Here is a 56,255-nt window from a genome sequence, read left to right on the forward strand (position 1 = left end):
TAAGTCTCCTGAAGGAACGTTGAAGACGACGACGTTGATAGGTCGGGTGTGTAAGTGTAGCGATACATTGAGCTAACCGATACTAATGAACCGTGAGGCTTAACCTTACAACGCCGAAGATGTTTTGGCGAAGAGACAGACATCAGATTCAGCTTGATTACAGATGACATCAGAACGCAGAAGCGGTCTGATAACAGAATTTGCCTGGCGGCTGTAGCGCGGTGGTCCCACCTGACCCCATGCCGAACTCAGAAGTGAAACGCCGTAGCGCCGATGGTAGTGTGGGGTCTCCCCATGCGAGAGTAGGGAACTGCCAGGCATCAAATTGCAGTAAACCGGGATGAATAATCCGGGTAGTGACAAAGAAATTCGGTGGAGCGGTAGTTCAGTTGGTTAGAATACCTGCCTGTCACGCAGGGGGTCGCGGGTTCGAGTCCCGTCCGTTCCGCCACTTATTAAGAGCCCTGAGCATTTGCTCAGGGCTTTTTCTTTGCCTGTAACTTTATTATTGCTGAATTCGCAAAAATCCTCTGCATTGTTCGCTCTTTTTCTATAAAGAGCAGAAGGTCATAATACCCTCAGTTAACGAACATTGTGATTAAAAAGAGGAATTCTATGACAATCCCTGCATTTGGTTTAGGTACTTTCCGCCTGAAAGACGACGTGGTTATCGCTTCTGTTAAAACGGCGCTTGATCTGGGCTACCGTGCTGTCGACACTGCACAAATCTATGATAATGAAGCGGCTGTTGGTCAGGCGATTGCCGAAAGCGGCGTACCGCGTAACGAACTGTACATCACCACCAAGATCTGGATTGAAAATCTCAGCAAAGAAAAACTGATCCCAAGTCTGAAAGAAAGCCTGAAGAAACTGCGCACAGATTATGTTGATCTGACGCTGATCCACTGGCCATCACCAAGTGATGCCGTCTCTGTTGAAGAGTTTATGCAAGCATTGCTCGAAGCTAAAGAGCAAGGGCTGACTCGTGAAATTGGTATCTCTAACTTCACTATCCCATTGATGGAAAAAGCCATTGCCGCAGTAGGCGCAGACAATATCGCGACCAACCAGATTGAGTTATCTCCATATCTGCAAAGCCGTAAGGTTGTTGACTGGGCGAAAGAGCACGGTATCCACATCACCTCATACATGACGCTGGCTTACGGTAAGGCGCTGAAAGATGAAGTGATTGCTGGCATTGCGGCTAAACATAACGCGACGCCGGCCCAGGTGATTCTGGCATGGGCGATGGGGGAAGGTTACTCTGTGATCCCTTCTTCTACCAAGCGTGAAAACCTGGCAAGCAACCTGCTGGCGCTGGAACTGCACCTTGATGCGGAAGACAAAGCGGCAATCGCTGCTCTGGATTGCAACGACCGCCTGGTTAGCCCGGAAGGTCTGGCGCCTGAGTGGGATTAATTGCCTGACCCCTCTGTGCCTTTAACCCTCTTTTACAGCTCCTTCGGGAGCTGTTCTTATATATTCACTTAAAAAATCGATGAATGCCCGAATACGAGTACTGACGGCACGATCGCTGTAATACACCGCGCTGAAAGGCATCTCGACTGGCAGTCGTTTATCCGCCATCAATTCGACCAGCTTACCCTGAGCGATCTCCTTATCAATCATATAATCTGAAAGACAAGTAATACCGTTGCCGTTCAGGCAAAGCTGCTTCAGCGTTTCGCCACTGTTCGAAGACAGGCCGCACTCAACCTCATGTAATTGTCCGTCACTACAGGCAATGGGCCATGTATTGAGCGAAATGGGTTCAGAAAACCCCAGACACAGATGCTGCTTTAACTCTTCAACAGTCTCTGGCTTACCGAAGCGGGCAATATAGTCAGGTGAAGCAATAATCTTGCGGTAGCTGGTAAAGAGTGGACGTGCGCGCAGACTTGAGTCAGTCAAGGCACCGGCACGTATCGCAACATCCACTTTTCGTTCAATAAGATTGATAAATGTCTCTGAGGAAACCAGCGACAACGTCATCTCGGGATAGCGCTCACGGAAAGGTTTGATCAGGGGCATCAGGAAATGCAACATCACCGGTGTTGCCGCATCGATACGTAGCAGACCGCGCGGAGTATTACGCGACTCGATGATTTCCATTTCTGCAGCTGCCATTTCCTGCAGTACCTGCTGCACACGTCTGAAGTAACGCTCTCCTTCTTCAGTCAGGCTTAGCTGTCGGGTTGTGCGATTCAGCAAACTGACGCCCAGTTTCATCTCCAGCTTTTTTACTGCCCGACTGACCGCGGAATTGGCTTGTCCAAGCTGTTCTGCCGCCCGGCTAAAGCTACCGCTTTCAACTACGGCTACAAAAATCGCAAGTTCATCGGATGTCGCTTTCATTTTTGCACCTGAAGCAAAATTATATTGAGATTTTGAATATTTTTGTCATTAAAACATCCCGGCATACTACGTGTCATCTGATTATTGATGATATGGAGCTATTTATGCCTCTCGCTTTATTTGCACTCACAATAAGTGCCTTCGCTATTGGCACGACTGAATTTGTGATTGTCGGCCTGGTGCCGACCATTGCTGAACAACTGGCGATCTCTTTACCTTCTGCCGGGATGCTGGTTTCAATCTATGCGCTGGGTGTCGCGATCGGGGCGCCAGTATTGACTGCCCTGACCGGACGTCTGCCACGTAAGCAACTGTTGGTTGCGCTGATGGTTCTGTTTACGGCGGGGAATTTGCTGGCATGGCAGGCACCCGGGTATATGACACTCATTGTCGCCCGCCTGCTGACAGGCCTGGCACACGGCGTATTCTTCTCGATTGGTTCTACCATCGCGACAAGCCTGGTGCCAAAAGAGAAAGCCGCTTCCGCCATCGCCATTATGTTTGGTGGCTTAACGGTGGCGCTGGTGACGGGCGTGCCTCTGGGTACGTTTATCGGTCAGCACTTTGGCTGGCGCGAGACTTTCCTTGCTGTATCTCTGTTGGGTGTTATTGCACTGATTAGCAGCCAACTGCTGATCCCAGCCAACATCCCGGGTCGGGCGGCCGCCAGCATTCGCGACCAGGTGAAGGTGCTGACTCATCCCCGTCTGTTGCTGATTTATGCTGTTACAGCACTGGGCTACGGCGGTGTATTCACGGCATTCACCTTCCTGGCTCCTATGATGCAGGACCTGGCTGGCTTCTCGCCGGCAGCGGTAAGCTGGATCTTACTGGGCTATGGCGTATCAGTCGCTATCGGTAATATCTGGGGAGGTAAGCTGGCGGATAAACATGGTGCTGTCCCGGCGCTGAAATTTATCTTCGCTGCGCTGTTCGTCCTGCTGATGGTCTTTCAACTGACAGCCTCTACGCAATACGCTGCGTTAGTGACGATTCTTGTGATGGGGATCTTCGCCTTTGGTAACGTACCGGGGTTGCAGGTCTACGTGGTACAGAAAGCGGAACAATTTACGCCTAATGCTGTAGATGTGGCGTCAGGGTTGAACATTGCGGCGTTTAACATTGGCATTGCACTGGGTTCAGTGATTGGTGGACAAACGGTCGAGCATTATGGTCTGGCGCAGACGCCGTGGATTGGCGCACTTATTGTCCTGGTTGCTTTCCTGCTGATGGGACTCAGCGGTCGTCTTGATAAGCCCGCGCGCGTTGCTTTGGGGTAAATCATTGATGTAAGCGCCCACTTACAAAACAAACTGCAATTGTTCGTTGAAAGTGAGTGCTAAAATCCCTATAACAGAAGAACCAGTCCGGCTGCGGACTGGTTGACGTTACAGAGGTTTGAAAGTCTAAAGTGCGAAAAAACACCTATGCCATGCGCTATGTTGCCGGACAGCCCGTTGAGCGGATTTTACCGCCTGGGTCATTTGCGCATATCGGCCAGGCATTACCTGCAGGCGTGCCGTTAAGCAGTGAAGATCGCATTCGCGTGCTGGTGTGGAATATTTTTAAGCAACAACGGGCAGAATGGCAGTCGGTGTTGAAGAATTTTGGCAAAGACGCGCATCTGGTGTTATTGCAGGAAGCGCAAACCACGCCAGAACTGGTGCAGTTTGCGACCGCTAACTATCTTGCTGCCGATCAGGTTCCCGCCTTTGTGCTGCCTCAGCATCCCTCTGGCGTCATGACGCTTTCCTCCGCCCACCCTGTTTACTGCTGCCCATTGCGCGAGCGTGAGCCGATTTTACGGCTGGCGAAATCGGCGCTGGTGACGGTGTACCCATTGCCTGACACTCGGCTATTAATGGTGGTGAATATCCACGCGGTTAACTTTAGCCTTGGCGTTGATGTCTATAGCAAGCAGTTACTTCCGATTGGCGATCAGATTGCTCATCACAGCGGTCCGGTGATCATGGCCGGCGATTTTAATGCCTGGAGCCGTCGACGGATGAATGCGCTGTACCGCTTTGCGCGTGAAATGTCACTGCGCCAGGTACGCTTTACTGACGATCAGCGCCGCCGCGCGTTTGGTCGTCCTCTCGATTTTGTGTTCTATCGCGGTCTGAACGTGAGTGAAGCCTCTGTGCTGGTCACCCGCGCATCTGACCACAACCCGCTACTCGTTGAATTCAGTCCCGGCAAACCTGAACAATAACGGTGTGTCAGGTCTGCCGTAGGGCAGGCCTGTGATGGTGCTGCTCTTCATATTTCACAACAACCGAAGGACAACACAATGACAACACGCTCCCACCATGACAACGTCGAAAAGCAGTTTGGCTCTCAGGCTAATGCCTATTTAACCAGCACCGTACATGCTACGGGTCGTGATTTACAACGACTGGCGGAAAGGCTGTCTGCTTTTCCACAGGCACGGGTACTGGATATGGGATGTGGAGCGGGGCACGCCAGCTTTGTGGCTGCGCAACACGTACAACAGGTTGTGGCTTATGATTTATCGTCTCAAATGCTTGAGGTGGTCGCAGAGGCTGCAAAAGAGAAGGGCCTGGATAATATCACCACGCGACAGGGATACGCAGAGAGCCTGCCGTTCAGCGATTGCGCTTTTGATGTGGTGATTAGCCGCTATTCAGCGCATCACTGGCATGATGTCGGGCGCGCGCTGAGGGAAGTGAACCGCGTTCTGAAGTCCGGCGGTGTGCTGATTGTGATGGATGTGATGTCGCCAGGCCATCCTGTACGTGATATCTGGTTGCAAACTGTCGAGGCGTTACGTGATACCTCGCACGTTCGCAACTATTCCAGCGGAGAGTGGTTGTCGTTAATCAATGATGCCAATCTGATTGCCGATACGTTGTTAACTGACCGTCTGCCGCTGGAGTTCAGTTCGTGGGTGGCGCGGATGCGCACGCCTGCAGCGTTGAGCGGCGCGATTCGTGTTTACCAACAGAGTGCTTCTGTTGAAGTGAAAACCTACTTTGCGTTGCAGGAAGATGGCTCGTTTACCAGCGACACGATCATGGTTGAGGCGCATAAAGCGGGATAAATAAAAAAGGCACTGGGGGGAAGCCAGTGCCTTCATTTCTACAATGCTATCAGGAGTCCGGCATGCCGTTGTTTTTCACAAACAACGTGAGCTGATCGCCTGGCTGCAGATTGTCCGTATCGTTGTTCCAGCGCATCACATCCTTGATGTTAACCCCGTGGCGTTTGGCAATGCTCGACAGCGAGTCGCCTTTACGCACACGATAGGTGATGCTATCGCTGTTATTAGCCAACCGCTGCGCGCTGGTACCCGCACCTACGGTCAGGCTTTGGCCCACTTTCAGCGATGATCCACGCAGATTATTCCACTGCTGCAGATCCTTCGTGCTCACGCCAAGACGTGCAGCGACGCCGGAAAGCGTATCGCCAGAGCGAACTTTGTAGCTACGGCTGTTCAGCGGCGTGTTATCCGCAACCAGCGTTGACTGTACGGCTGCAATTTCGCCGGAAGCCAAAGACTCACGCAGCTTCTCTGCATGCTTCTTTGGTACCATCACGTATTGCGGACCGCTGGCACCCAACGTGGAGCCTTTCACGCCTGCATTGAAGGTCTTCAGCTTGCTGACGGAAATACCCGCCATATCGGCAACCTGAGCCATCTCAACCGGGCTACTCAGGCGAACACGTGCCAACGCGCGGCTTTCATCTGTTGTTGGCAGACGTACGCCATAGCGTTTGCTGTTTTTGAGTATATCGCTCAATGCCAGCATTTTGGGCACGTATAGCTTCGTTTCCTGAGGCAATGGCAACGACCAAAAGTCAGTGGGTTTACCACGAGCTTTGTTCGTTTTGATTGCCTTCATGACACGACCTTCACCGCTATTGTAAGCAGCAACGGTCAGCAGCCAGTCGCCATCAAACATCTTGTTCAGACGCTGCATCATGTCCAGCGCGGCGGTGGTGGAAGCCACAATGTCGCGACGTGCATCATAATTGCGGGTCTGTTTTAAACCATAATTGCGCCCCGTGCTCGGAATGATCTGCCAAATACCTGCGGCATTGGCGCCAGACGTTGCGTGAGGATCAAAAGCGCTCTCCACTATGGGTAGTAGTACCAGTTCCATAGGCATGTTACGTTTCTTAACTTGCCCGGCTATCCAGTACATATACGGCTCTGCCCGTAAAGTTACATCGTGGAGATAGCTCTTATTGCGTAAATACTTCTGTTTTTGTTCGCGAATCCGGTTGTTTTCCGGAATTCCCATCTTTAGCTCGTCACCAATGAAAGCCCACAAATCCTGATCAGCAGCGATAGATGTTCCATCGTCCATCCATCGCGCCTGACTTGTAAACTTTCCTGCTTCCCCTTGACCAGCTGCAGAAAGGCTCTGTGCGTGCTGTTGGACGTTACCAGTATTCTGGCACCCAACAAGCAGGACAGAGGCGAGTAATATCGCTTTTGCCTTCATGTGTGTGTCAATAGTTGCTTAAAAGACGACCGATCATAACGGCGAAGTTTTCAAAAGGCAACCCAGAATTGTCAGAACGTATCTTTCTTTGACCTTAACCAGGCAAAACGCTCTTCAGGTTGTTGCAATATTGTTTTTTTTTTTTTTTCGTTAATTAAATCAATATCTTCTGTTCTTAAAAAAAGATTATTTCGTCGCTCATTTTTCAGAATTACGGGTAGCGTCATTTGTTTTTTTACCCGTAACTCATTAACTTTACGATAATAATCATTAATAAACGAATCGTGCGGCAGAATGCTTAAGGCAAACTTCATGTTTGCTAATGTGTACTCATGGGCGCAGCAGATCAATGTATCATCAGGAAGCGCACTTAATTTATTAAGTGATTGATACATCTGTGAAGCTGTACCTTCAAATAGTCTGCCACAGCCGCCTGAAAAGAGCGTATCGCCACAAAATAGGTAAGGTTGGCTAAAGTAACAGATATGTCCTAAAGTGTGACCCGGCGTGGCAATTACTTTAAATTCATGCCCTAAAACGAGTGCAATATCGCCATCTTTGACTATATGGGTCGTTCCCTTATCTTGCGTTTCAGCGGGTCCGTAAACCACTAATTGTGGGAAATGTTGCAAAAGTTCTTTCACACCGCCGACGTGATCCTGATGGTGATGGGTTAGCAGAATGGCTTCAGGCACCCAGTTATGCTCTGCAATGGCTTTCAGAACAGGAGCCGCTTCACCTGGGTCCACAATCAGACAATGCTGGTCATTATTTGACAAGACCCAGATGTAATTGTCCTGAAATGCAGGAATACTGTTAAGATTCATATATTACCTCTCAATGCGTAACGGAAGGTTGTGATGAAACCGGCAAGGATCCCTCAAACTGTCGTAGCGCCCGTTAGCTGGGGTGATCTGCCCTGGGGCGAACACTATCGTGAGGCGCTGGAGTATCAGCTTAACCCGTGGTTCGCAAAAATGTACGGTTTTCATCTGCTTAAGATTGGTAATTTAAGCGCAGAAATCGATTCTGAAGCGTGCGCGGTTTCTCATCAGGTAAATGTTTCTTTGCAAGGTTCGCCCATGCAGGTCACAGCCGATCCTTTACACCTTCCTTTTGCCGATAAATCTGTGGATGTTTGCCTGTTGGCGCATACACTACCGTGGTGCGCCGATCCGCATCGCTTATTGCGTGAAGCCGACCGGGTACTGATTGATGATGGCTGGTTAATACTGAGCGGGTTTAACCCGGTTAGCCTGATGGGGTTGCGTAAGCTGGTGCCAGTGCTACGTAAAACACCGCCTTACAACAGCCGGATGTTTACCCTGACGCGCCAGTTGGATTGGCTCTCTTTGCTGAATTTTGAGGTGCTGCACTATAGCCGGTTCCACGTGCTGCCCTGGGCGAAGCAGGGCGGTAAAATGTTAAGTGCGCATATTCCGGCACTAGGCTGTTTGCAGTTGGTTGTCGCGCGCAAGCGAACAATTCCGCTTACGCTCAATCCGATGAAACAAAGTAAAAGTAAGGCACGCATCCGCCAGGCCGTTGGGGCCACCCGACAATACCGCAAGCCAGATGCTTAAGACTCTGCCTGATACCCAACATCATCCTGGGTGGGACTCATTGCCGCAGCACGAGCAAGCTCATCGCAGCGTTCGTTTTCCGGATGACCCGCGTGCCCTTTAACCCATTCCCATTTGATTTGGTGCGGCCCCAGCGCGGCATCCAGACGTTTCCACAGATCGACGTTCTTCACCGGTTTTTTATCTGCGGTTTTCCAGCCGCGCTTTTTCCAGTTGTGGATCCACTGCGTAATGCCCTGACGCACATACTGGCTGTCCGTGCTGAGTATCACTTCACACTGTTCTTTCAGGGCTTCCAGCGCAACGATTGCCGCCATCAGCTCCATGCGATTATTGGTAGTGAGGTTGTAGCCTTCGCTAAAGGTTTTTTCGCGCCCGCGATAGCGTAAAATCGCCCCGTAACCACCTGGCCCTGGATTTCCCAGGCATGAACCGTCGGTGAAAATTTCTACCTGTTTAAGCATCTCTGGTAGACTTCCTGTTTTAGCAAATCGAAATCAAACGATAAGTCTGACATAAATGACCGTTATGAGCACTGGAATTACACGACAGGTAGTCCTCGATACCGAAACCACCGGTATGAACCAGATTGGCGCCCACTACGAAGGCCACAAGATCATTGAGATCGGTGCGGTTGAAGTGGTGAACCGCCGCCTGACCGGAAATAACTTCCACGTTTACCTGAAGCCGGATCGGCTGGTGGACCCGGAAGCGTTTGGCGTACACGGAATCGCCGATGAATTCCTGCTTGATAAACCCACGTTCGCCGATGTTGCCGATGAGTTTCTCGACTATATCCGTGGCGCGGAGCTGGTTATCCATAACGCATCGTTTGATATCGGCTTTATGGATTACGAATTCGCGAAACTCCATCGCGATATCCCGAAGACGAACACCTTCTGTAAAGTGACCGATAGCCTGGCGTTGGCGAGGAAAATGTTTCCTGGCAAGCGTAACAGCCTTGATGCGTTATGCTCGCGCTATGAGATAGACAACAGCAAGCGTACCCTGCACGGCGCATTGCTCGATGCCCAGATTCTGGCCGACGTTTATCTGATGATGACCGGTGGGCAGACCACCATGGCGTTCTCAATGGAAGGTGACAGTCAGCAGCAGAATGATACGGGGATCCAGCGCATTGTGCGTCAGTCCAGTAAATTACGCGTTGTTTTCGCCACTGATGAAGAGCTGGCAGCCCATGAGTCGCGCCTTGACCTGGTACAGAAGAAGGGCGGAAGTTGCCTCTGGCGGGCCTAGTTCTGGTATTTACAGTACAGAAATGGTCATTCGGGTGATTTTTGCAGCAAACGATTAAAAAACGTGAGAAAAAGCGTTGACGAGGCGCGAGGCAATCCGTAATATTCGCTTCGTTCCCAAGCGGAACACAACGCGGAGTGGTAGTTCAGTTGGTTAGAATACCTGCCTGTCACGCAGGGGGTCGCGGGTTCGAGTCCCGTCCATTCCGCCACTATTCAGAAAGCCTGAATCAGAAATGATTCAGGCTTTCGTCGTTTTTACTGCCCAAAAAATATAAGCCTGCAACCATATGTTATTGCAGGCCTTGCTGTTACTCGCTCAGCGTCTGTGCGATATCTTTTTGCACCTGCTGGCGCTGTTCTGGGGTCAGCACTTTGTTCAGGTCAAAGTAGTATTTCACGCGGTAATAACGCGCCTGCTGTTCGATGTTGCTGAACGCCGAAAGCTGTTTTTTGACGGCTGCTTCATCCCATTTCCCGGACTTGATGACGTCAATTAGCGCGCCGTCTTTAACGTCTTTCACCGAAATCTGACCGACATTGGTTTCAAGCTGCTGGTGCAGTTTTTTAATCTGCGCCACCTGGTCGTTGGTCAACTTAAGGTGTTGAACGACCGGATCCTGGGCCGGAGCCGGAACATTAGATGTGGTTGCTGCAAGCGAGCTAAAAGAAGCGCCAGCCACGGTAACTGCCAGCAAAGTCATGCGTACGAAGTTTTTCATTATTGAAATCCTGATAAGGGAATTATCGACATTGTCTGCCACTCGCTGGTGACGAGTGATTATCCCTTGCAGAATACGTTGCCCGATGCATGTCGCCACGCGAATTTGTTTTGCGGTTGGTTACGGAGTGAAACAATCCCGCCGTGGATACATGGTCCGTGGCGGGAGGGAAGGCGAACTCTACAGGATGAAAGCGTCAGCATCCTGCCAGGCGGGAAACTTCTCGCGATACTCGCGCAGCGCCGAGAGTGACAACTCAGCGTCAATACGTGTGGCCTGATGCGGCTCGGCGGTGGCAATAATCTCACCCTGCGGATTAATCACCCGGCTGTCACCGCGATAATGATGGCCGTTACCATCGGTTCCCACACGGTTACATCCTGCTACATACGCCTGATTTTCAATTGCCCGTGCGGTGAGCAGAATCTGCCAGTGCAGCGAGCGCGGTGCGGGCCAGTTAGCCACATACAAGGCGAGGTCGTAGTCGTTGCGGTTACGCGACCACACCGGAAAACGCAAGTCATAACAGACCAACGGCAGAATGCGCCAACCACGCCATTCAAAGATGATGCGCTCTTCACCTGCCTGATAATGCTGATGCTCATCCGCCATGCGGAACAGATGGCGTTTGTCATAGAGATGCACGGTGCCTTCGGGTTCAACCAGCAAAAAACGATTCACCGGCCCCCGTTCAGACTGTATCGCCACGCTACCTGCTATCAGGGCATTCGTCTGCTGCGCTTTGCTACGCATCCAGCTTACAACTTCCTCTTGCGGCAACGATTTGTTTGCCGCTTCCATCGCAAATCCGCTGGTAAACATCTCGGGCAACACAATAACGTCACGCCCGGTGACGGTTTCCAGTTGGCGGTCGAAATGGCGCAGGTTGGCCGGGCCATCCATCCAGATCAGCGGTTGTTGCAGCAGCGTAATTTTTAAACCTGGCACGATCGAGGCTCCTCGTTGAACAGCATTTTGACACTGTAGCATGAGCCTTAACGAAAATGTGGCAATAAAAAGCCCCGCATTGAGCGGGGCTGAACGTTGTGCGTTAGCGTTATGCTGCTTCGACCTTACGCACCTTCTCTGGCAACTTTACCGGCTGAGTCGCCAGCGCCTCGGGTTCAAAGTCATCCACGTTGATGCTGCGCAGACGACTCGCCTCGGCTTTCACCAGAATTGCGGCTTCGTCTTTATCAATCAGCCCTTTGGCCAGCGCATTGTGCGCCAGTTCATCCAGGCGGGTAAACGGCAGGTTTTTACCCAGCTCTTTGCAGATCCGCTGGTGGATAGGGTCGGCTGCAATCACATCCAGCAGCGCCTCTTCCAGTAAGCCAACCGGGTTGTGTTCGCTTGGCGTCAGGTACTGACCGCGACCAAGACGAGAACGGGTGGCGCTTGGAACCTGCAAAATCTTCGCGACTTTATGATCCAGCTTGTCAGACGGTGCATGGTAGTGGCGACCGGTAGGGAAGATAACCACATTAAGCAAGCCTGCGACCAGACGGTTCGGGAAGTTTTTCAGCAGGTCGTCCATCGCCTGCTCCGCTTTGTACAACGCATCCTGAACGCCCCAGTGAACCAAAGGCAGGTCCGCTTCATGACGGCCTTCATCGTCATAACGCTTCAGCACCGCGGAGGCCAGATACAACTGACTTAACACATCACCCAGACGCGCGGAGATACGTTCACGGCGCTTCAGGCTACCGCCCAGTACGGCCATGGACACATCCGAAAGCAGTGCCAGGTTGGCGCTCAGACGGTTCAGGTGCTGGTAGTAACGTTTGGTCGCATCGCCAGTTGGCGTGCTGCTGGTTAAACCACGCGTCAGGCCAAGCCAGAAGCTACGCACTTTGTTACTGCCGACGTGACCAATGTGTTTGAACAGTAGTTTGTCGAAGGCATTCACATCGTTACTCTGCGCCGCCGCCATCTCTTCGAGAACATACGGATGGCAGCGAATCGCACCCTGACCGAAGATCATCATGCTACGGGTCAGAATGTTGGCGCCCTCAACGGTAATGGCGATTGGCGCGCCCTGATAAGCACGGGCGAGGAAGTTGCTTTCGCCAAGCATAATGCCTTTACCGCCAGTGATATCCATTGCATCGATGATTGACTGCTGCCCACGGTGAGTACAGTGATATTTCACGATGGCCGACAACACCGCCGGTTTTTCACCCAGCATAATGCCGTAGGTAATCAGTGATGCCGCAGCGTCCATCACGTAGGCGTTACCGGCAATACGTGCCAACGGCTCTTCAATACCTTCCATCTTGCCGATAGAGATTTTGAACTGGCGACGAATGTGCGCATACGCACCGGTGGCCATTGCGACCGATTTCACACCGCCCGTCGAGTTAGACGGCAGGGTAATACCGCGTCCTACGGACAGGCATTCCACCAGCATGCGCCAGCCCTGACCGGCCATTTTTGGGCCGCCGATAATGTAATCAATTGGAACAAAGACATCTTTGCCCAGCGTCGGGCCGTTCTGGAACGGCACGTTCAGCGGGAAGTGACGACGTCCAATTTGTACGCCTGGCGTTGAGGTTGGGATCAGCGCACAGGTAATGCCAAGATCTTCTTCGCCACCCAGCAGTTTTTCCGGGTCGGAGAGTTTAAATGCCAGACCCAGCACGGTAGCGATAGGCGCCAGCGTGATATAGCGTTTGTTCCAGGTCAGGCGCATCCCCAGCACCTGCTGCCCCTGCCAGTCGCCCATACAAACCACACCGGTATCAGGGATCGCGCCTGCGTCGGAACCCGCTTCCGGACTGGTCAGGGCAAAGCATGGGATCTCCTGACCACGTGCCAGACGCGGCAGGTAATGGTTCTTCTGCTCTTCGGTGCCGTAATGCTGCAGCAGTTCGCCTGGGCCTAATGAGTTAGGTACGCCAACGGTGATCGCCAGGATACCGGAAACGCCGGAGAGTTTCTGCAGAACGCGAGCCTGAGCGTAGGCGGAGAATTCCAGCCCGCCGTATTCTTTCTTAATGATCATTGCGAAGAAGCGGTGTTCTTTCAGATACGCCCACAGCTCCGGCGGTAGATCCGCGAGTTCGTGGGTTATCTGGAAGTCGTTCGCCATGCGGCAGGCTTCTTCCACCGGGCCATCAATAAACGCTTGTTCTTCAGCAGTCAGATGCGGCTGAGGATAGTTATGCAGTTTTTTCCAGTCTGGCTTGCCCTGGAACAGGTCGCCTTCCCACCAGGTCGTACCGGCATCAATCGCTTCTTTCTCGGTGCGTGACATCGGCGGCATGACTTTACGGAAACCGCGGAACACCGGCGCAGAGATCATGGATTTGCGCATCGGCGTAAAGTTAAACGGTACGAGGATAATGGCCAGAGGAACCAGCAGCCAGACTGACCACAGGCCAGCCACGCCAAGCGCAGCCGTCCAGGCGAGCAAAATTAAGCTGCTGAGGAATAAGCTCACGCGGTGATAAAACAGAACGCTGAGCAGAACAACCGTAGCGATAATACTCAAAATCATCATAACGAAAAGCTCCCTTGCTTGTAGGAGGTCTGACCACTTGTGATGATATGGTTGTAGTGGATGTGAATTCTTTTAGCAATGTGTTTACAAAATAATTACAACAAAGCTCACATTGTTGTTGTTTTAACCGGCACAAAAAATCAAAAGCGACAGCCATTCCTGTGGCTTGTACTTCTCGCTGGTAGCGCTATCCGGTACACTGCATCTTGTCATTTACATTCATGCTGAAGGATATCCTCATGTACCAGGATCTTATTCGTAACGAACTGAGCGAAGCGGCGGAAACGCTGGCTAATTTTCTTAAAGATGACGCCAATATTCACGCCATTCAACGCGCGGCGGTCCTGTTGGCAGACAGCTTCAAAGCCGGCGGTAAGGTACTTTCTTGCGGTAACGGCGGCTCCCATTGCGACGCGATGCACTTCGCCGAAGAGCTGACCGGACGCTATCGCGAAAACCGTCCGGGCTACCCGGCGATCGCTATCTCTGACGTCAGCCATATCTCCTGCGTCAGCAACGATTTCGGTTACGATTATGTATTCTCCCGCTACGTGGAAGCCGTGGGCCGCGAGGGCGATGTCCTGTTAGGCATCTCCACTTCGGGTAACTCCGGTAACGTGATTAAAGCGATTGCTGCGGCGCGTGAGAAGGGAATGAAAGTCATCACCCTGACCGGCAAAGATGGCGGTAAAATGGCCGGCAGTGCAGATATTGAAATTCGCGTGCCGCACTTTGGCTACGCTGACCGTATTCAGGAAATTCATATCAAAGTGATCCATATCCTGATCCAGTTGATCGAAAAAGAGATGGTTAAGTAACTCTACCCGTCATACTTCAAGCTGCAGGTGCGTTGGTTTCACTCAGAAACCCCAGTCACATAGTTATCTATGCTCCTGGGGATTTAATGAGGGACATCCATGTCCCTCACCGAAGGTAGCCTTTGGCTGTTCAAATTCGTTCCAGACGAATTTGTCCTTCCCTTACCGCCTTCCTGCAACTCGAATTATTTAGGGTATAGCATATTGTTTTATCTGCTATTTTAAGTTTTCATTGGCTGTAACAATTACGCCTTCCCGCTTAAGGCGTTTGTGGAGGTGATGTATGTGCGAACTGCTCGGGATGAGCGCCAATGTGCCAACCGATATCTGCTTTAGCTTCACCGGGCTGGTTCAGCGCGGCGGAGGTACCGGGCCGCACAAAGACGGCTGGGGTATTACGTTTTATGAGGGTAAGGGCTGCCGTACGTTTAAAGATCCGCAACCCAGCTTTAATTCGCCTATCGCCAAACTGGTACAAGACTATCCCATCAAATCCTGTTCTGTGATTGCCCATATCCGTCAGGCGAACCGTGGCGAAGTGGCATTGGAAAATACCCACCCCTTTACGCGAGAGCTGTGGGGACGTAACTGGACATACGCCCATAACGGCCAGCTCAGCGGCTATAAATCGCTGGAAACTGGTAATTTCCGTCCGGTCGGCGAAACCGACAGCGAAAAAGCGTTTTGCTGGCTGCTGCATAAACTGACCGAGCGTTATCCACGCACGCCTGGCAATATGACGGCAGTATTTAAATATATCGCGATGCTGGCAGGTGAACTGCGGGAGAAGGGCGTCTTCAACATGCTGCTATCTGACGGGCGTTATGTGATGGCCTTCTGTTCGACCAACCTGTTTTGGATCACGCGGCGTGCGCCATTTGGCGTAGCGACGTTGCTGGATCAGGATGTGGAAATCGATTTTAGCTCAGAGACCACACCCAATGATGTGGTCACCGTGATTGCCACACAGCCGTTAACCGGCAATGAAACCTGGCAAAAGATTATGCCAGGCGAGTGGGCATTATTTTGTCTCGGGGAGCGCGTAGTTTGATGCCAGCTGCGGCTGAACCACTTCGTGACTCAACGGCTTGCTGATAACATAACGGCCATCGACGACGGAAACAGTTGGTGGCTTACGCGTTTGTTCGAAGTAATCGTATCCCGGTTTTAGCTGCGACCAGAACTCTTTGTAATACGAGAACTTATGACGCTGCATGTTGGCGTCGGTCATACGGAACGGATAAATGCTGACCTGCACACTGGACTGCCCAAACACCAGCGCGCCGGTGACAAACTGGAAAATCTCATCAATGCCGTTATCGGTCATCGCGTAGCAGCCGACGGAAACGCAGGCACCGTGAATCATCAGGTATTTACCTTCATAACCGTGTGCGCGGTCGTAGGCGTTAGGGAAACCAATGTTAATCGCTTTGTAGAAGCGGCTATCCGGTTTCAGCTGTCCGCGCTGTACGCTGTAAAATCCTTCCGGACTTTTGAAATCACCCTGACGCTGTTTCGGCCCTAAGCCGCCGGAATAATTGCAGATCTTATAGCTGTCGAGCAATTGATACTGTTCGCCCATCTTGACGTACAGATCCAACGTTCGCTCTTCTTTGAAGATCTGAATATAGACAGGGGAGCCCATTAATTGCTGCTTATATTCTTTGCTGACAGGCGTGGTCGGGCTGCTGCTGCTCAGCAAACCGGCAAACGAAACGCACGGCAATAAAAGCATCGCAAGAAAAAATGCGATTTTACGCATACTGCTTATTCCTTGATAAAACGATTACACACGCCAGGACGGCAAAAAGAGTCCCCAAATCGGATAAATCTGGATCTGGAGCGCTCACATTATCACCCAGAGAGTTTTTCGCAAGTCTCTCGTGCTGCGTTTACACTTTAGATTTTCTTTATACGGAAAATTGTGCTTAAAGTCTGTCAGACACCGGCGTATTTTGCAGGTTAGCGAACGTCATTGAGTCTTTTTAGTGCAGAATTTCTAATGTATTGAATTTAAAAAATTAATAATTTAATAATCGAATATTAAAATGGAATACCCGGCAATAGCGGTAGACTGCGCCGAACGTGTTTGATTAGGTATTTTTGTTTTCATGTCTTTTGTCTCTGCACCCCGACGCTTTTTGCCGGGTCTGCTGTCTTTGTGTGTTGTGTTGTCATCACCGTCTGTCGCCAAAGTTCAGCCCCTCTTATCTGACGCCCATCTAAGCTATGCGGCGCAAATGCGCATGCGTAATCGCGCCCGGCTGCTGAAGCAATACCACGCGCAGGTAAAAAAGCAGGCAAGTTATGTGGTGGTAGGTAATGCGCAAAGTAAAAGCGCGCTGCGCCAGCAGAACAGGACGCTGGTTAAACAGCACCCGGAGTGGTTCCCTGGGCCGCTGAAAGCGAGCGATCATCGCTGGCAGGAGCTGGCGGAGAATGACCATTTTCTCAGCAGCGACCATTTGCACAACATGACCGAAGTGGCAATCCACCGTCTTGAGCAGCAGTTAGGTAAACCCTATTTGTGGGGCGGGACCAGCCCGGATCAAGGCTTTGACTGCAGTGGGCTGATTTTTTATGCCTACAACAAAATCCTGGCGGCAAAATTGCCGCGTACGGCGAATGAAATGTATCACTACCGGCGGGCGACCATCGTCGCCAATCGCGACCTTCGTCGTGGTGATTTATTGTTCTTTCATATTCACAGCCGGGATATTGCCGATCATATGGGGGTCTACCTGGGACAGGGGCAATTTATTGAATCGCCGCGTACGGGAGAAACTATTCGGGTGAGTCATTTATCCGATGACTTCTGGCAGGATCATTATCTCGGCGCCCGTCGTATTCTGACGGAAAATACCATTCTGTAATCAATAAGGCGGTGCGAATGGCACCGCCTTGCCACGGGTTAACTCAGCGCCCCCATGATTTTTAATTCCAGCTCATCCGGAACTTCGTTATAAGACAGTACCTGCAAACCCGGTGCAAACAGGCGGGCATAACGCGCGAGCAGAGGACGAAGCTGCGGTGCGACCAGCAGCACAGGTTCTTTTCCCGCCGCTTTCATCTGTTCTTTAATCTGCGGCATATTGGTCTGGAACTGATTGAGCATATTCGGATCGACCGGTACGCTATCGAGCACTACTTTGCCGCTTTGCTGCGCCTGATTCACCACATTAGCCAGCAGATTCTCCAGCTCATTATTCAGCGTGTACACCGCCAGTTCATCTTTGCGCACAAACGGATGGGTAATACTGCGACGAAGCGCCAGACGCACATCGGCCGTTAACAGAATATGATCTTTGGTGACGGCGCTACTGGCGACCAGGACGGTGGCAATGGTGACGATATCGCGCAGCGGCACGCCTTCAACCAGTAGTGCCCGGTAAACCTTCAATAGCTGGCTGTAATTCAGCGCTGCGCTCAGATCTTCCGCCAGGCGAGGTGCCATTGAAGAGAGGCGGTTATGCAGTTGCGTAATATCATCGTAGTTAAACAGGTCGGGAATATAGCTGCGAATGACCTTATTCACATGCGTCGCAATAACGCTGGCGCTATCGATAACCTGATACCCCATATTTAACGCTTTGGCTTTTTGCGCCGGGACAATCCACGTGACCGGCATACCATAGGCCGGATCGTGGCCTAAAACACCATCGATCTCACCGTAGGTTTCACTGGAGGGCAGCGCCATCAGCTTATCTGAGGGAATATCGGCCTCATCAGCCTTGATCCCATTGATAAAAATGGCGTACTGGGTCGGTTTCAGACGGAAGTTTTCGCGGATGCGAATTTCCGGCAGCAGCACGCCGTTGGTGTCTGAGATAACCTGTCGCACGCCGCGAATACGTTGAGTGAGCGGATTCCCTTTGGACTTGTCCACCAACGCCACGAGTTTGTATCCCAGGCTCAGGCTGATTGGCTCAATTAAGGGGATGGTTTCCCAACTGACCTGTTGCTCGGTGGTTTCAACGATGGTTTTGGTCAGCGTCTCAAGATTTTTTTCTTCGGTCTCCGCCACCTTCGGGCGCTTGCTCATACGCCAGGCGGTAAACCCCAGCAGGGCGCTGAATACCAGGAACGGGAAATGCGGCATTCCCGGCACCACAGCCAGGACAAACATGATGCTGGTGGCGGTATAAAGTACGGAGGGGCTTGCCAGCAATTGGCTACGAACGTCGGTGGCGATATCGCCGCTGTCGCTCACGCGAGTAACGATAATTGCCGCTGCCGTCGATAGCAGCAGAGACGGGATCTGGGCGACCAGACCGTCACCGATGGTCATCAGGACATATTGCTGGAAGGCGGCTTCAGCGCTTAAATCGTATTTAAAAATACCGATACAGACGCCGCCGATCAGGTTGATGGCCAGAATCATCATCCCGGCGATGGCATCACCGCGCACGAACTTCGACGCGCCGTCCATTGCACCATAGAAATCCGCTTCGCCCGCCACATCTTTACGTCGGGCCTGCGCCTGGGCCTGATTAATCAGCCCCGCGTTCAGATCGGCGTCGATCGCCATCTGCTTGCCGGGCATGGCGTCCAGCGTAAAGCGGGCCGAAACTTCGGAGATACGCTCGGCACCTTTGGTCACCACGATAAAGTTGATGATCATCAGGATGATGAACACCACAAAACCGACGACAAAGTTACCGCCGATCACCACCTGACCGAAGGACTCAATCACCTTACCGGCAGCGCCTGCGCCCATATGCCCATGCAGCAACACTACGCGCGTTGACGCCACGTTCAGCGTCAAGCGCATCAGGGTGGTTATCAGCAATATGGTCGGGAACAGACTGAATTCGAGCGGGCGTTTCGCGGAAACGGCCACCAGCAGCACCATCACCGCCAGCACGATGTTAAAGGTGAACAGAATATCCAGCAGGGTCGGTGGCAATGGCAGGATCACCATCGCCAGGATACACAGTATGACCAGCGGAATGCCGATGTTACCGTTACGCAGCAGCGCGAGGAATTGTTTAGTTGTTTTCGGCATCCAGTTTAAGAACCTCTTTTGGAATGGAAATATGTCTGTTCAGCGAAGGCCGTGCCTGGGAACCATCACGCCAGTGCTTCATTTGCAGTACATAGGTCAGGACGTGTGCTATCGCCCGATAAAGTTGAAATGGGATCTGTTGATTGACCTGGGTGGTGTAATAAACCGAGCGCGCCAGCTTAGGAAATTCAACAATTTCAATGTTGTTCTCCGTCGCCACCTGACGGATATACAGCGCGATTTCATCGGTGCCTTTGGCGACCACGAAAGGCGCGGCGGCGCGTGACTGGTCGTACTGTAGCGCCACGGCATAGTGGGTCGGGTTGACGATCACCACATCGGCTTTTGGCACGACCTTGCGAATTTGCCCCATCGCCATTTGCCGTTGCAGGCGGCGGATCCTGGCCCGTACTTCCGGTTTACCTTCCTGATTTTTATACTCTTCCTTCACTTCCTGTTTGGTCATCTTCAACCCTTTGGTGAACATTTTCTTCGCCAGCGGCACATCAATCAGCGCGAAAAAAACAAACAGGATGACGAAGTTGCACATGATGCTGCTGTACAACGCCAGGCCATCGCTGATGGCCTGTTTGAAATGCAACTCTTGCAACCCCAGAAAGGCGGCAACGTTATTGCGTACGCTAATCCACAGCATCACCAGCAGAACAATCGCTTTGAGCGTCATCTTGCCGGTATCTACCAGATGGTCTGTGGAAAACAGGCGGCCAATCCCTTTGAGCGGGCTTAATTTGCTAAAGTCCGGCAAAATTTTCTTCGGCAGGAACAGCCACCCGCCGGGCACTAGCGAGGCAAACAGCGCGGCAACCGGCATGGGTAACAGCGTCAGAATGAACTTGCCTAAAATCAGCAGATGATGTTCGAGAAACTGGCCGATGATGTCCGGGTCATTAATGTTCTGCGCATACTGATGAACGCTGATAAAGCTTTCTCGGACAAAATCTTCATACCACGGGAAGCTGCTGGAAATCACCATAAACGCGGCAAACAGACTGGCGGCAAGCCCCATATCTTTGGAACGCGGAATCTGTCCCTCTTCTCTGGCTTTGCGAAGTTTTTGCGCCGAGGGTTTTTCTGTTTTTTCTTCGCTGCTGCTATCCGCCATAGTGTCCCTTTAGCGCGTCAAGCTGTTGTAAGACGAAGTTCGCCAGGTGCAAATAGTGATCGGGCAGATTGTAAAGCAGGGTCGCAAAGCAGATCAGGCCCGCCAGCATGTTGATGGGAAAGCCCAACGAGTACAGGTTGAGCGGCGGTGCAATGCGGTTTAGCAGGCCAAAGCAGCCCTGGACAATCAGCATAATAAAGGTCGTCGGCAGAGCCAGCAGGGTAGCTGCGGCAAACACCCAACCCAGCGCCAGGGAAATGGTGCGCAGAGATTGCGGATGCAGCGCATTGCCAATCGGCCAGTAGGTAAATCCTTTGAATAAAATGCTCACCAACAGCAAATGCCCGTCCATGGCAAAGAACAGGATCACCGCATAGATGTTGATGATTTCCGCCAGTACCGTTGTTGACGCGCCGCTGCTGGGGTCGTTCATCACCGCCATGCTCATCCCCATGTTGAAAGAGAGGATCTGGCCCGCCAGCTGCAGCGCTAAAAATAAAAACTGCAGCATCAGGCCGAAAAGCATGCCCCACAGAAACTGCTCTGCGGTCAAAATAACGCTGTTGATCGACAGCAGGCTGTCAGGGACCGGATGGGGGATAAGCGGCGTAATGATGAAGGCCAACGCCAGGGATAAAATAATGCGTATCCGCACCGTTAGCGCGGCGTTATCCAGTACCGGGGCGTAGTGAATAAACGCCATAATGCGCACGAACGGAAACCACATGCCCAGTATCAGGTTACTTAACTGTGTGACGTCTGTTTCGCGCATGTCAGTGCACCAGAATGGCGGCCTGAGTGAACAGATGCACGCAGAGATCGCTCAACTGGACGATCATCCATTTTCCACATATACCCAATACCGCGAGGGTGACGATAAGCCTGGGCAAAAAGCTCAGCGTTTGTTCGTTAATTTGCGTGACGGCCTGAAAAATGCTGACCAGCATCCCCACCAGCAGGCTGGGAACGACCAGCACGCAGACCAAAATGATCACGACTTTTATACCGCTGGCGACAATATCTGCGGCTACATCAATGGTTAACATGTCTTCTCCGTTAGCCCAGTCCGAGACCACGAATGCTGGAGGTTAGTGTGCCGACGGTCAGCGCCCAGCCATCAATTAGCACAAACAGCATCAGCTTAAAGGGCAGGGAAACGATCAGCGGCGACAGCATCATCATCCCCATTGCCATCAGGACGCTGGCGACGATCAGGTCGATCACCAGGAACGGAATGTAAATCATGAAGCCTATCTGGAAGGCGGTTTTGAGTTCGCTCAGTACATACGCCGGGACGACAATGGAGAGATCCTGATCGGCGGCATTACCTTTCGCGTTGGCGATCGTCATGATCTGCGCAATCGCTTTTTTGTTAGTCTGCGCCAGCATAAAGCGCTTCAATGGCGAGGCGGCGGTGCTTAGCGCGTCAGGAAGCGTGATTTGATCGTTTTCAAACGGCACAACCGCGTGGTCGTAAATGTTGATCCAGATTGGACGCATCACCAGCATGGTTAACGACAGCGCAATGCCAATCAGTATGCGGTTCGGCGGCGTTTGCTGCAGCCCCAACGCCTGACGTAGCAGAGAAAGAACAATAATAAATCGCGTAAAGCAGGTCATCATCAGTACCAGAGTAGGCAGAATGCCCACCAGGGTCATCAGGATCAGGACCTGGATTTTTACGCTGTACTCCTGGCTATTTCCGTGTGAAATCACATTCAGCAACGGGATATCTCCCCCTTGCGCGCAGGCAAAGGGAGAAAGGATGAGTAACGAGAAACCCAGTATAAGCGTGAGTGTTGGTACGCGTTTCATGGTGCCAGGTCGTTGATTTCATGCGTGTTGAATTCAAGGACGCGCAGGCCATATTTTTCATTGACCACCACCACTTCAGCTTTACCTAACAGGATATTGTTGACCTTAATATCCAGCGGTTCACCGGCGAGCTTGTCCATCTCAATGACGGTGTCGTCATCAATGTTCAGCAGATCGGACAGCATCACCTCCACGGAGGACACTTCCAGCGTGAGCGTGACCGGTATACGTTTCAGTAGTGACATCGACTCGGAAAAACGGTCTTCTAAACGTGACACCAGCGTCTCTGTCACAGATGGTGCGGGGGATGTGGTCGCTTCGGGGGCTAACTCGAAGCCTTGCTCTAAAATATCTTCTGGCTTACTCATAGGATTTCTCCGTCTTGCTCGTGAATTCGGACAAAAACAGTTTGTCTTTGTCCTCGACGATCAGGGCATTAAATAATTCGGATTTCCCGATATAAACAGGGAAAGTATCAGGCATCGCAATAGGTAAAATATCCCCGGGTTTAATTGTCGTCAGGTCGGCAACATTGAGGGGGATTTCTGCAATTTTCACGTTCATGGTCAGCGGCAGCGTATGGATAATTTCTTTGATCAGCGTTTTTTTACGCGTCTCAGCGCTGGCTTTATCAATCTGCTTTTTCTTTTCGCCGTGCTCGCTATGGCGGATTAAATTCAGAATGTAATCGGTATGGGAATCGTCCAGTAAGATGCGGAAACTGCAATTCTCCTCATCACCTAAAACGAATGTAAGCTGATATGCCCAATGTGTTTGTATGGTACTGCTGTCAGGTTTGAGCGTTAGCGGAATGCCAGATATATTTTTATTAAAAATAATATTGCTCACATCCAGCGCCAGCCGGCTTCTCAGCCGGGTTTCTGTTTTTGTTGGTAAATTATTTTCTGACTTTTCGTCGGCAAGTGATGAAGTCAGACCATAAAAGTTACCTAATAGCATTAGCAATAGCGCGCGATCGATATCAAAGGCCAAATGCCCAACCTGCGAGACTAATAATTCCGCACTTTTATTGATAACGTCCATCTCACAGTGTATTTTTCTGAGTGTTATATTTGTGCGATGTTTTTTTAGGAAATAGTTTCCAAGATGTGATTCGATTGTATCAAAATTACCCGTAAACATAGTCGGCAGACGATGATATGGACGTCCAAGCCGGTTACCTTCAAGTTTAAAGATCCCGGGCGTTTGACTATATTTCAGCATGGTGCACTTTCTCAGCTGTAATTTCTGGGGCGGATGAGTTGATATCGAATTCCGCGGTTATCAAAGAAAATACAAATCCATTTAATTTATGGTTCATCCTTGACGCTATTCTCATATTGTTAAAGTCCATTAAGTATGAAATGCGGTACCTACTCACGTCTATGAAGTAGGGCTGGATATTAGATATTTTACCCCTTGGCTCTGCAAGTTATTAATGGTGTCAGGTTATAATTAAAAAATAATTAATTGCATACATGTGATGTATCCATCTAACAGTCTTGCCTTGTTAAGGCATGTTCAATACACCTTTTTTATGTTAAAAGTTACATAAGCTATTGTTTTGTATGAAATAATATTTTTATTATCTTTTAATTTAAGATTGTTAATAGCGCCAGTGTTAGTATTTTTTTAGGAAAAACCCTATTTGAAAATAGTCTTCGATAGGGCTGCCCTTTGAAAGGGCGGTAAAACATGAGCAAGGATGGGATTAAGACATGGCACGGGCGATATCTATTATTCGATGATTGTGCTTTGGAATGATTTGTATATTTCTCGTAACGGATGTTAACTTTACTTCTAAGTGTAAAATAATCATGTTTGAACTTATTGCCGAAGCAGCCTCCAGTATCAATGTTTTTTCAATGGCAAAGCGTATTGCTGCGTTTAATGTTCCAGTGCTTATCCATGGTGAAACCGGTACTGGTAAAGAATGTATCGCTAAATTTATCCATTCAATTGCATTCGCGCAGGAGCCTCAGGCACCTTATATTGGGGTGAACTGTGCCGCCATTCCTGAGAATATGCTCGAAGCCACGTTGTTTGGTTATGATAAAGGTGCATTCACCGGAGCGGTGGCTACCGTGCCGGGAAAAATGGAATTAGCCAATAACGGCACTTTATTGCTGGATGAGATCGGCGATATGCCTTTAGCGCTTCAGGCTAAAATATTACGTGTATTGCAGGAGCAACAGGTTGAGCGCTTAGGCAGTAACCGTACAATCAAACTGAACTTCCGTTTAATTGCCTGTACCAATAAGAATCTTGAAGAAGAGGTGGCCGCAGGACGCTTCAGAGAAGATCTCTATTATCGCATGTCCGTTATTCCGCTGACGATGCCGCCGCTGCGCGAGCGCATGGAAGACATTATTCCGCTGGCGGAGTCTTTTATCAAAAAATACTCCACGGTGCTGGTTAAAAATATCAAGCTTTCTGAATCGTCACGCCGGGCATTACTCAGCTACGGATGGCCGGGTAACGTGCGTCAGCTCGAGAATGCTATACAACGGGGAATGATCCTGAATCGTGATGGCGTCATTTATCCCGATACTTTAGGTCTGCCATCCATTGAATATGATTCCTGGAGCGAGCCGCAATGGCAGCCAAAGCCCAGTATGCCAGTAACGACCAGCGATAATCTGGGTCAGCATGGCCGTAGCGCACAATATCAATATATCGCTGACCTGATGCGTAAATATCAGGGCAATAAAACCAAAATTGCTGATTTATTAGGCATTACCCCACGCGCGCTTCGTTATCGTCTGGCGTCAATGCGAAAGCAGGGAATCGAGATTTTTTCCTGAATCAGTCTGTGGTACCGAGAACGCTTTTTTAATTTTAAGAGTAGGTCATGAGCATAAATACGATAGCCCCAGCCAGTACGATGCAGACGCAGATGATGCAGGACATGCAGCAGATGAAAGCGGTCGCACAGGCGCCCGTCCTTTCACCGATGCAGATTAACGCAGTGGGTGCACAGTCTGCATCATCTCCGGTCTCATTCGATCGTGTGATGCAGGGCGCGCTCAATCATGTTGATCAATTTCAGCAGGTTGCAGAGCAAAAACAAACGGCCATTGAGATGGGGAAAAGCGATGACCTGGCGGGAGCCATGATTGCCAGTCAGCAGGCATCATTATCGTTTTCTGCGCTGGTACAGGTCAGAAATAAAGTTGCTTCCGGATTCAACGACCTGATGAGCATGTCAGTCTAACGCTATGAATGAATTAATAAAAAAACTCACTCAGTTTTTACCCTCGTTCTCTTTCAAACCCGATGGTAATAAACGCCTGGCGTTACTGGCGGCGGCAGCTCTTGCAGCGACCGCCATTATTGTTAGCGTGCTGTGGAATAGTAACCACGGCTATGTTTCGCTGTACGGTAGTCAGGAAAATCTCCCGGTTTCGCAAATCGTCACCGTACTGGATGGTGAAAAACTGGAATACCGTATTGACCCGCAAAGTGGGCAAATTCTGGTTCCGGAAGACGCGCTGTCGAAAACGCGGATGACGCTGGCGGCGAAAGGTGTGCAGGCCATGCTGCCCAGCGGCTACGAGCTGATGGATAAAGACGAAGTGCTGGGCGCCAGTCAGTTTGTGCAAAACGTCCGTTACAAGCGGAGTCTGGAAGGTGAACTGGCGCAGAGTATCATGACGCTGGATGCCGTTGAGAGCGCCCGCGTGCATCTGGCGCTGAATGAAGAGAGTTCATTTGTCGTCAGCGACGAGCCGCAAAACAGCGCCTCTGTGGTGGTGCGTCTGCATTACGGCAGCAAGCTGGATATGGACCAGGTGAATGCCATTGTGCATCTGGTGTCTGGCAGCGTGCCCAATCTGAATGCGTCGAAGGTCAGCGTTGTCGACCAGGCGGGGAATTTACTCTCTGAAGGTATTGGCGCGGGAGAAGCCGTCTCTGCAGCGACGCGTAAGCGCGACCAGATCCTCAAAGATATTCAGGATAAGACCCGCGCCAGCCTTGCCAATGTCCTCGACTCGCTGGTCGGAACCGGTAATTACCGGGTGAGCGTGATGCCGGATCTCGATCTGAGCAATATCGACGAAACCCAGGAGCATTACGGCGATACGCCGAAGGTGAATCGTGAAGAAACGGTACTCGATAGCGACACCAACCAGATCGCCATGGGGATCCCCGGCTCGCTGAGCAATCGTCCTCCGCTGGCGCCAAACCAGGTGGGAAATGGCGCTACCGCGACGACGCCTGAGGAGTCTCGCCAGCCAGCCGCGCTGTCAAAGCATAGCGAGAACAAGCGCGACTACTCGTGGGATCGTAGCGTTGAGCATATCCAGCATCCTGGTTTTGACATTAAGCGTTTAAATGTGGCCGTGGTGCTTAATCAGAGCGCGCCTGCACTGAAGAGCTGGAAACCGGAACAAACTACGCAATTGACGGCGCTGCTCAATAACGCCGCCGGGATTGATGCTAAGCGTGGCGACAATCTGTCGTTATCGCTGCTCAATTTTGTCCCGCAGTCGATCCCTGTCGAGCCTCAGCTCCCGTTGTGGAAGGATGACAGCGTTCTGGCCTGGGTACGTTTAATTGGCTGCGGTCTGCTGGCGTTGTTGTTGCTGCTGTTTGTTGTACGCCCGGTTATGAAGCGTTTGACCGCCGAACGTCGCCGCACCACAGCACCCGAGCTGGCGCTGGACACCACAGCGATGGCGATCCCTGCGGATACGCCCCATTTTGCGGCTGCTGAAGACGAACGCAAAAATATCGAACTGCCTTCTTTCCCTGGTGACGACAGCCTGCCTTCGCAGAGTTCTGGTCTGGAAGTGAAGCTGGAGTTCCTGCAAAAACTGGCGATGAGCGACACCGATCGCGTAGCTGAAGTTCTCAGACAATGGATTACCAGCAATGAGCGAATTGACAATAAATAACGGCAATAACAACAGCTACCTGGAACAGGCCGCAATTTTATTGCTGTGTCTGGGCGAGGAGGCGGCAGCCACGGTGATGCAAAAGCTCAGCCGCGAAGAGGTGGTTCGCCTGAGTGAAAACATGGCGCGTCTTTCTGGCGTGAAAACCAGTATGGCGAAAAAAGTGATTAATAACTTTTTTGATGAGTTCCGTGAGCAGAGTGGCATCAACGGCGCTTCGCGTTCTATGTTGCAAGGGATCCTCAATAAGGCGCTGGGAACAGAAATCGCCAGCAGCGTGATCAACGGCATTTACGGCGATGAGATCCGCTCGCGGATGGCGCGTTTGCAGTGGGTGGAACCGCGTCAGTTGGCGATTCTGATCTCAGAAGAGCATTTGCAATTGCAGGCTGTCTTCCTTGCCTTCCTGACGCCGGAGATCTCCGCCACGGTACTGTCTTACATGACTGAGTCAGTGCAAAACGAGATCCTCTATCGGGTTGCCAAGCTCAACGATGTGAACCGCGACGTTGTGGATGAGCTGGATCGTCTGATCGAACGTGGGTTGTCGGTGCTGTCTGAACATGGTTCAAAAGTTAAAGGCATCAAGCAGGCCGCAGATATCGTGAACCGTTTCCAGGGTAACCAACAGGTGATCCTCGATCAGCTACGTGAACGCGATGAAGACGTTCTGGAGCAACTGCAGGATGAAATGTATGACTTCTTTATTCTGAGCCGCCAAAGCGACGAAGTGCGCCGTCGTCTGCTCGACGAAGTGCCGATGGAAGACTGGGCGGTGGCGCTGAAAGGTACCGAAGCGCTGTTGCGTCGTTCGATTTATGCCGTGATGCCTAAGCGTCAGGTACAACAGCTGGAGGCGATAACGTCGCGCCTGGGGCCGGTTCCGGTGAGCCGTATTGAACAAATTCGCCGTGAAATCATGGGGATTGCTCGCGAGCTTGAGGAAGCGGGTGAAATTCAGCTACAGCTGTTTGCTGAACAGACGGCGGAGTAACACATGGCGATTGAAACCATTCGCGGTCGTTATCGATTACACCGCTTTCCCCCTCGCCAGCGCCATTTGCAGACTGAACAGCTTACGCCGGGGATCACACCGGCGGATTATCAGCGCCAGTTGATGGACGGCTTCCAGGAAGGTCTGCAAAAAGGCTTTGAACAGGGGATGACGGAAGGCCAGGAGCAGGGCTTTCAGGAAGGTCATCTGAAGGGGCACGATGAAGGCCGTCGTCAGGGATACACTGAAGGCAGCCTGGCCGGGCAGCAGGAAGGGCGCAAGCAATTCGAGCAGGCAGCCCAACCGCTGGAGGCCATCTCCGGCAAAGTGAATGACTACCTGGCGCACGTTCAACGTAAACAGCGGGAAGACCTGTTGCAGCTGGTGGAAAAGGTCACTCGTCAGGTGATTCGTTGCGAGCTGGCGCTGCAACCGACGCAGCTATTGTCGCTGGTTGAAGAGGCTATTTCGGCCTTTCCGGCGATGCCTGAGTCGCTACAGGTTCTGCTGAGCAACGAAGAGTTTAACCGCATTAAAGATGCCGCCCCTGACAAGGTCGCTGAATGGGGGCTGACCCCATCCGCCGACCTGCAGGCGGGCGAGTGTCGGGTGATCACCGATAAATCCGAACTGGATATTGGCTGCGAGCATCGGCTCGACCAATGCATGTCGGCGCTGAAAGAGTCACTTCTGCCGGAGCCAACGGGTGAGTGATCTTTCCAGCTTTGACCACGCGCTGCGTTCCATTGAGTCGATCCCTTTAGCCCGGGTTGCCGGGCGACTGGTGCGCGTGAACGGCATTTTGCTGGAGAGCGTGGGCTGTCCGCTGGTGACCGGCCAGCTGTGCCGTGTCGAAAGCGCCAACCATACGTTAATCGATGCGCAGGCGGTGGGGTTTAACCGCGATATCACCTACCTGATGCCCTTTAAGCATCCCATTGGACTGATGGCCGGCGCGCGCGTTTTCCCCGAAGAAAAGGCCCAGGAGATCCTGATAGGCGAAAGCTGGCTGGGGAGGGTGGTCAATGGCCTTGGCGAGCCGCTGGATGCCAAAGGGCGTCTGACGGGCAATGATGTGCTGTCGCCGCAAGCACCTTCCATCAACCCCCTTACGCGTCGGTCGGTGAATCAACCGCTGGATGTCGGCGTTAAAGCCATCAACGGTCTGCTCACCATCGGTAAAGGCCAGCGTGTGGGCTTGATGGCTGGCAGCGGCGTGGGGAAAAGCGTGTTGTTGGGGATGATCACCCGCCAGACCAAGGCCGATATTGTGGTCGTGGGGTTAATTGGCGAGCGTGGTCGCGAGGTGAAGGAGTTTATTGACCACTCGCTGGGCGCGGAAGGCCTGGCAAAATCCATCATTGTGGCGGCCCCGGCAGATGAATCGCCGTTGATGCGTTTGAAAGCCACCGAACTTTGCCACTCGATCGCCGCCTGGTTTCGCGATCGCGGGCATCACGTTTTACTGCTGGTGGATTCGTTAACCCGCTATGCCATGGCGCAGCGTGAGATTGCGCTATCGCTGGGTGAACCTCCGGCAACGAAAGGCTACCCGCCGTCGGCGTTTGGCATGATCCCCAAGCTAGTGGAAAGCGCGGGCAACAGCGAAAGCGAAGGGTCAATGACCGCCATTTACACGGTGCTGGCGGAAGGGGACGATCAGCAGGATCCGATCGTCGACTGCGCGCGCGCGGTGCTGGACGGGCACATCGTGTTGACCCGTAAGCTGGCGGAAGCTGGGCATTACCCGGCCATTGATATTGGGCAGTCGATCAGTCGCTGCATGACGCAGGTTACGCCCAATGAGCACCAGCAGTCCGCTCGGCTGCTGAAACAAAACTATGCCGCTTATATGGAAATTAAGCCGCTGATCCCGTTGGGGGGATATGTTGCAGGGGCCGATCCCAGCGTGGATAAGGCCGTCAAAGTGTTTCCCGCCATTGAGCGTTTTCTGCGCCAGGAAGTCAGTGAACCCGCCTCGCTGGAGCTGGTGCAAAGCCGCTTACAGGCCCTTTTCCCGGTGGCAAAGAAAGCGGAAGGTAAATAATCATGCGACAAATTATCGATACCCTGGCGCAGTTGCAGCGCCTGCGGGATAAAACAGTCAAAGACATGACGGTACAGCTGGCTAAACAGCAGCAGGTTTGCATCGGCTTTGACAATAACATCAAAGCGCTGGGCTACCTGATTCAAAAAACCGGCACCGGCGTTGAGACGCCTTCTGTTGAATCACTCAAAAATGTGACCGGCTATAAAGGCACGTTACGCACAGTTATTGCCTGGCAAGAGCAGGAGAAAACGCTGGCAAAAATTAAAGAGCAGCGTATTCAGAAAAACCTCGTCGCGGCGGCCTGTGAAGAAAAAATTGTTGCCATGACGCTTGATGATAAACGCGATGAACTGAGCAATGAGGCGCTGGTAAAAGAGCAAAAAGCCGTCGATGAGATAGCCGCGCAGTGTTGGCTAAGACAAAAGACGCTGGGGCTGGTATGAAAACGATCATTACATTCGGCACATTTGATGTTTTTCATATTGGGCATCTGCGTATTCTTGAACGTGCCGGGCAGTTGGGGGAGCGGTTGATCGTGGGCGTATCTTCAGATGCGCTAAATATGCAGAAAAAAGGCCGGATGCCGGTTTATAGCCAACGCGATCGCATGGGGATTGTTGCCGGGCTGAAATGCGTTGATGAGGTCTTTCTCGAAGAGTCGCTGGAGAAAAAAGCGGATTATATTCGCCAGTTCAGCGCCGATACGCTGGTGATGGGCGATGACTGGGCTGGGCGCTTTGATAGTTTGTCGTACCTGTGCGAGGTGGTCTATTTCCCCAGAACGCCATCGATATCCACCACCTCGATTATCGAGGTGGTTAAAAGCATTAATTATTAAAGGATATACGGCTATGAGTCAGAACGTATTTTTTATCAATGATACTGAAGATGTTTATCATTGGGGGTGTAATGGGACCTCGTTGCAAATAAAAGAACAATTAACTCGCATAGGGGTAAAGAATATTTTTTCTTTGCCCGTTTACACCATTCCATTGTTACCCCATATCCCAGCAAAAGTGAGTGATATTGGCACCCGAGAAGAATTCATTCAACATTTGGCACCTATCGCGAATGCTATGAATGCCAGTGATTTTATTGTAGTAAATGGTGAAGGGACGATACATGACTTTAAGCCAGGGGTCAGGGCATTACTTTTTTTGATCATCGCAGCAAAAAAATTCTTCAATAAGAGAGTTTATCTTATTAACCACTCTTGTTATCCTAATTCTACAGATGAGAACATTCTCAACTATTATAAAGAAGCCTATCGGTCCTGCGAGTTTATTGCGGCCAGAGAAAGTCTGTCTTGTTTAATTATTCGAATGGTATTAGGTGTCTCTTGTGCCGAGTCTTTTGATAGTTTACCGCTGACAATCAAAAAAATTCAGCATGATATTCCAGAAAGATTAATTGCTGATGATTATGTTTGTATCTCTGGTGCGGTTAATTATAATTTATTAAAGACTGACTTTATTGTTGCTAAAATAAAGAAAAATTATCCAAATCATAAAATTATCTATTTAACAGGTTCGAAAAAAGAAGGCATTCATAAGAAAGAACAAGCGGTAATAAGTCACTATTTGGAAAAATTCCCGGAGATAGTCGTCTTTGATGCTAAAGCGCTTGAAGATTGGCTGTCTATTATCAAACACAGCGCGGTGCTCATTTCTGGACGATATCACTACACGATTGCTGGCGCGTGCTTTGGGACACCAATGGTCTATTTTTCGTCAAACACACCTAAAATAGAAGCGATTGCCTATGATAATGGGCTGCCACCCGTTGTTGCCACTGAGGCAGAGTACAACGAGCGGCTGGATTCATTGCACAAGATACATTGGCACAGTAAATTAGATTTATTATGTAAAAAAGCAGAGGAAAACTATAACTGGCCAGATGTTAAACCCTGAAAGGCCCTCGATGGGTCTCTAATATATGCCCTGACATACTTTTAGGGACCCGTTTCGGTAGCAACAGTATTTGCTAGTCAAGCCACCCGCCAACGAGATTTCTGTTGATGACTTTCTCCTTTATAAGCCCATTAAGTATCGGGTTCTTTAATGATTCGGTGGTTGTGTCGGCATCTCCTATAATATGCCGGAATGTGTCTGGTGCCATCGTGAATAGCAGCGTGCTGAAAGTACAGATGATTGCCGATGGTGTTAAACCTATCACCGGTAAAATTTCAAACGGAATATGGTTAGGCAAAGTGTAGATATTATCGCTGGAAAATGCGGAAATTATCCTTGCTCTGTTCTCAGGAGAATTAATTGGGTGGGCTTTGAAAATAATCTTATCATCAGGCTTGATGATCCCTGCCGATCTCATCTTTTGAATCTTTGTTATTTGTTTCTCTGTAATAGCATCATCTTTCTGACGGTTAAAGTATCCGGCCCCCATGTACAATAAGCTATTTTTTTGCTTGATTTCTTTCTTTACTTCATTGATGGTAGTGTTTGTTAAGTTCAACAGTGAGAGGCAAAATGCTAGCTGTTTAGGTTTGAGCGTTTTGATATCTGCGGTCGCTAATACTGTCGTATTTTTTTGTATCGATCTCTGAAAAGGTGAAGATGAACTCCATTTTTGTTGGTACTGATCCATTAAATGATAGGTGACATCAAAAAAATTATGCCACAGGTAATTCATCAATAGTGGCCAGGATTCTCTTAGATAGCCAGAGAAAGGGTTTAACTCATTTTGCAGGATCGTTTGTAAATATTTAGCATGAACTCTGCTGACTTCTGGGAATGCATTGCTATGTATTTCACTGAGTTGTAATCGCTCACCAATGCTGCGTATACCATCATCATATAAATGTATTTTTATCTGTTCTTTTTTTATTATCTTAGAGATGAATGCAATAACGGGATAAAGTTCGACGTTTGTATGTACAATGTTTGAGTGAACTTCAACCACTTTGGGCTGAACGCGTTGAATGACATTGACTATTTTTGCTGTAAAGTCGGGTGTGACAGCATACTCCTGCTTAATGTAGTAAGCATTAGTACCTTTTAGCTGGAATGGCGTCAATTCATTACGATACCAGCATATAATTTTGAGAGTGTTGGGGTCGGATGCACATTCTGCAAAGTCCAGCATCTGAGGGATAACGGGTACAGAGGCGGATGAGAGATATATCTTTAAAGTATCCATGTGTTAGTACCTGATCACAGTTATATCGTTGCTATATTCTTTACTTTGCATTTTTACTAAGCGATGTCTTTAAGTATATCTATAATTATGGATTCCAGTTTTTGGCAGGTATTAATATTATTAGACGGATATAAATTGGCTGCGGCCTGCTCTCTGTCTTTTACTTGCTCATCCTTGAATAGTGCTTGATGCAACATACTGATAATGTTATCCCGAGTAAATTTATAGCGAAAGTTACTTTCTATTGGCAACAGCGAATAATTAGGTTCGAAATTGGCGTGTTCACCCGGTGCGATATCCAGTGTTAACACTGGCTTTTTAGTTAACAGGAAATCAAACATGATAGATGAATAATCTGTTATCAACGCATCAAATTTATTGAGGAACGGATAGACGTCCGTATCGGCATCAATAAAATAGAAATTATTAATCTTTAGTGCGTTGCTGTCAAAGTTAACAGCCCGATATGGATGCGTCTTTATAAATACGTCTATATTATTTTTACTGGTATATTGAAGGATTTGCGTAAGCATTTCTCGACTTAAGAGATCGGTGCTGTTGAATCGTTGCCAGGTTGGAGCAATAAAAATCCTCTTCCTTTTGCTGGCAAGACCTTTCATTGTTCTGGCGTCAAGTTTTGCGCCGAGTAACTCTAATGGCGTAATATTGCGTAGTAACACCTCATTCCGAGGATAGGATGCGTTGATAATATTATTGCAACCAAATACTTCTCGCCAGTAAGGATTTAACACCTCTGCAGTACTTAATACGTAATCCGCACGGGAGGCCCAGGCTAAAGATGTGCCAAAATCAGGAATGGTCATGCTAAAATAGGGTGTTAATTGTAATAATAAGTTTTTAACCGAAATGCCATGCCATAACTGAATATGTTTTGCCCCCTCCAGACATGCAAAGTATGACCAATTTTTATGTAGACTGTGATGCGGATTAACGCAGAAAATAGCTATCTGGGTTTCTAATAATAAATTTATGGTTTCATCATTGTTTTTACCTAACAGATGCACTGGCAGATGATGCTTTTGCAACATATCATAAACTACTTCATTCCATGTACACCATATGCATTCTAGCTGAGTATTTTTCACCATATGCAGATATAAGTATTTAGTATTATCAGCAAAGGCATCACGATCAAAAAACAGGATTCTTTTTTTATTTTTGATCTTTTTTCGTGAAGTCTGCGCCAATACCTGGTAGAGCTGATGATCTACAGCGGGAGAATTATTCATATACTCTTTGATACCTTTTAATTGATGATCAACTAAACAGTTTTTTCTGCAGACTGCATAGCAACGTATTGGTTATTAGCGACTGTGGCGCTTTTACCAGGCTATCAATCTCCTGCGCCGCCCGTTTCCCCGCCTGACCATCCATAAACGCATCACAATAATGGTGACGAATTTCGGCTAACGGTGCTTCCAGTGCAGTCCAGTCAAATGCGTCAGACAGCGCGCTGCGCAACGCCTGTATATCCTGGGCTACCGGGAGAACGTCGCGGATACGTTGATCGGCGCTGTCTGGGGTCGAGAAACTTTGTTGGCCATCCAGCAGCGAGGTCATCTCTGGCCAGCTCAGTAAAATGACGCGTTTATTCATATGAATGGCATCAAAAATAAAGCCGCTGCTGTCCGTCAGGACGTAATCTGCCTGTGCCATAAGCGCCAGCAGGTGCTGCGGATCGTCAATTCTGTTTTTTAAATAGCGTTGCGCCAGCGCCAGCGAGGCGGCTTCTTCCGGCCTGTGCAGGGTGCCATGATGCAGTTTGGTGACGACATTGTATTCATGGCTTAATCGACTGAGCTGTTGTGCCCAATGGGGGAGCGAGCTTAGCGCGCCATAGGTTGGCGCGTACAGGATGGTCTGCTTTTTCGCATTCAGCTTCACGCTTTTTGGTAGTGCGGTATCGTAAGTATGGTTATGCCATTCATCGAAACGGGGATTGCCTACCACTTTGGCGCTGCCGCCAATATCAACCGCGTGCTGGCTATAGTGGCTGTAGCAGAGAATGCGATGATAAAAGGCATTCCACCAGGCATGATTCCACTCTTCTTTCGCCAGTCCATACATCGTCCGCACATGGGTATCCGCCAGCCCGTTCAGCAACGGCGTGTAATAAGGGCTGATAAGACATTTGAAGCGTTGATGCTTCTCGATAACCACAGAAAGACGTGTTCCACCCAGTAGGGGATCGTTAATGGTTTTAATTGTTGCGGTCATTTCATCCAGAAACGACGCGTGTATTTTGTCACTGACCAATAGCGAGCAGGAATGCCCCATCGCCTGTAGCGCGGTTATGATCGGGCGATAAACCGCGTAATGCAGCGACGTTTCCATATAGAAGCCAATGGCATCTGTCAGAGTGGAGGCCGAAGGAAACTGTGTTTCGGCCAGAGCGTTGACGGTATCTGGTTTCTTATTGATTTTATTGAAATAGTAGCCGATGTTATCGGTTTCTATTTTCTCGATATCGCTATAACCCGCGCGCTGATAGCAGATGCTCGGATAGCAGGAGAGCCATTTCCCGTCACGTAGCAGCGGCTGCCATTGTCCTTCGAGAGTATCGGAGAGGTCATGCTCCATTTGCTGAGCGAGCGTCGGGTAATAACCGCAGTTGACCAGATAGGCGCAAACCTTATTGCAGTCGCGGGCGTGGATCATACCCTGGAGGCTTTTGAGTTCGCTGCCTTGTTGAATCTCCCCGCCAAGGATAACCACTTCCCACGGAAAATTAGGCAGTGCGCTCAGGAGCGAATTGAGTACCCGAATATGCTTTTCCTGCTTCAGGATCACGCTATCGTCTTCGAGTAACAGGTAATTTTTCCAGCCCTGAAGCTGCGCCAGGCGCAGCGCCTGCATATGGGACTGACGGCGCCCAATCTGGCCGTTAGTGGCTACTGATGCGGCAAGGCGGGTGACCTTTTCCGTCGGGAAATTGAGAAATGCCAGCTCTTGCTGGATATGCGCTAAACGATCCGGACGTGAGTCCAGATTCACGATCACCACCTGATCGATGTAATCCCACTGAATCGGCTGATGATGGGTGGCGTTATGCAGGCTCTGATACCAGTTTTTCAGCATCGGGTCGGTAATCGCCTGCGCCAGCGGGGTTTCCAGTGGCTTGCTGCTGCCCAACACAAAGTCTTTATCGAATGTATTTTGGCTGTGTGAGATACAAATAATGGTGCGCTCACCGGGTAATTGCAGCGGGTTCGCGGTGAATTTATTGGTGAACCCTTCTTCTTCTCCTAAATTGCATTCATCAACGTAGCGATGCTTTTTCAAATAATTACGATGGTAACAGAAAGTGCCGTTGAGAATGTTTTGCGGGCCAAAGCTGCGTGTTTTGAATATCCGGTTGATGTGGCTGTACCAGATAGGGATCTGATCGGAACCTGAAATCAGCGCCCGGTGGCGCTGCATCATGTCGATGGTGTAAGAGATTTTGTCAGCCGGATAATAGTCATCATCATCCATACAGAGAATATACTCACCTACCGCCAGCGCATTGAGCATATTGCGCTTTTTCCCCAGATCGAGTTTTTCCGGGTGGTAGATATAACGAATATTAAATTTCTCCGGGTGATTCTGTGTCAGCCGGTCAATGATCGACTGATTACTTTGCGGGGAATCATCGAGGATCACCAGCTCCCGCCGGTCGGCAGGGTAGTCCTGATAACGGAACATATACAGCAGATAAGGTAAAAATGTGGCACGGTTCCACGTTGGCGTGATAACGCTGACAAACGGTTTTTCGCGACCAGTGTCGAGCGTTTTAACAATGCCGGGCAAGGCGGGTCGTGCTTTAGAGGATTCAGACATGGTGATGTGTATTCGCGATTCGAAAAAGGGCCGGGCATTCACCCGGCCAACAGGCACTAACGTGTTATCAGGGAAAATGCTGAGAGCAGAGGGTCTCCCGGCAGCATGTCCAGAATATGCTGGCGCAACGAATGGGCATTCTCGCCGTTGCGCCACGTTTCAAACAGCGCGAAGAGGGCGTAAATCTCGTCATGGCTCAGCGCAGAATCATCCATCGTCCACAGGCAAAACAGGGTGCGAAGAATAAAGACGTCAGCCACCAGCCCGAAGAAGCGCTGCAGCACGCTTTCGCTCTCGTGCTGCGGGAATGTATCGTGATACAGGCGATAAATCAGGTAGTTACTGAATATCCATGCCTCCTGAGCAAAGTAGCGCTCATACGTGTTTAGCCATTGAGTCTGCAACTGTTGCTGAAGCATGGCTTCACTGTTCGCATCTTGCAGCATCAACAGGCTGACCTGCAGGGGTAAGGTCAGCTTACGAGTGCTTTCTGGCAACAGATCCCAGTTGAACTCACAGCTGCCCATTTGGGTGATCAGCTCGCGCTGCAACTGGGGCAGGCTGGGCAGTTGCGCGAACTGATCCTGCAGTTTTCCGCTTTGCGCATGGTCGGCCAGCACCTGCGGCAGCGAGGCCAGTTTCGCCAGCGTAGAGTCGCTACTGCCAGGGCATTTTTCGGAAAAAGAGAGCATGATGCCCAGCGCGTAAAGGCGAAGCTCTGGCGATAACCCCGGGAGGGTGATGGTATGCAGAGCAGATTGATTCAATACCTGATCGCGTGGTGATAACGCCGGGCTGTCGACATCAGCCGCACATTGCGTGGTATGTAAGACAAAGGCATTGGGATCGCCTAAGGCTGCCTGACAGCTGGCCGGATCGGTTAAGGCCAGACTCTGACGCACTTCCGTTTTCCAGCGCATGTTAATCCGTAACGCGGAATCCGGATGGCGGGATAAAAACAACCGGACAAAGTCAGGTTCATAACACTCAATCATACTCATAATCTGTTCTCAGCAATCCCAATATTCAAAATCTGGCTATGTCATTGCAATATCCATGCCTGAATTGTAATTTCATTTATATCAATTGGTTAGACGAGGCGCGGAAAGCGGGTTTCCGCGTCAGGGAAGGACGTTTAGCGCTGGTAAATAAAATCGGGTTCAGTGCCTAAAAAAGCCTGGATAAACTCATACTGGCGGATCAGCAGATCGCCGTTTTTTTCGTTATACGCCTTGCAGCGTTTCGCTTTTTGCTCAAGGCTTTGCCACCAGCCCTCTGCGGCAATTTTTTGCACGCCAGGCAGCCAGCTAAAGACCTGTTCTATCCCTGCGCGATCGACGCTTACGCCCAGCAGTTGCAGAATAGAACGGCGCTGCTGGCTGCTGTTTTGCAACTGCTCATAATGCTGCTGAATAAGATCATTGACGGTCAGCAGCTCTTCACTGGCGCGACGGATCATACACAGACGTTGTTGTTCCAACTGGTGTCTGAGCGCGTCATACCGCGTCCCATCTTCACGGATGCCCTGAAGCAGCGTTTTCACCTGCTGTAGCCTGGTACTCACTGTTTTGGCCTCTTATTTCTGGAAAAAGCTGAGCATGTCGCCAGCCAGTTGCTGGGTATCAACCTGCATGTCGCCTGCGGCCAGCATGGCCTGCATTTGCGCCACTTTGTCGTAATTAACGTCACTTTGCGTATCGCTGTTCAGCGTTTGCTGCGCCGTTTGCAATCCCGCCTGCGTAATATCGTCGGCGGAAAGCGTCGTGGCGCTGGGCGCGCTGGTCTGTGTGTTGCTCTTATCTGAACGCGCCTGTTCGGTGGTTGATGCTGGGCGATTGCCAGGCAGAGTCGGGGTAATTTTCATAGCAACCTCGTACATATTTCGTTGGGTTGGTTATCTGTTATTGGCTAAAAGCGGCGGCAATAGCGGAAAACTTTAATCCCACCACAAAAAATCCCTTCACTGCTCGGCCGTTAGCGTGTCGACCACGCCGGTATCGTCCACCACGCCGCTGATTATCCGCTGGCTGCTGCTGTTACGAATTTTTATCACATCCCCTTTACGGCCATTCTTCAACGCCACGCCAGGCATCGAGGCGGTAATGCCAGCCATATGCGAGACGATCATCACCGGCTGGTCGCGTTTGACCAGCATCGGCTGAACCAGCTCGCTACGTGTAATTGGTTTGCCGGGTTGCAGGGCGCGCTTGCTGGTGAGGCCAATCGCCTCGTCCATATTGGTCATTAACCCTTCGCGCTGGTTGCTGATATTGAATTTTTTAAGCAGCAGGTCATCGGCGGTAATCACCGTATCGCGGGCAATCAGCGACTTTGGCATTACCACCGGGACTGACACATCGGGGCGCACCGCTACGTTGTACTGCCAGCCCGCGCTGCCGGGACAACTCACCACAAAGTTCATTCGCGTCAGAGCCATCTCCGGGGAAGAGTTAGCGGTGATTTGCGGGGCCGCCGCGCAGAGCGCGCTGGTACTCACGGCTGAGGGAATATAGATATTGAACGTGTAGCGATAGTCCTGCCACTGCTGTTTGCGCGCCAGTGCGTCAATTTCATGACTGGCGGCATCGAGAACCCGCGCGTTGATCTGCTCCCGGGCGCTGTGCTGTATGGGATGGACGGCGGCATGTACGGGTAAGACGCAGCATAAAGCCAGCAATATTTCCGCGGCAAAGGGGAAAGAAGGCTTCCTTACGTAGGAGGGTAGTTTCATAAAGTCATTTCTCATCAATCACTTAAAAGTTGGCATACATATTGCTAATAACAGCGATATCTACGCAGGAGTGATGCAAGAAATGGGAATCAGTTTTCAGCAGGCATTGGGTGTACATCCGCAGGCAGTGAAGTTACGTCTTGAGAGGACCGAGCTACTGACTGCGAATCTGGCAAACGTCGATACACCAAATTTCAAAGCCAAAGATATTGATTTTGCCGCTGAGATGCAACGGGCAAGTCGCACAAATGTTCTGCCCGAGGCTGACGTGAAATACCGTGTGCCGATGCAGCCTTCAGAGGATGGCAATACCGTAGAGCTGAATACCGAGCAGGCCCGGTTTTCACAAAATAGTATGGATTATCAAAGCAGTCTGACTTTTTTGAATCTGCAACTTAGCGGTATCAAAGAGGCCATCGAAGGAAAATAACCATGTCGTTTACTGATATTTACCAGATTTCCGGTTCGGCGATGACGGCGCAAACCATCCGTCTGAATACCGTCGCCAGCAACATGGCGAATGCGGAATCTCCTGCCAGCAGCGAGGCGCAGGCCTATAAGGCGCGCAGCCCGGTTTTTGCTGCGGTTTATAACAATAGCCTGATTGGTAGAAACAACCGTCACGGCATTGATGGCGCCAGCGTACAAGTGCAGGACGTGATGCAAAGCGGCGGGGCGGTGAAACGTTATGAGCCGCACCACCCAATGGCGGACCAGAACGGTTTCGTCTGGTATCCGGATGTCAACGTGGTCGAGCAAATGGCCGACATGATGTCTGCCTCTCGTGATTTCGAAACCGACGTTGATGTGCTGAATAACGTCAAAAGTATGCAGCAAAGCTTACTCAAACTGGGAGAAGTGTAATGAATACCCTGGCTCTGTATGCCCAATCTCAGGCGCTGGCTTCTTCTCAGGAGAAGACGGCGGTGGCTGAAAATACTGTGAGCGCCACGGCGCAAAGCAGTAACCTGGGGGACAGCAGTTCTTCCTCTACCTCGTCAACCACGGATACCAGTGGAACCAGCGATACACCGACGACGACAACGTCTACGGAAACGTCTGCAGTTGACACGTTTTTGACGCTGTTCGTGGCCGAAATTGAAAACCAGGACCCGACCGATCCGACCGATCCTACGGCCTATATCGATCAGCTTTCCTCAATGGCGCAGGTTGCCATGATGGAAGAGATGAGCGTGCAGGCGAACACCAATGCCGTGCTGATGAGCAACATTCAGGTGATGGCGCTGGGCAATATGGTCGGCGACGACATCATGGTGCAAACCACCTCGCTGGATATTGAAGACAACAGTCAGGCGATTCAGGGACGCGTCACGCTGGATGACAGCTGTACCGATGTGGATCTGCATTTCACCGATGAAGCCGGTGATGACTACACCGTGTCGCTGATCCCGGAAGGTCAAACCTCCGTCGGACCCGGCCAGGTGGATTTCGACATTAATCCTGCGGATTACGGCATCCCGCCGGGTGATTACAGCGTGTCCGTGGTGACCAATACCGGGGAAGAAGAAGTACCGATTGAGGTGACGGGCACGGTGGAAGATGTGCGTATTCCGCTCGATGGCAGCACGCCGGTGCTTAATGTTGACGGCGTTGGCGAAGTGCCTTTCACCATGATCACCCAGTTTGGCGTACCGGACAGCACCGATGACACCACGCCGCCTGATACTGACGGCGGCGATAACGCTGACAGCAATACCGTCATCTGATCTCGTTAATATTACAGGAACAAAAAAATGAGTTATGAAATTGCAGCGACGGGCCTGAACGCCGTCAACGAACAACTGGATGGGATCAGTAACAACATCGCGAACTCCGGTACGGTCGGTTATAAATCAATGACCACTCAGTTTTCCGCGATGTACGCCGGGACGCAGGCGATGGGCGTGAGCGTGGCGGGTTCCGCGCAAAGCATTTCCACCGGCGGCTCGATGGTCTCTACCGGCAATGCGCTGGATTTGGCCATTAACGATGATGGTTTCTTTGTTATGTGCGATAGCGCGGGGAACATCTCCTATACCCGCGCCGGGTCCTTTGTGACGGACAAAAACGGCTATATTGTTAACGCATCGGGCGATTACCTGCAAGGCTATCCGGTTGATGACAGCGGCACACTGCAAACCGGTACCGTAACCGATATCCAGATTAAAACCGGCAACATTCCGGCGCAGGCTACCGACAGCATGACCTTCACGGCCAACTTTGATGCCAGTGATGAAGCGGTCGATCGCACCAGCGTGCCGTTTGACCCGAATAACAGCGACACCTACACCGACAGCTACACCACCACCGTGTATGACTCGTTGGGTAACGAGCACTCGGTCAGCCAGTATTTTACCAAAACCGCGGATAACACCTGGGAAGTGCAGTACACCTTTGATGGCGAAGCGCAGACTGGCGTACCTGCAACTACGCTGACCTTCGATCCGAATACCGGCAAGCTGACCTCTCCGACCACGCCGCAAACCATCACCTTTACCACCGATGAAGCCGCGCCGATTTCGATGACCGTCGATTACTCCGACTGTACCCAGTATGGCTCAGATTTCTCTGTGACCACCAACTCCGCGACCGGCTATGCCTCCGCAACGCAAAACGGCGTGCAGGTGGATGACGACGGCAAAGTGTACGCCACCTACAGCAATGGTGAACGTATGCTGCAGGGCCAGGTTGTGCTGGCGACCTTCCCGGATGAGAGCGGACTGGAAGCGGTAAGCGGTACCGCGTGGGTGCAGACGGGTGAATCCGGTACACCGTTGATTGGCACGCCTGGTTCCGGCTCCTGCGGCACGCTCTCTTCCGGCATGCTCGAAAGCTCCAACGTCGATATCACCAACGAACTGGTCAACCTGATGACCGCCCAGCGTAACTATCAGGCGAACACCAAAGTGATTTCGACCAGTACGCAGTTGGATCAGGCTCTCTTCCAGGCGATGTAAGGCTAAGAAATGGATCGGTTGATTTATACCGCACTAAGCGGCGCCACCCAGACGCTGCAAGAGCAGCAAATTAGCGCCAACAACCTCGCCAACGTCAACACCAATGGTTTTCGTGCGGATATGGCGATGGCAAGTAATGACAAAGTCAAAGGCGGTGGCTTCGATACGCGTTTTATGGCGAAAGAGAGTCCCAGCGGCGTCAATGACAGCACCGGCGTGGCGGAAAAAACCGAGCGTCCGCTGGATGTCGCCATTCAGGGAACCGGCTATATCGCCGTGCAGGATAAAGCCGGAAACGAGGTCTATACCCGCAACGGCAATATTCAGCAGGACGATCAGGGACAACTGACCATCGACGGCAATATTGTGCTCGGGGATAACGGCCCGATCATTTTGCCACCGAATGCGATTGCCTCCTTCGGCAGCGACGGCACGCTCTCGGTGACCCCCGACGACGGTGATGTGACCGCCACGATGGATATCGATCGCCTAAAGCTGGTGGATATTCCGGTCGCCAATCTGGCGAAAAACAGCGAGGGGATGCTGGTAACGGCGGATGGCGTACCGGCCCAGCGCGATGAAAACATCAAAGTGAGCGGCGGCTTTCTGGAAGGCAGTAACGTGTCTGCGGTGAGCGAAATGATGTCGTCCATTGCGATGAACCGCCAGTTTGAAGCGCAAATCAAGATGATGAAAACCGCTGAAGATCTCAGCGACTCAGGCAACAGGCTGCTACGCGGCTCCTGAGTTGTCGCCTTTAATCAGGGATAAAGTGTTATGAACGCAGCGTTATGGATCAGTAAAACCGGCCTGTCGGCGCAGGATGCTGAGATGAGTGCGATTGCCAACAACATCGCCAACGTCAACACCACGGGCTTTAAGCGTGACCGCGTGATGTTCCAGGATCTGTTTTATCAGACTCAGGAAGCGCCGGGCGCCATGCTCGATCAAAACAACATCATGCCGACCGGAATGCAGTTTGGTAGCGGTGTGCGCATTGTCGGTACGCAGAAAACCTTCACCGAAGGGAATGTGGAAACCACCGACAATACGATGAACGTGGCCATCATGGGGCAAGGGTTCTGGCAGGTGCAAAAGGCCAACGGCGATATTGCTTATACCCGTGACGGCAATATGCAGGTTAACGCTGACGGCGTGTTAACTAACTCTGAAGGCCTGCCTCTGCAACCGGAAATTGATGTTCCGGCAGGCGCGACCAACGTGGCGTTTGGCGAAGACGGCACCGTGACGGCGATCTTGCCCGGCGACAGCGATCCTACCGAATTGGGACAACTGACGCTGGTGAATTTCGCCAACCCGGCGGGGCTTTCAGCGGAAGGCGACAACCTGTATCTGGAAACGGCAGCCAGCGGTCAACCGACGGAAGGTATTCCGGGGGAAGATGGTCTGGGGACTTTGCAGGACAGCGCGCTGGAAGGTTCGAACGTAGATATCGTTAACGAAATGGTGGCGATGATCAATGTACAGCGCGCCTATGAGATGAACGCCAAAATGGTCTCTGCGGCAGACGATATGCTGCAGTTTATTAGTCAGACGCTGTAATTCAGGCATGTGAAATGCCGGATAGCGGCAACGCCATCCGGCAAAGTTAAAGTAAACAGGCAGAACGTGAAAAATTATCTCTGGCTGGTGGTACTGCTTCCCCTGTTAAGCGGGTGCGAATCGCAGGCTCTCCTGGTCAAAAAAAATGACGAATACTTTGCTCCACCCAAAACGGAAGCGCCGCCAACGGCGGATGGCCGCGCGGGAGGGGTGTTCGAAACGGGTTACAAGTGGTCGCTGACGGCGGACCGTCGCGCTTATCGGGTGGGCGATATCCTGACCGTGATGCTGGAAGAATCCACCCAGTCGAGCAAACAGGCGAAAACCAATTTCGGCAAGAACAATACCGTGGACATCGGCGCGCCGACTATCTTTGGCCATACCAAAGATAATCTGTCTGGCTCGGTTGACGCCAATCGTGATTTCAACGGGACGGCGACCTCGCAGCAGCAAAACAGTTTGCGCGGCGAAATTACGGTGTCCGTGCACTCGGTACAACCGAACGGCATTCTGGAAATTCGCGGTGAAAAATGGCTCACCCTCAACCAGGGGGATGAGTACATCCGCCTGAGCGGTCTGGTGCGTGCCGATGATATTCAAAACGACAACTCCGTCTCCTCGCAGCGTATCGCCGATGCGCGAATCTCGTATGCAGGGCGTGGAGCGCTAAGCGATGCCAATGCGGCAGGCTGGCTGACGCGTCTGTTTAACCATCCTCTCTTCCCGATCTAATGCAGGATTTTACTATGCAACACTTACGCGGGCGCTGGATGAAAGCGTTAAACGGCATCGTTATCGCGTTGAGCCTGGCGCTGCCCGGCACCACGCAGGCGCAGTCTCTGGAGTCGCTGGTCAACGTCCAGGGGATCAGGGAAAACCAGCTCGTCGGCTATAGCCTGGTGGTGGGGCTGGACGGAACCGGGGATAAAAACCAGGTTAAATTCACCAACCAAACTATCACCAACATGCTGCGCCAGTTCGGGGTACAGCTGCCGAGCAAAATCGATCCGAAGGTGAAAAACGTCGCGGCGGTGGCGGTCAGCGCGATGCTGCCGCCCATGTACTCGCGTGGGCAGACCATTGACGTTACGGTCTCGTCGATTGGTGATGCCAAAAGCCTGCGCGGCGGCACGTTATTGCTCACCCAGCTACATGGCGCGGATGGTGAGGTTTACGCCCTTGCACAAGGGAGCGTGGTGGTCGGCGGGATGAACGCCACCGGGGCCAGCGGCTCCAGCGTTACAGTCAATACGCCGACTGCCGGGCTTATTCCTAATGGTGCGTCGGTGGAACGTGAGATTCCCAGCGATTTCCAGATGGGCGACACCATCACGCTGAATCTGAAGCGTCCCTCTTTTAAAGACGCCAATAACATTGCGGCGGCGATCAACGCCTCGTTTGGCGGCATTGCCACCGCGCAAAGCTCGACTAACGTCAGCGTCCGCGCGCCAACCAGCCCCGGTGCGCGCGTCGCCTTTATGTCGCAGTTGGATGACGTGCAGGTGCAGGCGGAAAAAGTGCGCGCCCGCGTGGTGTTTAACTCACGTACCGGTACGGTGGTGATGGGCGATGGCATCGCCCTGCACGCGGCAGCGGTATCGCATGGCAGCCTGACGGTTTCCATCAACGAAAGCAGCAACGTCAGCCAGCCGAATGCCTTTGCCGGCGGTCGTACGGCGGTTACGCCGCAGAGCAATATTTCGGTGAACCATGCCCGTCCTGGCATGATCTCTTTGCCTGAATCCAGCAGCCTGAAAACGTTGGTTAACGCCCTTAACAGCCTGGGCGCCACGCCGGACGACATTATGTCTATTTTACAGGCGCTACATGAAGCCGGGGCGCTGGACGCCGATCTGGAGGTGATTTAATGGCCGACATCAAAGTGAATCATAGCGGCGGCATTGACGGCAGCGATGCATTAATGGGGCCGAAAATCAAAGCGAACGATTTGCAGAAAGCCGCTCAGCAGTTTGAAGCCATTTTCTTACGCAACATGCTGAAAGAAATGCGTAAAACCAATGAGATCTTCGACTCGAAAGACAACCCGTTTAACAGTGACTCGGTGCGCATGATGCAGGGATTTTACGACGATCAGCTTTGCAACAGCCTGGCCCAGCAGCACGGCATTGGGATTGCGGCGATGATCGTTAAACAACTTTCCCCGTACCACAAAGGATAAAGGTTGCGCGGCGGCTTAAGAACCGGGGTTTTTAAGTCGCTCTTAATCGGCAAGGTTGTTAACGACAGACCGGGTGACTGACCGGCAAGGACTCTTTGATGGACATGATTAACATTGGCTACAGCGGCGCATCGACGGCGCAGGTGGAGCTTAACGTAACCGCGCAAAATACGGCGAACGCCATGACCGACGGTTACACCCGACAGGTTGCCATCACCAGCACCATTGGCGCCAGCTCCGGTTCGGCGAACAGTGCGGGTAACGGCGTGCAGGTTGACAGTATTCGCCGCGTTTCAAACCAGTACCAGGTGAACCAGGTGTGGTATGCCGCCAGCGATTACGGCTACTACAACACCCAGCAGGAGTATTTAACGCAACTGGAAACGGTGCTCAGCGACGATAACAGCAGCCTGAGCGGCGGTTTTGACAACTTTTTTGCCGCGCTAAACGAAGCCACCACCAGCCCGGATGATTCCGCCCTGCGTGAGCAGGTGATCAGTGAGTCCGGCGCGCTGGCGCTGCGTGTGGATAACACGCTGGATTACATCGACTCGCAAAGCAGTGAGATCGTCAGCCAGGAACAGGCGATGGTGGCGCAGGTGAACACCCTGACCAGCGGCATTGCCAGCTATAACCAACAGATCGCTGAAGCTGAAGCCAACGGCGATAACGCCTCTGCGCTGTACGATGCTCGCGATCAGATGGTCGAACAACTCAGCGGCATCATGGACGTGCAGGTCAATATTGATGATGAAGGTAACTACAACGTTACGCTGCAAAATGGTCAGCCGTTGGTCAGCGGGCAGGAGAGTTCTACCATCGAACTGGATACCAACGCCGACGGCACGCAGAGCATGTCGCTGACCTTTGCCGGAACGACGTCATCGATGAACACCGATACCGGCGGCTCGCTGGGGGCGTTGTTTGATTATCAGAACCAGGTGCTGACGCCGCTGACGGGAACCATTAACAGCATGGCGTCGCAATTTGCTGATGCGGTCAACACCCAACTGGCGCAGGGCTACGACCTGAACGGAAATCCCGGTGAACCGCTGTTTATTTATGATGAAAACTCATCTGACGGCCCGCTGGAAGTGAACCCGGATATCACCGCCGATGAGCTGGCGTTTTCCAGTTCGCCGGACGAAAGCGGCAATAGCGATAACCTGCAGGCATTGATCAACATCTCTACCGAACCGCTGGACATTGACGGCCTCGGCAGCGTAACCGTGGGCGAAGCCTGTTCATCGATCATCAGTAATATCGGTATTTACAGCCAGCAAAACCAGACGGAAGCGGAAGCGGCGGCCAACGTTTACTCCGAAGCGCAGAACCAGCAGAGCAGCGTCAGCGGCGTGAGTATGGACGAAGAAGCGGTGAACCTCATTACCTACCAGCAGATTTACGAGGCCAACCTCAAAGTTATCTCAACGGGCGCAGATATTTTCGACTCTGTGCTGGAAATGTGTAGCTAATCGGGAGAGGAATGAATATGCGTGTGTCTACTCAGCAATCTTATGTGTCCATGACGCAGAGTTTTAACGACCTTTCCAGCGATCTGTCTCATGTGGTTACGCAGATGGCGACCGGGAAAAGCATTCTGCTGCCGTCTGACGATCCTATCGCGGCAACCCGTATTACCCAGCTTAACCGCCAGCAATCGGCCCTCGACCAGTATCAGAGCAATATTGACTCCGCCACAGCGGGTATGAGCCAGCAGGAGTCAATTCTGGATGGCGTTAATAACGATCTGTTGGCGATTCGCGACGATCTGCTGGAAGCCGCCAACGGCACTAACACCGCCGATTCGTTAGCCAGTCTGGGGCAGGATATCCAGTCGATGACTGAAGCGATGGTCTCGGCGCTGAATTACCAGGATGAAGACGGCCACTATGTGTTTGGTGGAACGGTCAACGATCGGCCGCCGATTGTCGCAGTGGATGAAGACGGTGACGGGGTGACCGACAGCTATACCTACCAGGGTAACGGCGATCATCGCCAGACCACGGTTTCCAATGGCGTGGAAGTGGATACCAACGTGGCGGTCAGCGATTTCTTCGGCGATAGCCTGGATGTGCTGAACACCCTGACGTCGTTGTCGAAGGAGCTGCAGGATCCGTCGATTGACCCTGCCGATCCGCAGGTACAAAGCGATCTTGAAAGCGCTATCGATACGGTGGATAACGCCTCTGATGCACTCAATGCTTCTATTGCCACTATTGGTGAAACGCAGAATACGATGACCATGCTGAGCGGCGCGCAAACGGATATCACCACTTCTAACGATCAGCTGATTAGCCAGTTGAGCGATCTGGATTACGGCCCGGCCTCGATTACCTTTACCGGTCTGGAAATGGCGATGGAAGCCACCTTAAAAACCTACTCCAAAGTGAGTGAGTTGAACCTTTTCAGTGTGATTTAACAGTCAGCAGCAGCCCAGGAACAGTATGCAGGTCGGTTTAAATACAACATCACTCTCCGGTAGCGGAGCGCTCAATCCTTCAGTGCAACAACATAACGTTGCGCAGAATGCCCCTGTCCGTCAAAAGTTACCCGCAACGGCGAGTGATTACCCGGCCTCTCCACTCATTACCACCCGGCCTCAACGCTACAGCGTACAGCTCAACGATCAACTCACTACGTTGCAGCAGGCCGATCACTATCTGGGGCAACTGGAACAGCATTTGCTGGATTATCGTCACGCATCGCGCCGCGGCGGGCAGGCGCAGCAGCAAAAGGGCGCTGAACTTTCCCAGTGGCTGGAAAAACGGCCGTCCTTATCCGGCGGCGCGGTTGACCGGCAGCTGCGTCCGGTTCTGCAGGGCGAAGCGCGAGTGACCTTTCACTCGCCTGACCTGGCGCAGATGCTGCAAAAAAACGCCATCAGTTCACGTATGTTTAGCGTTTCCGATGGGCGGCAAATGCAGCACTCTGCGGTGGTGATCGGCGAGGAGCTGGATCCTGGGCAGTACAGAATGATGATGAGTAATGCGCTGCGTCGTGTCGGCGTACAGGTGCACGAGCAGCAGGGCGCGATGAGCTTTTCCACCGCGGAAAAGCAGTGGCCGCAGATCCAACAAACCCTGAGCGTACGCGATATTGACGCTAAGTCATCAACGTTTACTCCGCTCAAGACATTCGCCGATCCCTCTCGTTCAGAAGATCTGCTGCAACAGCTATCTCAGGGGAGTAAACGCCCACAGGATGGTTTACAGCAAGCGCTGGACGCGATTGGCGATCAGCGTGCGCAAATGGCCGCCCAACAGGAGAAGGCCCGGCAACTGATTGACGGAATGGCGCGTTTTCCGCAGGCTGAAAGTGCGATTAAAGCCTCTGAATCACTCGGTGGGGTACTGGATCATGCTAATCACAATTATCAGGTATTAGCCCAGGCGGTAAATGGACAAGCCCGGCTTTCCAGCCAGACAGTCCGGAGCTTATTAAGTTAATTTGTCTGACATGCTTTTGTTGAAAAAGTAAATTCAGAGGGGTCTGTAACTAACAGACCTCCAACATCTTGAGTAAAGAGTAAATTTTGCTGCGGGTTTAAATGAATCCACCATGTATGCAGGTTATGCTCAACAATAAAAGAACTAAAATTTGATAAGCGGAGATCGTTTTTATCTGCTTTCGCATCGCTAAAATGAAGCTCGCCTTGTTTAGATGGTCCTGCAGAACGATTAAGACAAGTAGAGATCTCGAATATCGAAGGCGCCTGATTATTTTGTTCCAAAGGGATGAGGGTGAGAGCCGTATCCTGGTGCTGTGGACTCAGAATAAGTTGGTAATGTGCACTCTTTTCGGTGTTAAGATCGTAGTTGGCAATAACAGTCTTCTCAATGTTAGCATAGGCCATGATACTAAAAAATAAGGAAGAAATAGTCAGGGTATAGAAAAAGTAATTATTTGCATTTTGGCATTTCATTTAACATTTTCTCCACTTCTTTAATTAAAATACCATTCATTTCGTTATCTTTATTTAGCCAGTTATCAAAACTCAGTGCTAACTGCCAGCTATCATTGCATTGGTTGCTAATCACATTAGCTAATGCAAGCTTGTTCAGCGATACCCGATAATACAACGTCATCGAGGCATTATGGCTGGCCAACTGCTGATTGATCTGCTGTATGCCGGGGAGAATATGTTGTGAAACAAGCGATAACGATTTCTTATTCTCACCCGGATCGTAAAGTTGATATACCGTAACACGGTTGGCATTTTCTAGTGTCTCTTTAACCAGTTGTGGGCTTTCTTCCATTTTAGTGGCAGACGGCGCTTTAAAATAAGAGATTAGGGCGAACAGCGACAGTGCGATAACGATAACGGGTAAGGTAATCAGAACGGCTCGGTAAGAATGACGTTTAATTGCCGTTTTTTTCTTATTTTTTTCTGGTAAGATTCTGTTATATAAATTTATTTTTTCATGTTCTGTTGATGCGCATAGCGTATCAGACACGAGAGCTTCTATAACATCTCCGTGCGCTTCGACTTCATAACTGAGGCTGACATCAGCCTTATTTTCATTAGGATCAATGGTTTCAGTCAGGTAGCTTTTATTAAATAAATACCCTTTTTTGGGTATGGTTTTTATGATTTCCTGTTGTTTACCATCATCATCGATAGCCACGCGCAGGGCATGAATAGCTGTTGGTAGACTATTGCCACCGACGATACGATTCTTCCACACTGCAGTCATTAAAAATGAACGAGATAAAACGACATCGGCATTTTTAGCTAATGTCTCCAACAGAATAAAATGGTATTCGCCCAGGCGACGGATCTCACCTGTTTCACAATGGATTAATGCATTAAGCGAGGAATCCATCCGCCAGTTGTTGACTACAATACTCATGGTTTTTTATACCCGTGCAAGATTTTTATATCCCTGGTGTCACACCGTTAAAAATCAGTGCATTAAATTTCTGGAGAAATTGAGATGTTTTTCTGGCTGAGAAACAACAGCCTGATTGGTATTGAGCGTTTTTTGTTCTGTCCTCAAAGGGATTGGAAATGTAGCGAAAGTGTCTGAGACTCACAATATAAAAATACAGGGTATTTGCAACTAAATGTAAAATAAGGATTAAACAGAAAATTTTAAAGTATTCTTGGTTGAGGATAATCTGATTGCTATCATGATGTTATCCCTGCAGATACGTAAGTAATCAACCCATTATTAGATATTTCTAATAATCTTTTAATTAAATCTTGATTGAGTTCTTCCTTGCATAGTGACTGTTTTGGTACTAAAGCACGGAAAGCTAAAATAGATGGACAGGATGTTTGTCTCTTTAGCTAATGATGATGTGAAACGCGTAAAAAATTTTTTTGCTGTGCTTTAAGTTTTTCGAACGGGTGGTCGTTTTTACAGGGTATCGAAACGAAAACGATTATTCCCAAGGAGCAGTACCATGTTATCGATCAATACTAATACCGCATCAATGGCAGCTGTTAACGCTATCAACAAAAGCAGCGCATCTCTGTCTACTTCTATGGAACGTCTGGCGACAGGTAACCGCATTAACTCTTCAGCTGATGATGCTGCGGGCAAACAGATTGCCAGCCGCCTGACTGCACAGTCCAACGGCATGGGCGTTGCACTGAGCAACATTCAGGATGCAACCGCAATGCTGCAGACTGCAGATAGCATGTTTGACGAGATGACCGACGTGCTGGGCCGTATGAAAGATCTGTCCACCCAGGCAGCGAACGGAACCTACAACAGCGACGACCTGCAGGCGATGCAGGATGAATACGACGAGCTGGGTCAGCAGATGTCCGATATGCTGCAGAATACCACCTACGGTGGTACTAACCTGTTTGGTACGAAAGCTACCAGTAACACTGGTGTTTCAGGCCTGTTCCAGAGTTCAGTGACCTTCCAGGTAGGGGCTGAATCATCTGATACCATGACAGTAGATATCTCCAAGCAATTGGGTTATCTGGTTGACGATCTGAATGATGTCAGTAACTCTTTCCTCACTGACAACGCCACCAACGTGAGTGCATCTGGTACTGAGCTGACAGCTTCTGCAGGTGCAGCTAACAACATGATCAGCACCATCCAGACTGCAATGGACGACGTGTCCAAAATCCAGTCCAAACTGGGTGCGTCTATCAACCGTCTGAACGACACCGCAAACAACCTGACCAGCATGCAGGACAACACCAACGTAGCTATCGGTAACATTATGGATACCGACTACGCGACGGAAGCGTCCAACATGACCCAACAGCAGGTACTGATGCAAACCGGTATCACCATGCTGAAGCAGTCCAACAGCATGTCCAGCATGGTTTCCAGCCTGCTGCAGTAATTCTGTTCAGTGGTGAAATTGTGCCATTAACAACACCGCCGACTGGCGGTGTTGTGCTTTCAGCGGCAGAAGGTTGGTCAGGATGTTTCCTGTTCAACGGAAATTCGATTTCCGTATGCTTAGTAATTAATTGATTTTAAATGAAATTAAAACTGGCATACATTTTGCTTTAATACCGATAACGTCGCACGGAGTTATTCATGATCAACCCTAGAACCATGGCGAAAGCCGCAGCCTATGCTGATATCGCCACGCAGAGCGCCAACCTGCAACAGCAGCAGGCAGAGTTGGATGCTGAAAGCAGCGGGCTTGATTCGCTGAGCACGGCATTAACCGATTTCCAGTCGGCTATTGATGCCTTGAACAGTGATACTGCTGGTCCACTGACCTTTTCAGCGACATCGAATAACGACTCTACGACGGTTTCTGCCAACTCGGAAGCGCAGGCGGGAACGTACTCATTTTATGTTAGCAAGCTGGCACAGGGGCAGCAGTCTACCTTCCAGATGACAGACAATATTTATGAGGCGACCGGTACATTTGATCTGACCATGGAAGATGGCAGCAGCATGGAGATCGATCTTTCTACGGCCGATAGCGATAACGATGGCTATATCGATGCCACCGGGCTGGTTGATGCTATCAATAGTTGTGACGAAAACCCGGGCGTTTCGGCTGCGCTGGTGAAAACAGATGGCCAGACAACCATTATGCTGACATCTGACACTACCGGCGCACAAAGTGGTTTCACGGCGACAGTGAATGGCACGGTCATTGCCAGCCCGGAAACCGCGATGACAGCTCCACAAGATGCGGAAATTAATCTGGGAGGTAAGGATGGGCCGGTCATCACCAGCAGCAGCAATACCTTCGATGATGTGATTCCTGGTGTGACCATGACCTTTACGGAGGTCAGCGATCCAGACGATGCCAGTGATGTCACGACGATTACTGTGGCAGAAGACTCCAGCGCTTCACAGGCAAAAGTACAAACCTTTGTTGATGCCTATAACACTCTTGTCGACACAGTAGATTCATTAACCAGCAATGGCGGTGATGGTTCTAATCCTGGTGTTTTCGCCGGTGACGCCGGGCTCAGTTCATTAACCAACCAACTTGATGATATCGCCCACTCATACTACGACGGCGTATCGATTGTTGATTATGGCATCTCGCTTGATTCCGACGGTCATTTAGAAATTGACTCCGATAAGTTTAACGAAGCGATGGAAGCGAACCCGGATGGCCTGACGTCGATTTTTGTCGGTGATGACAGCATGGTTGCACAGATGGATGACCTGATGGACAGCTATCTGGACTCCAGTACCGGCATCATCACTATGCGTGAAGACAATATTGAGGATCAGCAGAGCAAAATCCAGGACGAAAGCGATCAGCTTACAGAAACCTATAACACCAACTACGAACGCTACCTGGAAGAGTACACCAATACGCTGATTGAAACGTACACCATGAAAGTGAGTATGGCCGCGTTTATGTAAGCGACCGGTTTAGTAAAAGAATAGAGAGTCAATATGTACGACACGCAGGATGGTTATTCGCAATACAAAGAGATGGATCTTGCTGCCCGTACGGCAGCAGCGTCACCTCTGGAACTAGTGCTGGTGCTGTTTTCCGGTTTGATGGACGAACTGGAACGCGCCAAAAGCCATATTGAAAACAAACGCTATGAGCGTAAAGCGCAGAGCATCAATAAGTGCATCGATATTCTCAACGCTCTAACCAGCTCGCTGGAGTTTGAAACGGGCGGCGAACTGGTGGTGAATCTGTCCCGACTTTATGACCACTGCGTCTATCGTCTGTATGAAGCCAGCGGCGAACTGTCGTTAGAAAAAATTGATGAAGTGATCCTGATCCTGACGAATCTGCGCACAGGTTGGGAAGGTTTGTCGGCAAAGCTGGGGTAAGACGATGGAAAGAGAACGCCAGCAACAACAGCTTTATGCCCTGGTAAAAGAGATGAACGACGCCCTCGATCAACAGCGTTGGCGGCGATTACCCGGCCTGCATCAGCAGGTAATGCGTGTTTTTCATGAATATGAAGCCTGGGAAACGGATGCCAGCGCGTTGCGCAAGGTCAAAGACAACATGCTTTCGGCATTTGAGGCGCTGATTGCGCGGCGAACTCAGCGTGCGGAAGAACTCAAAGCGCGAATGGATAAACATCAGCAAAACCAGGAAGGCATGTTGGCGTACTCAATGGTTAATTTAATGTCGGAGAAGGCATGAATCCTGTATTACTGGCCTCGGCCAGTGCGTTGGCAGAGGCCACGCCTGAAAAAATGGCTATTTCGGCTCCAACGACTCCTGCGGGCGGTAGCGCGTTTGCATTACCGCAGAGCGGGCTTAACGTGGTAGCTGAACGCCTGATCGGCGCAAAAGTCAGCCAACAGCAGGCATCGACGGCTGAGCACAACCACGATGACGCAGATCCTGCGGCCATGCAGGCATTGCTGGCGATGCTGTTGGCGCAACCGGCTCAGACGGCAACGCCCGCGGCGGCGCAGAAGCAGCCCGGCGGCGAAGTGCTGAAAATGCTGGCGCAGGCGCAAAACACGGGGGCCGGATCTTCGCTTCTGCGCCAACTGGCGAGCGCGATGGCCGGGCAAGGAAAAACGTCCACGCCGTCGGCTGAGCAGCACGCCACCGATTCATCGTCATTGCCGCCAAAGCTGCAAACGTTACTGGCGTCAATGACCGAGGATTTGCCTCAGGCTACCCCGGATCAACAGGCTAAACTGGCGACGTTCTCTGCCCAGGATCTCCGTGCGATTGCGCCTGAATCCGCATCGCTCTCGCCCTCACAGCAAATTTCCGCTCGGATGAAATCAGCACAGAATGGCGTTCCTCGCCCAGTGATAGAGAGAAAAACGTCTGCTGTACCGGCGAATCCAACGCTCTCTACG

At 51.0% G+C, this 56,255-nt stretch carries 58 protein-coding genes, 2 tRNA genes, 2 rRNA genes and 1 pseudogene (1 of these 63 running past the window's edge); 39 read left to right on the top strand and 24 right to left on the bottom strand.

Going from position 1 to position 56,255, the window contains the following annotated elements; all coding sequences use genetic code 11:
* From EHN13_RS00005 to dkgB, 4 genes are all read left to right on the top strand, one after another.
* Positions 1-107, top strand: a 23S ribosomal RNA gene (locus EHN13_RS00005); the annotation flags it as partial.
* Between the two features lie 96 nt (positions 108-203).
* Positions 204-319 (top strand): 5S ribosomal RNA (rrf, locus tag EHN13_RS00010).
* A 55-nt stretch (positions 320-374) separates the two neighbouring features.
* Positions 375-451: transfer RNA gene (locus tag EHN13_RS00015), tRNA-Asp, on the top strand.
* A gap of 164 nt (positions 452-615) precedes the next feature.
* Positions 616-1,419: a 2,5-didehydrogluconate reductase DkgB gene (dkgB, locus tag EHN13_RS00020; RefSeq protein ID WP_124020673.1), complete on the top strand. Its 804-nt coding sequence runs from the start codon at positions 616-618 to the stop codon at positions 1,417-1,419.
* A 21-nt stretch (positions 1,420-1,440) separates the two neighbouring features.
* Here dkgB and yafC read toward each other — a convergent pair whose 3' ends face one another.
* Complete coding sequence (gene yafC, locus EHN13_RS00025; protein WP_124020674.1) at positions 1,441-2,355, bottom strand: DNA-binding transcriptional regulator YafC; 915 nt, start codon at positions 2,353-2,355, stop codon at positions 1,441-1,443.
* A 104-nt stretch (positions 2,356-2,459) separates the two neighbouring features.
* On the opposite strand from yafC, the gene EHN13_RS00030 reads away from it, so the two are divergent.
* The 3 genes from EHN13_RS00030 (at position 2,460) to EHN13_RS00040 (ending at position 5,416) form a co-directional block, all read left to right on the top strand.
* Complete coding sequence (locus EHN13_RS00030; protein ID WP_121584237.1) at positions 2,460-3,635, top strand: MFS transporter; 1,176 nt, start codon at positions 2,460-2,462, stop codon at positions 3,633-3,635.
* Between the two features lie 131 nt (positions 3,636-3,766).
* The gene (locus tag EHN13_RS00035) at positions 3,767-4,567 is read left to right on the top strand and encodes an endonuclease/exonuclease/phosphatase family protein (RefSeq protein WP_048212545.1); all 801 of its coding nucleotides are present in this window, start codon (positions 3,767-3,769) and stop codon (positions 4,565-4,567) included.
* 78 nt (positions 4,568-4,645) lie between these two features.
* The gene (locus tag EHN13_RS00040) at positions 4,646-5,416 is read left to right on the top strand and encodes a class I SAM-dependent methyltransferase (protein WP_124020675.1); all 771 of its coding nucleotides are present in this window, start codon (positions 4,646-4,648) and stop codon (positions 5,414-5,416) included.
* Between the two features lie 49 nt (positions 5,417-5,465).
* Here EHN13_RS00040 and mltD read toward each other — a convergent pair whose 3' ends face one another.
* A complete protein-coding gene (gene mltD, locus EHN13_RS00045) occupies positions 5,466-6,824 on the bottom strand; it encodes a murein transglycosylase D (protein WP_048212543.1) in 1,359 nt (452 codons plus the stop codon).
* Between the two features lie 71 nt (positions 6,825-6,895).
* The gene (gene gloB, locus EHN13_RS00050; RefSeq protein ID WP_124020676.1) at positions 6,896-7,651 is read right to left on the bottom strand and encodes a hydroxyacylglutathione hydrolase; all 756 of its coding nucleotides are present in this window, start codon (positions 7,649-7,651) and stop codon (positions 6,896-6,898) included.
* A 33-nt stretch (positions 7,652-7,684) separates the two neighbouring features.
* On the opposite strand from gloB, the gene EHN13_RS00055 reads away from it, so the two are divergent.
* Complete coding sequence (locus tag EHN13_RS00055; protein WP_124020677.1) at positions 7,685-8,407, top strand: class I SAM-dependent methyltransferase; 723 nt, start codon at positions 7,685-7,687, stop codon at positions 8,405-8,407.
* Here EHN13_RS00055 and rnhA read toward each other — a convergent pair.
* Positions 8,404-8,982: pseudogene (gene rnhA, locus EHN13_RS00060) on the bottom strand (ribonuclease HI). The gene EHN13_RS00055 and the pseudogene rnhA overlap by 4 nt on opposite strands.
* Here rnhA and dnaQ point away from each other — a divergent pair.
* Together dnaQ and EHN13_RS00070 are read left to right on the top strand one after the other, a co-directional pair.
* Positions 8,936-9,664: a DNA polymerase III subunit epsilon gene (gene dnaQ / locus EHN13_RS00065; protein WP_075551413.1), complete on the top strand. Its 729-nt coding sequence runs from the start codon at positions 8,936-8,938 to the stop codon at positions 9,662-9,664. The pseudogene rnhA and the gene dnaQ sit on opposite strands and share 47 nt — an antisense overlap.
* Positions 9,665-9,798: 134 nt before the next feature.
* Positions 9,799-9,875 (top strand) — tRNA-Asp (locus EHN13_RS00070).
* Between the two features lie 99 nt (positions 9,876-9,974).
* Here the strand turns inward: EHN13_RS00070 and EHN13_RS00075 are convergent.
* The 3 genes from EHN13_RS00075 to fadE all read right to left on the bottom strand — a co-directional run bounded on the left by EHN13_RS00075 (position 9,975) and on the right by fadE (position 13,887).
* The gene (locus tag EHN13_RS00075) at positions 9,975-10,385 is read right to left on the bottom strand and encodes a Spy/CpxP family protein refolding chaperone (RefSeq protein WP_101743095.1); all 411 of its coding nucleotides are present in this window, start codon (positions 10,383-10,385) and stop codon (positions 9,975-9,977) included.
* 180 nt (positions 10,386-10,565) lie between these two features.
* Positions 10,566-11,333 (bottom strand): amidohydrolase, encoded by a 768-nt coding sequence (locus EHN13_RS00080; RefSeq protein ID WP_124020678.1) that lies wholly within the window; start codon positions 11,331-11,333, stop codon positions 10,566-10,568.
* 109 nt (positions 11,334-11,442) lie between these two features.
* Entirely contained in the window at positions 11,443-13,887 is a 2,445-nt protein-coding gene (gene fadE / locus EHN13_RS00085) for an acyl-CoA dehydrogenase FadE (RefSeq protein WP_124020679.1), read from the bottom strand.
* Positions 13,888-14,126: 239 nt separating this feature from the next.
* On the opposite strand from fadE, the gene lpcA reads away from it, so the two are divergent.
* Both lpcA and EHN13_RS00095 read left to right on the top strand, forming a co-directional pair.
* Complete coding sequence (lpcA, locus tag EHN13_RS00090) at positions 14,127-14,705, top strand: D-sedoheptulose 7-phosphate isomerase (RefSeq protein WP_016151815.1); 579 nt, start codon at positions 14,127-14,129, stop codon at positions 14,703-14,705.
* 283 nt (positions 14,706-14,988) lie between these two features.
* On the top strand, positions 14,989-15,756 hold the full coding sequence (locus EHN13_RS00095; protein ID WP_003031388.1) for a class II glutamine amidotransferase: 768 nt from the start codon (positions 14,989-14,991) through the stop codon (positions 15,754-15,756).
* Here the strand turns inward: EHN13_RS00095 and dpaA are convergent.
* The gene (gene dpaA, locus EHN13_RS00100; RefSeq protein ID WP_003843847.1) at positions 15,727-16,467 is read right to left on the bottom strand and encodes a peptidoglycan meso-diaminopimelic acid protein amidase; all 741 of its coding nucleotides are present in this window, start codon (positions 16,465-16,467) and stop codon (positions 15,727-15,729) included. The two genes, EHN13_RS00095 and dpaA, sit on opposite strands and share 30 nt — an antisense overlap.
* A 349-nt stretch (positions 16,468-16,816) precedes the next feature.
* On the opposite strand from dpaA, the gene EHN13_RS00105 reads away from it, so the two are divergent.
* Positions 16,817-17,578, top strand: a complete 762-nt coding sequence (locus EHN13_RS00105) for a C40 family peptidase (RefSeq protein WP_124020680.1) — start codon at positions 16,817-16,819, stop codon at positions 17,576-17,578.
* A 38-nt stretch (positions 17,579-17,616) separates the two neighbouring features.
* On the opposite strand, the gene EHN13_RS00110 is transcribed toward EHN13_RS00105, so the two are convergent.
* Genes EHN13_RS00110 through EHN13_RS00140 form a run of 7 tightly spaced genes read right to left on the bottom strand, consistent with a single transcriptional unit; the run spans position 17,617 to position 23,872 of the window.
* On the bottom strand, positions 17,617-19,710 hold the full coding sequence (locus tag EHN13_RS00110; protein WP_124020681.1) for a flagellar biosynthesis protein FlhA: 2,094 nt from the start codon (positions 19,708-19,710) through the stop codon (positions 17,617-17,619).
* A complete protein-coding gene (flhB, locus tag EHN13_RS00115; protein WP_124020682.1) occupies positions 19,694-20,833 on the bottom strand; it encodes a flagellar biosynthesis protein FlhB in 1,140 nt (379 codons plus the stop codon). Before flhB ends, EHN13_RS00110 begins: the two co-directional genes overlap by 17 nt.
* Positions 20,823-21,605 (bottom strand): flagellar biosynthetic protein FliR, encoded by a 783-nt coding sequence (gene fliR / locus EHN13_RS00120; protein WP_061067301.1) that lies wholly within the window; start codon positions 21,603-21,605, stop codon positions 20,823-20,825. Before fliR ends, flhB begins: the two co-directional genes overlap by 11 nt.
* A gap of 1 nt (position 21,606) precedes the next feature.
* A complete protein-coding gene (locus tag EHN13_RS00125) occupies positions 21,607-21,879 on the bottom strand; it encodes a flagellar biosynthetic protein FliQ (RefSeq protein ID WP_003838859.1) in 273 nt (90 codons plus the stop codon).
* 10 nt (positions 21,880-21,889) lie between these two features.
* Complete coding sequence (gene fliP / locus EHN13_RS00130) at positions 21,890-22,648, bottom strand: flagellar type III secretion system pore protein FliP (protein WP_124020683.1); 759 nt, start codon at positions 22,646-22,648, stop codon at positions 21,890-21,892.
* A complete protein-coding gene (locus EHN13_RS00135; RefSeq protein ID WP_061067303.1) occupies positions 22,645-23,016 on the bottom strand; it encodes a FliM/FliN family flagellar motor switch protein in 372 nt (123 codons plus the stop codon). Before EHN13_RS00135 ends, fliP begins: the two co-directional genes overlap by 4 nt.
* The gene (locus tag EHN13_RS00140) at positions 23,009-23,872 is read right to left on the bottom strand and encodes a FliM/FliN family flagellar motor switch protein (RefSeq protein WP_061067304.1); all 864 of its coding nucleotides are present in this window, start codon (positions 23,870-23,872) and stop codon (positions 23,009-23,011) included. The genes EHN13_RS00135 and EHN13_RS00140 overlap by 8 nt, the downstream gene beginning before the upstream one ends.
* 593 nt (positions 23,873-24,465) lie before the next feature.
* On the opposite strand from EHN13_RS00140, the gene EHN13_RS00145 reads away from it, so the two are divergent.
* Genes EHN13_RS00145 through EHN13_RS00185 form a run of 9 tightly spaced genes read left to right on the top strand, consistent with a single transcriptional unit; the run spans position 24,466 to position 32,500 of the window.
* Positions 24,466-25,452: a sigma-54 interaction domain-containing protein gene (locus EHN13_RS00145; protein WP_061067305.1), complete on the top strand. Its 987-nt coding sequence runs from the start codon at positions 24,466-24,468 to the stop codon at positions 25,450-25,452.
* Between the two features lie 47 nt (positions 25,453-25,499).
* Entirely contained in the window at positions 25,500-25,862 is a 363-nt protein-coding gene (gene fliE / locus EHN13_RS00150) for a flagellar hook-basal body complex protein FliE (protein ID WP_016149599.1), read from the top strand.
* A gap of 4 nt (positions 25,863-25,866) precedes the next feature.
* Positions 25,867-27,546: a flagellar basal-body MS-ring/collar protein FliF gene (fliF, locus tag EHN13_RS00155; protein ID WP_124020684.1), complete on the top strand. Its 1,680-nt coding sequence runs from the start codon at positions 25,867-25,869 to the stop codon at positions 27,544-27,546.
* A complete protein-coding gene (locus EHN13_RS00160) occupies positions 27,524-28,540 on the top strand; it encodes a flagellar motor switch protein FliG (RefSeq protein WP_061067307.1) in 1,017 nt (338 codons plus the stop codon). Before fliF ends, EHN13_RS00160 begins: the two co-directional genes overlap by 23 nt.
* Positions 28,541-28,543: 3 nt before the next feature.
* Complete coding sequence (gene fliH / locus EHN13_RS00165) at positions 28,544-29,254, top strand: flagellar assembly protein FliH (RefSeq protein ID WP_115643856.1); 711 nt, start codon at positions 28,544-28,546, stop codon at positions 29,252-29,254.
* Positions 29,247-30,587, top strand: a complete 1,341-nt coding sequence (gene fliI / locus EHN13_RS00170) for a flagellar protein export ATPase FliI (protein ID WP_124020685.1) — start codon at positions 29,247-29,249, stop codon at positions 30,585-30,587. The genes fliH and fliI overlap by 8 nt, the downstream gene beginning before the upstream one ends.
* Before the next feature lie 2 nt (positions 30,588-30,589).
* The gene (fliJ, locus tag EHN13_RS00175; RefSeq protein ID WP_061067310.1) at positions 30,590-31,033 is read left to right on the top strand and encodes a flagellar export protein FliJ; all 444 of its coding nucleotides are present in this window, start codon (positions 30,590-30,592) and stop codon (positions 31,031-31,033) included.
* Complete coding sequence (locus EHN13_RS00180; protein WP_124020686.1) at positions 31,030-31,428, top strand: FAD synthase family protein; 399 nt, start codon at positions 31,030-31,032, stop codon at positions 31,426-31,428. The genes fliJ and EHN13_RS00180 overlap by 4 nt, the downstream gene beginning before the upstream one ends.
* A gap of 13 nt (positions 31,429-31,441) precedes the next feature.
* The gene (locus EHN13_RS00185; protein WP_124020687.1) at positions 31,442-32,500 is read left to right on the top strand and encodes a polysaccharide pyruvyl transferase family protein; all 1,059 of its coding nucleotides are present in this window, start codon (positions 31,442-31,444) and stop codon (positions 32,498-32,500) included.
* Positions 32,501-32,573: 73 nt separating this feature from the next.
* On the opposite strand, the gene EHN13_RS00190 is transcribed toward EHN13_RS00185, so the two are convergent.
* The 7 genes from EHN13_RS00190 to flgA form a co-directional block, all read right to left on the bottom strand.
* Positions 32,574-33,743, bottom strand: a complete 1,170-nt coding sequence (locus tag EHN13_RS00190; RefSeq protein WP_124020688.1) for a hypothetical protein — start codon at positions 33,741-33,743, stop codon at positions 32,574-32,576.
* A 56-nt stretch (positions 33,744-33,799) separates the two neighbouring features.
* On the bottom strand, positions 33,800-34,993 hold the full coding sequence (locus tag EHN13_RS00195; RefSeq protein WP_124020689.1) for a CDP-glycerol glycerophosphotransferase family protein: 1,194 nt from the start codon (positions 34,991-34,993) through the stop codon (positions 33,800-33,802).
* A 28-nt stretch (positions 34,994-35,021) separates the two neighbouring features.
* Positions 35,022-37,583 carry a glycosyltransferase gene (locus EHN13_RS00200; protein ID WP_124020690.1) on the bottom strand — a complete coding sequence of 854 codons (2,562 nt, stop codon included), beginning with the start codon at positions 37,581-37,583 and terminating at the stop codon, positions 35,022-35,024.
* A gap of 56 nt (positions 37,584-37,639) precedes the next feature.
* Positions 37,640-38,584, bottom strand: coding sequence for a lysine-N-methylase (locus EHN13_RS00205; RefSeq protein WP_124020691.1), 945 nt, complete (start codon positions 38,582-38,584; stop codon positions 37,640-37,642).
* A 134-nt stretch (positions 38,585-38,718) separates the two neighbouring features.
* On the bottom strand, positions 38,719-39,147 hold the full coding sequence (flgN, locus tag EHN13_RS00210) for a flagellar protein FlgN (protein ID WP_124020692.1): 429 nt from the start codon (positions 39,145-39,147) through the stop codon (positions 38,719-38,721).
* 12 nt (positions 39,148-39,159) lie between these two features.
* Complete coding sequence (gene flgM / locus EHN13_RS00215) at positions 39,160-39,447, bottom strand: flagellar biosynthesis anti-sigma factor FlgM (RefSeq protein ID WP_061067319.1); 288 nt, start codon at positions 39,445-39,447, stop codon at positions 39,160-39,162.
* Between the two features lie 96 nt (positions 39,448-39,543).
* Positions 39,544-40,314 carry a flagellar basal body P-ring formation chaperone FlgA gene (gene flgA, locus EHN13_RS00220; RefSeq protein ID WP_124020693.1) on the bottom strand — a complete coding sequence of 257 codons (771 nt, stop codon included), beginning with the start codon at positions 40,312-40,314 and terminating at the stop codon, positions 39,544-39,546.
* 82 nt (positions 40,315-40,396) lie between these two features.
* Here flgA and flgB point away from each other — a divergent pair, with 82 nt between their 5' ends.
* The 12 genes from flgB to EHN13_RS00280 all read left to right on the top strand — a co-directional run bounded on the left by flgB (position 40,397) and on the right by EHN13_RS00280 (position 50,462).
* Positions 40,397-40,744, top strand: a complete 348-nt coding sequence (gene flgB / locus EHN13_RS00225; protein WP_016151840.1) for a flagellar basal body rod protein FlgB — start codon at positions 40,397-40,399, stop codon at positions 40,742-40,744.
* A gap of 2 nt (positions 40,745-40,746) precedes the next feature.
* A complete protein-coding gene (gene flgC, locus EHN13_RS00230; RefSeq protein ID WP_115643852.1) occupies positions 40,747-41,178 on the top strand; it encodes a flagellar basal body rod protein FlgC in 432 nt (143 codons plus the stop codon).
* The gene (locus tag EHN13_RS00235) at positions 41,178-42,041 is read left to right on the top strand and encodes a flagellar hook capping FlgD N-terminal domain-containing protein (RefSeq protein WP_061067322.1); all 864 of its coding nucleotides are present in this window, start codon (positions 41,178-41,180) and stop codon (positions 42,039-42,041) included. Before flgC ends, EHN13_RS00235 begins: the two co-directional genes overlap by 1 nt.
* 27 nt (positions 42,042-42,068) lie before the next feature.
* Positions 42,069-43,271, top strand: a complete 1,203-nt coding sequence (flgE, locus tag EHN13_RS00240) for a flagellar hook protein FlgE (RefSeq protein ID WP_124020694.1) — start codon at positions 42,069-42,071, stop codon at positions 43,269-43,271.
* 9 nt (positions 43,272-43,280) lie between these two features.
* Positions 43,281-44,018, top strand: coding sequence for a flagellar basal body rod protein FlgF (locus EHN13_RS00245; protein ID WP_060855507.1), 738 nt, complete (start codon positions 43,281-43,283; stop codon positions 44,016-44,018).
* Between the two features lie 30 nt (positions 44,019-44,048).
* Positions 44,049-44,834 carry a flagellar basal-body rod protein FlgG gene (flgG, locus tag EHN13_RS00250; RefSeq protein WP_115643850.1) on the top strand — a complete coding sequence of 262 codons (786 nt, stop codon included), beginning with the start codon at positions 44,049-44,051 and terminating at the stop codon, positions 44,832-44,834.
* Positions 44,835-44,900: 66 nt separating this feature from the next.
* Positions 44,901-45,566, top strand: a complete 666-nt coding sequence (flgH, locus tag EHN13_RS00255) for a flagellar basal body L-ring protein FlgH (RefSeq protein ID WP_061067325.1) — start codon at positions 44,901-44,903, stop codon at positions 45,564-45,566.
* Positions 45,567-45,580: 14 nt separating this feature from the next.
* Positions 45,581-46,702, top strand: a complete 1,122-nt coding sequence (locus tag EHN13_RS00260) for a flagellar basal body P-ring protein FlgI (protein WP_061067326.1) — start codon at positions 45,581-45,583, stop codon at positions 46,700-46,702.
* An 8-nt stretch (positions 46,703-46,710) separates the two neighbouring features.
* Complete coding sequence (locus tag EHN13_RS00265; protein WP_197724105.1) at positions 46,711-47,013, top strand: rod-binding protein; 303 nt, start codon at positions 46,711-46,713, stop codon at positions 47,011-47,013.
* A 98-nt stretch (positions 47,014-47,111) separates the two neighbouring features.
* Positions 47,112-48,488 carry a flagellar hook-associated protein FlgK gene (gene flgK / locus EHN13_RS00270; protein WP_124020696.1) on the top strand — a complete coding sequence of 459 codons (1,377 nt, stop codon included), beginning with the start codon at positions 47,112-47,114 and terminating at the stop codon, positions 48,486-48,488.
* A 17-nt stretch (positions 48,489-48,505) separates the two neighbouring features.
* Entirely contained in the window at positions 48,506-49,435 is a 930-nt protein-coding gene (gene flgL / locus EHN13_RS00275) for a flagellar hook-associated protein FlgL (protein ID WP_061067329.1), read from the top strand.
* A gap of 25 nt (positions 49,436-49,460) precedes the next feature.
* Positions 49,461-50,462 carry a flagellar hook-associated protein gene (locus EHN13_RS00280; RefSeq protein WP_115600916.1) on the top strand — a complete coding sequence of 334 codons (1,002 nt, stop codon included), beginning with the start codon at positions 49,461-49,463 and terminating at the stop codon, positions 50,460-50,462.
* Here EHN13_RS00280 and EHN13_RS00285 read toward each other — a convergent pair.
* Positions 50,459-50,938 carry a hypothetical protein gene (locus tag EHN13_RS00285; protein WP_115643848.1) on the bottom strand — a complete coding sequence of 160 codons (480 nt, stop codon included), beginning with the start codon at positions 50,936-50,938 and terminating at the stop codon, positions 50,459-50,461. The two genes, EHN13_RS00280 and EHN13_RS00285, sit on opposite strands and share 4 nt — an antisense overlap.
* A complete protein-coding gene (locus tag EHN13_RS00290; RefSeq protein ID WP_124020697.1) occupies positions 50,916-51,866 on the bottom strand; it encodes a transcriptional regulator in 951 nt (316 codons plus the stop codon). The genes EHN13_RS00285 and EHN13_RS00290 overlap by 23 nt, the downstream gene beginning before the upstream one ends.
* Positions 51,867-52,422: 556 nt before the next feature.
* Between EHN13_RS00290 and lafA the strand changes: the two genes are divergently transcribed.
* From lafA to EHN13_RS00315, 5 genes are all read left to right on the top strand, one after another.
* Complete coding sequence (gene lafA, locus EHN13_RS00295) at positions 52,423-53,328, top strand: lateral flagellin LafA (RefSeq protein WP_124020698.1); 906 nt, start codon at positions 52,423-52,425, stop codon at positions 53,326-53,328.
* Between the two features lie 200 nt (positions 53,329-53,528).
* Positions 53,529-54,830, top strand: a complete 1,302-nt coding sequence (fliD, locus tag EHN13_RS00300) for a flagellar filament capping protein FliD (RefSeq protein WP_124020699.1) — start codon at positions 53,529-53,531, stop codon at positions 54,828-54,830.
* A 33-nt stretch (positions 54,831-54,863) separates the two neighbouring features.
* Positions 54,864-55,256, top strand: coding sequence for a flagellar export chaperone FliS (fliS, locus tag EHN13_RS00305; RefSeq protein ID WP_003843794.1), 393 nt, complete (start codon positions 54,864-54,866; stop codon positions 55,254-55,256).
* Positions 55,257-55,260: 4 nt separating this feature from the next.
* Positions 55,261-55,578 (top strand): hypothetical protein, encoded by a 318-nt coding sequence (locus EHN13_RS00310; RefSeq protein ID WP_061067335.1) that lies wholly within the window; start codon positions 55,261-55,263, stop codon positions 55,576-55,578.
* Positions 55,575-56,255, top strand: partial view of a flagellar hook-length control protein FliK gene (locus EHN13_RS00315; RefSeq protein WP_115643845.1) — the 5' portion only. 498 nt of this gene lie beyond the right edge of the window; only the first 681 of its 1,179 coding nucleotides appear in the window; the start codon lies at positions 55,575-55,577; its stop codon lies beyond the right edge, outside the window. Before EHN13_RS00310 ends, EHN13_RS00315 begins: the two co-directional genes overlap by 4 nt.

The sequence above is a fragment of the Citrobacter youngae genome, from assembly GCF_003818115.1.
Taxonomy (GTDB): Bacteria; Pseudomonadota; Gammaproteobacteria; order Enterobacterales; family Enterobacteriaceae; genus Citrobacter; species Citrobacter youngae.

What these genes read in the sequence shown, in the direction of transcription:
- EHN13_RS00200 (WP_124020690.1), bottom strand. Translation starts at nt 37,583, where the DNA reads ATGTCTGAATCCTCTAAAGCACGACCCGCCTTGCCCGGCATTGTTAAA.
- dnaQ (WP_075551413.1), top strand. Translation starts at nt 8,936, where the DNA reads ATGAGCACTGGAATTACACGACAGGTAGTCCTCGATACCGAAACCACC.
- EHN13_RS00095 (WP_003031388.1), top strand. Translation starts at nt 14,989, where the DNA reads ATGTGCGAACTGCTCGGGATGAGCGCCAATGTGCCAACCGATATCTGC.
- EHN13_RS00160 (WP_061067307.1), top strand. Translation starts at nt 27,524, where the DNA reads ATGAGCGAATTGACAATAAATAACGGCAATAACAACAGCTACCTGGAA.
- EHN13_RS00285 (WP_115643848.1), bottom strand. Translation starts at nt 50,938, where the DNA reads ATGAAATGCCAAAATGCAAATAATTACTTTTTCTATACCCTGACTATT.
- gloB (WP_124020676.1), bottom strand. Translation starts at nt 7,651, where the DNA reads ATGAATCTTAACAGTATTCCTGCATTTCAGGACAATTACATCTGGGTC.
- lpcA (WP_016151815.1), top strand. Translation starts at nt 14,127, where the DNA reads ATGTACCAGGATCTTATTCGTAACGAACTGAGCGAAGCGGCGGAAACG.
- EHN13_RS00290 (WP_124020697.1), bottom strand. Translation starts at nt 51,866, where the DNA reads ATGAGTATTGTAGTCAACAACTGGCGGATGGATTCCTCGCTTAATGCA.
- fliP (WP_124020683.1), bottom strand. Translation starts at nt 22,648, where the DNA reads ATGAAACGCGTACCAACACTCACGCTTATACTGGGTTTCTCGTTACTC.
- EHN13_RS00310 (WP_061067335.1), top strand. Translation starts at nt 55,261, where the DNA reads ATGGAAAGAGAACGCCAGCAACAACAGCTTTATGCCCTGGTAAAAGAG.
- fliJ (WP_061067310.1), top strand. Translation starts at nt 30,590, where the DNA reads ATGCGACAAATTATCGATACCCTGGCGCAGTTGCAGCGCCTGCGGGAT.
- fliF (WP_124020684.1), top strand. Translation starts at nt 25,867, where the DNA reads ATGAATGAATTAATAAAAAAACTCACTCAGTTTTTACCCTCGTTCTCT.
- EHN13_RS00245 (WP_060855507.1), top strand. Translation starts at nt 43,281, where the DNA reads ATGGATCGGTTGATTTATACCGCACTAAGCGGCGCCACCCAGACGCTG.
- EHN13_RS00260 (WP_061067326.1), top strand. Translation starts at nt 45,581, where the DNA reads ATGCAACACTTACGCGGGCGCTGGATGAAAGCGTTAAACGGCATCGTT.
- EHN13_RS00280 (WP_115600916.1), top strand. Translation starts at nt 49,461, where the DNA reads ATGCAGGTCGGTTTAAATACAACATCACTCTCCGGTAGCGGAGCGCTC.
- flgK (WP_124020696.1), top strand. Translation starts at nt 47,112, where the DNA reads ATGGACATGATTAACATTGGCTACAGCGGCGCATCGACGGCGCAGGTG.
- flgG (WP_115643850.1), top strand. Translation starts at nt 44,049, where the DNA reads ATGAACGCAGCGTTATGGATCAGTAAAACCGGCCTGTCGGCGCAGGAT.
- EHN13_RS00105 (WP_124020680.1), top strand. Translation starts at nt 16,817, where the DNA reads ATGTCTTTTGTCTCTGCACCCCGACGCTTTTTGCCGGGTCTGCTGTCT.
- flgA (WP_124020693.1), bottom strand. Translation starts at nt 40,314, where the DNA reads ATGAAACTACCCTCCTACGTAAGGAAGCCTTCTTTCCCCTTTGCCGCG.
- fliE (WP_016149599.1), top strand. Translation starts at nt 25,500, where the DNA reads ATGAGCATAAATACGATAGCCCCAGCCAGTACGATGCAGACGCAGATG.
- EHN13_RS00125 (WP_003838859.1), bottom strand. Translation starts at nt 21,879, where the DNA reads ATGTTAACCATTGATGTAGCCGCAGATATTGTCGCCAGCGGTATAAAA.
- flgE (WP_124020694.1), top strand. Translation starts at nt 42,069, where the DNA reads ATGAGTTATGAAATTGCAGCGACGGGCCTGAACGCCGTCAACGAACAA.
- EHN13_RS00185 (WP_124020687.1), top strand. Translation starts at nt 31,442, where the DNA reads ATGAGTCAGAACGTATTTTTTATCAATGATACTGAAGATGTTTATCAT.
- EHN13_RS00180 (WP_124020686.1), top strand. Translation starts at nt 31,030, where the DNA reads ATGAAAACGATCATTACATTCGGCACATTTGATGTTTTTCATATTGGG.
- EHN13_RS00190 (WP_124020688.1), bottom strand. Translation starts at nt 33,743, where the DNA reads ATGGATACTTTAAAGATATATCTCTCATCCGCCTCTGTACCCGTTATC.
- flhB (WP_124020682.1), bottom strand. Translation starts at nt 20,833, where the DNA reads ATGGCGGATAGCAGCAGCGAAGAAAAAACAGAAAAACCCTCGGCGCAA.
- dpaA (WP_003843847.1), bottom strand. Translation starts at nt 16,467, where the DNA reads ATGCGTAAAATCGCATTTTTTCTTGCGATGCTTTTATTGCCGTGCGTT.
- EHN13_RS00235 (WP_061067322.1), top strand. Translation starts at nt 41,178, where the DNA reads ATGAATACCCTGGCTCTGTATGCCCAATCTCAGGCGCTGGCTTCTTCT.
- fliH (WP_115643856.1), top strand. Translation starts at nt 28,544, where the DNA reads ATGGCGATTGAAACCATTCGCGGTCGTTATCGATTACACCGCTTTCCC.
- flgB (WP_016151840.1), top strand. Translation starts at nt 40,397, where the DNA reads ATGGGAATCAGTTTTCAGCAGGCATTGGGTGTACATCCGCAGGCAGTG.
- EHN13_RS00030 (WP_121584237.1), top strand. Translation starts at nt 2,460, where the DNA reads ATGCCTCTCGCTTTATTTGCACTCACAATAAGTGCCTTCGCTATTGGC.
- EHN13_RS00205 (WP_124020691.1), bottom strand. Translation starts at nt 38,584, where the DNA reads ATGAGTATGATTGAGTGTTATGAACCTGACTTTGTCCGGTTGTTTTTA.
- EHN13_RS00195 (WP_124020689.1), bottom strand. Translation starts at nt 34,993, where the DNA reads ATGAATAATTCTCCCGCTGTAGATCATCAGCTCTACCAGGTATTGGCG.
- dkgB (WP_124020673.1), top strand. Translation starts at nt 616, where the DNA reads ATGACAATCCCTGCATTTGGTTTAGGTACTTTCCGCCTGAAAGACGAC.
- flgL (WP_061067329.1), top strand. Translation starts at nt 48,506, where the DNA reads ATGCGTGTGTCTACTCAGCAATCTTATGTGTCCATGACGCAGAGTTTT.
- fliR (WP_061067301.1), bottom strand. Translation starts at nt 21,605, where the DNA reads ATGCGCGAAACAGACGTCACACAGTTAAGTAACCTGATACTGGGCATG.
- EHN13_RS00075 (WP_101743095.1), bottom strand. Translation starts at nt 10,385, where the DNA reads ATGAAAAACTTCGTACGCATGACTTTGCTGGCAGTTACCGTGGCTGGC.
- fliD (WP_124020699.1), top strand. Translation starts at nt 53,529, where the DNA reads ATGATCAACCCTAGAACCATGGCGAAAGCCGCAGCCTATGCTGATATC.
- flgM (WP_061067319.1), bottom strand. Translation starts at nt 39,447, where the DNA reads ATGAAAATTACCCCGACTCTGCCTGGCAATCGCCCAGCATCAACCACC.
- yafC (WP_124020674.1), bottom strand. Translation starts at nt 2,355, where the DNA reads ATGAAAGCGACATCCGATGAACTTGCGATTTTTGTAGCCGTAGTTGAA.
- EHN13_RS00055 (WP_124020677.1), top strand. Translation starts at nt 7,685, where the DNA reads ATGAAACCGGCAAGGATCCCTCAAACTGTCGTAGCGCCCGTTAGCTGG.
- EHN13_RS00110 (WP_124020681.1), bottom strand. Translation starts at nt 19,710, where the DNA reads ATGCCGAAAACAACTAAACAATTCCTCGCGCTGCTGCGTAACGGTAAC.
- EHN13_RS00135 (WP_061067303.1), bottom strand. Translation starts at nt 23,016, where the DNA reads ATGAGTAAGCCAGAAGATATTTTAGAGCAAGGCTTCGAGTTAGCCCCC.
- EHN13_RS00040 (WP_124020675.1), top strand. Translation starts at nt 4,646, where the DNA reads ATGACAACACGCTCCCACCATGACAACGTCGAAAAGCAGTTTGGCTCT.
- mltD (WP_048212543.1), bottom strand. Translation starts at nt 6,824, where the DNA reads ATGAAGGCAAAAGCGATATTACTCGCCTCTGTCCTGCTTGTTGGGTGC.
- fliS (WP_003843794.1), top strand. Translation starts at nt 54,864, where the DNA reads ATGTACGACACGCAGGATGGTTATTCGCAATACAAAGAGATGGATCTT.
- EHN13_RS00145 (WP_061067305.1), top strand. Translation starts at nt 24,466, where the DNA reads ATGTTTGAACTTATTGCCGAAGCAGCCTCCAGTATCAATGTTTTTTCA.
- fadE (WP_124020679.1), bottom strand. Translation starts at nt 13,887, where the DNA reads ATGATGATTTTGAGTATTATCGCTACGGTTGTTCTGCTCAGCGTTCTG.
- flgC (WP_115643852.1), top strand. Translation starts at nt 40,747, where the DNA reads ATGTCGTTTACTGATATTTACCAGATTTCCGGTTCGGCGATGACGGCG.
- EHN13_RS00140 (WP_061067304.1), bottom strand. Translation starts at nt 23,872, where the DNA reads ATGCTGAAATATAGTCAAACGCCCGGGATCTTTAAACTTGAAGGTAAC.
- lafA (WP_124020698.1), top strand. Translation starts at nt 52,423, where the DNA reads ATGTTATCGATCAATACTAATACCGCATCAATGGCAGCTGTTAACGCT.